Annotated in this window: 52 protein-coding genes (1 of these 52 only partly in view); 16 read left to right on the forward strand and 36 right to left on the reverse strand. The window is 49.3% G+C overall.

Annotated features, from left to right (window positions below; all coding sequences use genetic code 11):
• Both KNQ07_RS07390 and KNQ07_RS07395 read right to left on the reverse strand, forming a co-directional pair.
• On the reverse strand, positions 1-759 hold the 5' portion of the coding sequence (locus KNQ07_RS07390; RefSeq protein WP_214765838.1) for a GNAT family N-acetyltransferase. The gene continues 72 nt to the left of window position 1, outside the view; the window shows 759 of its 831 coding nt (coding positions 1-759); the start codon lies at positions 757-759; its stop codon lies beyond the left edge, outside the window.
• A 77-nt stretch (positions 760-836) separates the two neighbouring features.
• On the reverse strand, positions 837-1,319 hold the full coding sequence (locus KNQ07_RS07395; protein ID WP_214765840.1) for a hypothetical protein: 483 nt from the start codon (positions 1,317-1,319) through the stop codon (positions 837-839).
• Positions 1,320-1,456: 137 nt separating this feature from the next.
• Here KNQ07_RS07395 and KNQ07_RS07400 point away from each other — a divergent pair, with 137 nt between their 5' ends.
• Entirely contained in the window at positions 1,457-1,960 is a 504-nt protein-coding gene (locus tag KNQ07_RS07400) for a hypothetical protein (RefSeq protein ID WP_012371315.1), read from the forward strand.
• Between the two features lie 53 nt (positions 1,961-2,013).
• Here the strand turns inward: KNQ07_RS07400 and KNQ07_RS07405 are convergent, their stop codons facing one another.
• Together KNQ07_RS07405 and KNQ07_RS07410 are read right to left on the reverse strand one after the other, a co-directional pair.
• Positions 2,014-3,279: a HAMP domain-containing sensor histidine kinase gene (locus tag KNQ07_RS07405; protein WP_214765842.1), complete on the reverse strand. Its 1,266-nt coding sequence runs from the start codon at positions 3,277-3,279 to the stop codon at positions 2,014-2,016.
• Entirely contained in the window at positions 3,276-3,935 is a 660-nt protein-coding gene (locus tag KNQ07_RS07410; RefSeq protein WP_214765844.1) for a response regulator transcription factor, read from the reverse strand. The genes KNQ07_RS07405 and KNQ07_RS07410 overlap by 4 nt, the downstream gene beginning before the upstream one ends.
• Before the next feature lie 129 nt (positions 3,936-4,064).
• Between KNQ07_RS07410 and KNQ07_RS07415 the strand changes: the two genes are divergently transcribed.
• The 4 genes from KNQ07_RS07415 to KNQ07_RS07430 all read left to right on the forward strand — a co-directional run bounded on the left by KNQ07_RS07415 (position 4,065) and on the right by KNQ07_RS07430 (position 10,384).
• Positions 4,065-5,207: a hypothetical protein gene (locus KNQ07_RS07415; protein WP_214765846.1), complete on the forward strand. Its 1,143-nt coding sequence runs from the start codon at positions 4,065-4,067 to the stop codon at positions 5,205-5,207.
• 453 nt (positions 5,208-5,660) lie between these two features.
• Positions 5,661-8,486 (forward strand): sensor domain-containing protein, encoded by a 2,826-nt coding sequence (locus KNQ07_RS07420; protein WP_214765848.1) that lies wholly within the window; start codon positions 5,661-5,663, stop codon positions 8,484-8,486.
• 83 nt (positions 8,487-8,569) lie between these two features.
• Positions 8,570-9,451 (forward strand): YitT family protein, encoded by an 882-nt coding sequence (locus KNQ07_RS07425; protein ID WP_114595077.1) that lies wholly within the window; start codon positions 8,570-8,572, stop codon positions 9,449-9,451.
• A 30-nt stretch (positions 9,452-9,481) separates the two neighbouring features.
• The gene (locus tag KNQ07_RS07430) at positions 9,482-10,384 is read left to right on the forward strand and encodes an alpha/beta hydrolase (RefSeq protein ID WP_214765850.1); all 903 of its coding nucleotides are present in this window, start codon (positions 9,482-9,484) and stop codon (positions 10,382-10,384) included.
• 48 nt (positions 10,385-10,432) lie between these two features.
• Here the strand turns inward: KNQ07_RS07430 and KNQ07_RS07435 are convergent, their stop codons facing one another.
• The 14 genes from KNQ07_RS07435 to KNQ07_RS07500 form a co-directional block, all read right to left on the reverse strand.
• Entirely contained in the window at positions 10,433-11,257 is an 825-nt protein-coding gene (locus KNQ07_RS07435; protein ID WP_214765852.1) for a squalene/phytoene synthase family protein, read from the reverse strand.
• Positions 11,258-11,384: 127 nt separating this feature from the next.
• Entirely contained in the window at positions 11,385-11,612 is a 228-nt protein-coding gene (gene csrA / locus KNQ07_RS07440; RefSeq protein WP_026827533.1) for a carbon storage regulator CsrA, read from the reverse strand.
• Positions 11,612-12,052 (reverse strand): flagellar assembly protein FliW, encoded by a 441-nt coding sequence (fliW, locus tag KNQ07_RS07445; RefSeq protein ID WP_233494500.1) that lies wholly within the window; start codon positions 12,050-12,052, stop codon positions 11,612-11,614. The genes csrA and fliW overlap by 1 nt, the downstream gene beginning before the upstream one ends.
• A gap of 4 nt (positions 12,053-12,056) precedes the next feature.
• The gene (locus tag KNQ07_RS07450; protein WP_214765854.1) at positions 12,057-12,635 is read right to left on the reverse strand and encodes a DUF6470 family protein; all 579 of its coding nucleotides are present in this window, start codon (positions 12,633-12,635) and stop codon (positions 12,057-12,059) included.
• Between the two features lie 17 nt (positions 12,636-12,652).
• Positions 12,653-13,612 (reverse strand): flagellar hook-associated protein FlgL, encoded by a 960-nt coding sequence (gene flgL / locus KNQ07_RS07455; protein ID WP_214765856.1) that lies wholly within the window; start codon positions 13,610-13,612, stop codon positions 12,653-12,655.
• 7 nt (positions 13,613-13,619) lie between these two features.
• Positions 13,620-15,149: a flagellar hook-associated protein FlgK gene (flgK, locus tag KNQ07_RS07460; protein WP_214765858.1), complete on the reverse strand. Its 1,530-nt coding sequence runs from the start codon at positions 15,147-15,149 to the stop codon at positions 13,620-13,622.
• A gap of 12 nt (positions 15,150-15,161) precedes the next feature.
• The gene (locus KNQ07_RS07465) at positions 15,162-15,569 is read right to left on the reverse strand and encodes a flagellar protein FlgN (protein ID WP_114595070.1); all 408 of its coding nucleotides are present in this window, start codon (positions 15,567-15,569) and stop codon (positions 15,162-15,164) included.
• Between the two features lie 92 nt (positions 15,570-15,661).
• Positions 15,662-15,910, reverse strand: a complete 249-nt coding sequence (gene flgM / locus KNQ07_RS07470; protein WP_114595069.1) for a flagellar biosynthesis anti-sigma factor FlgM — start codon at positions 15,908-15,910, stop codon at positions 15,662-15,664.
• Between the two features lie 36 nt (positions 15,911-15,946).
• Positions 15,947-16,327, reverse strand: coding sequence for a hypothetical protein (locus tag KNQ07_RS07475; protein WP_114595068.1), 381 nt, complete (start codon positions 16,325-16,327; stop codon positions 15,947-15,949).
• A gap of 42 nt (positions 16,328-16,369) precedes the next feature.
• Entirely contained in the window at positions 16,370-17,008 is a 639-nt protein-coding gene (locus KNQ07_RS07480) for a ComF family protein (protein ID WP_214765860.1), read from the reverse strand.
• 63 nt (positions 17,009-17,071) lie between these two features.
• Positions 17,072-18,220 (reverse strand): helicase-related protein, encoded by a 1,149-nt coding sequence (locus KNQ07_RS07485; RefSeq protein WP_214765861.1) that lies wholly within the window; start codon positions 18,218-18,220, stop codon positions 17,072-17,074.
• Between the two features lie 164 nt (positions 18,221-18,384).
• The gene (locus KNQ07_RS07490) at positions 18,385-19,230 is read right to left on the reverse strand and encodes a DegV family protein (RefSeq protein WP_214765863.1); all 846 of its coding nucleotides are present in this window, start codon (positions 19,228-19,230) and stop codon (positions 18,385-18,387) included.
• Between the two features lie 134 nt (positions 19,231-19,364).
• Complete coding sequence (locus KNQ07_RS07495; RefSeq protein ID WP_214765865.1) at positions 19,365-20,060, reverse strand: response regulator; 696 nt, start codon at positions 20,058-20,060, stop codon at positions 19,365-19,367.
• Positions 20,057-21,229 carry a sensor histidine kinase gene (locus KNQ07_RS07500; RefSeq protein ID WP_214765867.1) on the reverse strand — a complete coding sequence of 391 codons (1,173 nt, stop codon included), beginning with the start codon at positions 21,227-21,229 and terminating at the stop codon, positions 20,057-20,059. Before KNQ07_RS07500 ends, KNQ07_RS07495 begins: the two co-directional genes overlap by 4 nt.
• 98 nt (positions 21,230-21,327) lie before the next feature.
• On the opposite strand from KNQ07_RS07500, the gene KNQ07_RS07505 reads away from it, so the two are divergent.
• The 3 genes from KNQ07_RS07505 (at position 21,328) to KNQ07_RS07515 (ending at position 23,475) form a co-directional block, all read left to right on the forward strand.
• Positions 21,328-21,969, forward strand: a complete 642-nt coding sequence (locus KNQ07_RS07505; RefSeq protein WP_214765912.1) for a YigZ family protein — start codon at positions 21,328-21,330, stop codon at positions 21,967-21,969.
• Between the two features lie 68 nt (positions 21,970-22,037).
• Positions 22,038-23,069 (forward strand): LCP family protein, encoded by a 1,032-nt coding sequence (locus tag KNQ07_RS07510; protein WP_214765869.1) that lies wholly within the window; start codon positions 22,038-22,040, stop codon positions 23,067-23,069.
• Complete coding sequence (locus KNQ07_RS07515; RefSeq protein ID WP_214765871.1) at positions 23,044-23,475, forward strand: GNAT family N-acetyltransferase; 432 nt, start codon at positions 23,044-23,046, stop codon at positions 23,473-23,475. The genes KNQ07_RS07510 and KNQ07_RS07515 overlap by 26 nt, the downstream gene beginning before the upstream one ends.
• 81 nt (positions 23,476-23,556) lie before the next feature.
• Here KNQ07_RS07515 and chrA read toward each other — a convergent pair whose 3' ends face one another.
• From chrA to pgmB, 5 genes are all read right to left on the reverse strand, one after another.
• Positions 23,557-24,714 (reverse strand): chromate efflux transporter, encoded by a 1,158-nt coding sequence (gene chrA / locus KNQ07_RS07520; protein ID WP_214765873.1) that lies wholly within the window; start codon positions 24,712-24,714, stop codon positions 23,557-23,559.
• 54 nt (positions 24,715-24,768) lie between these two features.
• On the reverse strand, positions 24,769-25,890 hold the full coding sequence (locus KNQ07_RS07525) for a DUF418 domain-containing protein (RefSeq protein ID WP_214765875.1): 1,122 nt from the start codon (positions 25,888-25,890) through the stop codon (positions 24,769-24,771).
• A 55-nt stretch (positions 25,891-25,945) separates the two neighbouring features.
• Entirely contained in the window at positions 25,946-26,989 is a 1,044-nt protein-coding gene (locus KNQ07_RS07530) for a glycosyltransferase family 4 protein (RefSeq protein WP_214765877.1), read from the reverse strand.
• A gap of 57 nt (positions 26,990-27,046) precedes the next feature.
• The gene (locus KNQ07_RS07535; RefSeq protein ID WP_012371342.1) at positions 27,047-27,448 is read right to left on the reverse strand and encodes a Rok-like winged helix domain-containing protein; all 402 of its coding nucleotides are present in this window, start codon (positions 27,446-27,448) and stop codon (positions 27,047-27,049) included.
• A 716-nt stretch (positions 27,449-28,164) separates the two neighbouring features.
• A complete protein-coding gene (gene pgmB / locus KNQ07_RS07540; protein WP_012371344.1) occupies positions 28,165-28,827 on the reverse strand; it encodes a beta-phosphoglucomutase in 663 nt (220 codons plus the stop codon).
• Positions 28,828-29,103: 276 nt separating this feature from the next.
• Between pgmB and secA the strand changes: the two genes are divergently transcribed.
• Both secA and KNQ07_RS07550 read left to right on the forward strand, forming a co-directional pair.
• Positions 29,104-31,464, forward strand: a complete 2,361-nt coding sequence (gene secA, locus KNQ07_RS07545; protein ID WP_214765879.1) for a preprotein translocase subunit SecA — start codon at positions 29,104-29,106, stop codon at positions 31,462-31,464.
• Positions 31,448-32,206, forward strand: coding sequence for an SLAP domain-containing protein (locus tag KNQ07_RS07550; RefSeq protein WP_214765881.1), 759 nt, complete (start codon positions 31,448-31,450; stop codon positions 32,204-32,206). The genes secA and KNQ07_RS07550 overlap by 17 nt, the downstream gene beginning before the upstream one ends.
• 50 nt (positions 32,207-32,256) lie before the next feature.
• On the opposite strand, the gene KNQ07_RS07555 is transcribed toward KNQ07_RS07550, so the two are convergent.
• Both KNQ07_RS07555 and KNQ07_RS07560 read right to left on the reverse strand, forming a co-directional pair.
• On the reverse strand, positions 32,257-32,589 hold the full coding sequence (locus KNQ07_RS07555; protein WP_234944539.1) for an Asp23/Gls24 family envelope stress response protein: 333 nt from the start codon (positions 32,587-32,589) through the stop codon (positions 32,257-32,259).
• A gap of 51 nt (positions 32,590-32,640) precedes the next feature.
• Positions 32,641-33,708 carry an acyltransferase family protein gene (locus KNQ07_RS07560; protein WP_214765882.1) on the reverse strand — a complete coding sequence of 356 codons (1,068 nt, stop codon included), beginning with the start codon at positions 33,706-33,708 and terminating at the stop codon, positions 32,641-32,643.
• A 43-nt stretch (positions 33,709-33,751) separates the two neighbouring features.
• Between KNQ07_RS07560 and KNQ07_RS07565 the strand changes: the two genes are divergently transcribed.
• The gene (locus KNQ07_RS07565; RefSeq protein ID WP_214765884.1) at positions 33,752-34,492 is read left to right on the forward strand and encodes an SGNH/GDSL hydrolase family protein; all 741 of its coding nucleotides are present in this window, start codon (positions 33,752-33,754) and stop codon (positions 34,490-34,492) included.
• 360 nt (positions 34,493-34,852) lie between these two features.
• A complete protein-coding gene (locus tag KNQ07_RS07570; protein ID WP_214765886.1) occupies positions 34,853-35,320 on the forward strand; it encodes a hypothetical protein in 468 nt (155 codons plus the stop codon).
• Between the two features lie 61 nt (positions 35,321-35,381).
• On the opposite strand, the gene KNQ07_RS07575 is transcribed toward KNQ07_RS07570, so the two are convergent.
• Both KNQ07_RS07575 and KNQ07_RS07580 read right to left on the reverse strand, forming a co-directional pair.
• Entirely contained in the window at positions 35,382-35,981 is a 600-nt protein-coding gene (locus KNQ07_RS07575; protein ID WP_214765888.1) for an alpha/beta hydrolase, read from the reverse strand.
• A complete protein-coding gene (locus KNQ07_RS07580) occupies positions 35,978-36,916 on the reverse strand; it encodes a VOC family protein (RefSeq protein ID WP_214765890.1) in 939 nt (312 codons plus the stop codon). Before KNQ07_RS07580 ends, KNQ07_RS07575 begins: the two co-directional genes overlap by 4 nt.
• A gap of 178 nt (positions 36,917-37,094) precedes the next feature.
• On the opposite strand from KNQ07_RS07580, the gene KNQ07_RS07585 reads away from it, so the two are divergent.
• The 3 genes from KNQ07_RS07585 (at position 37,095) to KNQ07_RS07595 (ending at position 39,690) form a co-directional block, all read left to right on the forward strand.
• Positions 37,095-37,988, forward strand: coding sequence for an ABC transporter ATP-binding protein (locus KNQ07_RS07585; RefSeq protein ID WP_214765892.1), 894 nt, complete (start codon positions 37,095-37,097; stop codon positions 37,986-37,988).
• Positions 37,978-39,180 carry an ABC transporter permease gene (locus KNQ07_RS07590; RefSeq protein ID WP_214765894.1) on the forward strand — a complete coding sequence of 401 codons (1,203 nt, stop codon included), beginning with the start codon at positions 37,978-37,980 and terminating at the stop codon, positions 39,178-39,180. Before KNQ07_RS07585 ends, KNQ07_RS07590 begins: the two co-directional genes overlap by 11 nt.
• A 66-nt stretch (positions 39,181-39,246) precedes the next feature.
• On the forward strand, positions 39,247-39,690 hold the full coding sequence (locus KNQ07_RS07595) for a hypothetical protein (protein ID WP_214765896.1): 444 nt from the start codon (positions 39,247-39,249) through the stop codon (positions 39,688-39,690).
• Positions 39,691-39,805: 115 nt separating this feature from the next.
• Here the strand turns inward: KNQ07_RS07595 and KNQ07_RS07600 are convergent, their stop codons facing one another.
• The 8 genes from KNQ07_RS07600 to KNQ07_RS07635 all read right to left on the reverse strand — a co-directional run bounded on the left by KNQ07_RS07600 (position 39,806) and on the right by KNQ07_RS07635 (position 48,208).
• Complete coding sequence (locus KNQ07_RS07600; protein WP_214765898.1) at positions 39,806-40,435, reverse strand: helix-turn-helix domain-containing protein; 630 nt, start codon at positions 40,433-40,435, stop codon at positions 39,806-39,808.
• A gap of 25 nt (positions 40,436-40,460) precedes the next feature.
• Positions 40,461-42,395, reverse strand: a complete 1,935-nt coding sequence (locus KNQ07_RS07605) for an ABC transporter permease (protein WP_214765900.1) — start codon at positions 42,393-42,395, stop codon at positions 40,461-40,463.
• Entirely contained in the window at positions 42,361-43,125 is a 765-nt protein-coding gene (locus KNQ07_RS07610) for an ABC transporter ATP-binding protein (protein ID WP_214765902.1), read from the reverse strand. The genes KNQ07_RS07605 and KNQ07_RS07610 overlap by 35 nt, the downstream gene beginning before the upstream one ends.
• Positions 43,118-44,110: a sensor histidine kinase gene (locus tag KNQ07_RS07615; protein ID WP_214765904.1), complete on the reverse strand. Its 993-nt coding sequence runs from the start codon at positions 44,108-44,110 to the stop codon at positions 43,118-43,120. The genes KNQ07_RS07610 and KNQ07_RS07615 overlap by 8 nt, the downstream gene beginning before the upstream one ends.
• Positions 44,107-44,793 carry a response regulator transcription factor gene (locus tag KNQ07_RS07620; protein WP_012371360.1) on the reverse strand — a complete coding sequence of 229 codons (687 nt, stop codon included), beginning with the start codon at positions 44,791-44,793 and terminating at the stop codon, positions 44,107-44,109. The genes KNQ07_RS07615 and KNQ07_RS07620 overlap by 4 nt, the downstream gene beginning before the upstream one ends.
• A gap of 82 nt (positions 44,794-44,875) precedes the next feature.
• The gene (locus KNQ07_RS07625; RefSeq protein WP_214765906.1) at positions 44,876-46,792 is read right to left on the reverse strand and encodes an ABC transporter permease; all 1,917 of its coding nucleotides are present in this window, start codon (positions 46,790-46,792) and stop codon (positions 44,876-44,878) included.
• Complete coding sequence (locus tag KNQ07_RS07630; RefSeq protein WP_012371362.1) at positions 46,779-47,540, reverse strand: ABC transporter ATP-binding protein; 762 nt, start codon at positions 47,538-47,540, stop codon at positions 46,779-46,781. The genes KNQ07_RS07625 and KNQ07_RS07630 overlap by 14 nt, the downstream gene beginning before the upstream one ends.
• 164 nt (positions 47,541-47,704) lie before the next feature.
• Entirely contained in the window at positions 47,705-48,208 is a 504-nt protein-coding gene (locus tag KNQ07_RS07635; RefSeq protein WP_012371363.1) for a PTS sugar transporter subunit IIA, read from the reverse strand.
• Between the two features lie 174 nt (positions 48,209-48,382).
• On the opposite strand from KNQ07_RS07635, the gene KNQ07_RS07640 reads away from it, so the two are divergent.
• Positions 48,383-50,089 (forward strand): M3 family oligoendopeptidase, encoded by a 1,707-nt coding sequence (locus KNQ07_RS07640; protein ID WP_012371364.1) that lies wholly within the window; start codon positions 48,383-48,385, stop codon positions 50,087-50,089.
• 193 nt (positions 50,090-50,282) lie between these two features.
• Here KNQ07_RS07640 and KNQ07_RS07645 read toward each other — a convergent pair whose 3' ends face one another.
• Complete coding sequence (locus KNQ07_RS07645) at positions 50,283-53,084, reverse strand: putative bifunctional diguanylate cyclase/phosphodiesterase (RefSeq protein ID WP_214765908.1); 2,802 nt, start codon at positions 53,082-53,084, stop codon at positions 50,283-50,285.
• Positions 53,085-53,273 lie beyond the last annotated feature (189 nt).

Raw genomic sequence — 53,273 nt, forward strand, 5'->3', positions numbered from 1 at the left:
CCGTGCGTTGTCTGTCTCGACGTCGAGCTCGAGTTGTGTCCGACCGGTCCGGAACATCGCCTGGACCATCAGCTTCAGCATTTTCTTGCCGAATCCGTTGCCCTGTGCTTCCGGACGAACGGCAAAGGCATGAATGCTCGCCTGCGTGTCAGACGCGAGATACGCGCGAATGACACCGACCGGTTTGCCGTTTGCGACACCGATATACGTGACACGATCGTCTGACTCGATCGCCTGATAGATCGATTCTGCTTCATCCGCCGTGTTGCCGAATGATGAACCAAGTGTCTCAACGACGAACGGACGATCGTCCGCTGTCGCTTCCCGCAGTTCGAAATCCGGGTCCGCCTTTAAGAACAATTGCGCTTTTTTCAGGACCATGTTGTATTCCGTCATCCGGTACTCGGCACCGAGCCGACCAAGAACCGCTTGACCCGATTCACTGGCATCATCGATGACGAACGTAAACGCTTCGACACCTTGCGGACGGGCTGCCTCTTTCGCTGCTTCGACGAGTTGCGTGAAGACACCCTGTTTCCGGTAATCCGGATCGACGAAGACATTGATTTCCCATTCGGTCGGCAAATAGGCAAAGGCCTGCAGGTATCCGACCAACTTCGTGTCTTCGTAGACCGCGAAATCGTTTTGTCCGACCCAATCCGCCGCGACTTTCAGTTCAATCCCGTCGTGATCGTTGACACACTTCTCCAGTTGCAATACTTCTGTTGTTTGTTTGACTTCTGTTACTGTCCATTCCATTTCACTTCACCTCAACCTTTACTATATCGGACCATCAAAAGAAGCACTAGCAAAAGCTGGTGCTCCTTGCAGTTTCCTCATTTTAATTTGAATGTCTTCATCATCGCCGGAACGTCACGTGTGATTAAATCGGCAATCTTTTGTTTTCCTTCTGCCCCTTTGACCGCTTCGGTCGGTTGGACATAGTAGTATGTTTTATTGCCTTTTGTCCCGAGATAGGTGCCGAATCCGACTTGTTTCTCAAATTGTTTTTTCGTTAATTTTTTCGGTTCAAAGTTCAAGTTCACGAGCATTTGATCTTTGCCCTTTACTTTATAGTAGAGCGAAAACGTTCCGCTGCGTGTCACGGTACCGTATTTCGTCTTGACCGTTTTGTTTTTGACGACATCGACTTTGTCCTGCTTGATCGCTGTCTGTAAGGCGGTCGTCGCCTTGACGGAGTAGCCGAAGTCCTTGTTTTGAATCGTGCCTGTTTTGTACGTCACGTTACTTGCACCGAAAGCCGTCACTGGAATTAGACATGCTCCGATTAATACCCCTGTCATTGCCACTCGTTTCATGCTAACTCCCCCTTAACTCTTCGATAGTAAATGAATTCCCTTTTGTGAAATAGGTAAACTCTATTCTTGAAAAAGATTTGACGGAATTGTCTAAATTTCTTACGATAGAACTAACGAAACGAAATGGGGTTAAACTGATGGCTGAACAAGAACTATTAACGCAAGAACAGCTCGATAATCTGCTGAAGAATTCGTTTGCGATGCAGGTACCAATCCTCGAGAAGTTCATGAAAGATACACATGACCGCTACGCACTCGCAACGACATCGTTCAAACGTGATATGGATACGATGAAAGAATCCGAGTGGCACCAGTTCTTCGCCGGTAAATTGTTACCGCACTTCTTCCTCGAGCACCTCGGCTTCGGGGCATCGTTCCGCTTTAACGGACACGACAAGGAAGTGGATCTTCCGGAAAACGTCGTTCCTGTCCGCAATGACGCTGATGATCAAATCGCTAAAGTCGTCCTGGGTGTCGAAAAAGCGATGAAAGACATGCATATCAAAAACCACAATCTGGTCGCGAAATTCTACCAGGAGACACTCGAACTCGCTTGCCAGATGGGCAGCCGCGTCGGGATGAGCGATGAGTTCTATACGCTCGTTAAGCCAAGTCTCGTTCAAGCTAACGATTCCGAATAACTGATAAGTCCCGCTCTTCACTCCGGTGAAAGACGGGACTTTTTTTGCACAGATTATTTGAATTGAATATAAAAACAGGCACCGCCAAGTGAACTATCCCGGACACCGTACGCTAAACCGTGACTGTCGAGAATCAACCGGCTGATCGCAAGGCCGAGACCATGACCGGAGCCGCCGGTCTGTTTGACATACAAATCCCAGATCGTTGACCGGTCGTTTTCTGCGACACCGGTTCCAGCATCCTCTACCATCAACTCGGTTGCTGTCAGCCGGACTAACACCTCGCTTCCGACCGGGGCAGCGACATTGGCGTTCATCAGGAAGTTGACGAGTACCCGTTCGAACATCCGCCGATCAAGCGAATACGAAACCGGTTCTGTCTCGACCGTCAACCGTAGACCGTCTTTGAGGAAGGTCGACCGTAAGCGTTCGACCGTTTCTTCGACTAATTGATCCACCGCCACCTCCGTCCGTTGCAGCGGCATCATGCCGCCGGCTAGTTTCGAATAGACCAACGTCTCATCAATCAGCAGACCGAGCCGATCCGTTTCTTCGATGATGCTGGTTGTGACGTCCGGCAGTTCGTCGACCGGAATGACACCGGCCGCCAAAGCTTCCGTCTCATTACGGATGATGGCGAGCGGCGTCCGCAAATCGTGGGTGATTCCGGCAATAAACGATTTCTGCAATACTTCTTTTTGGACAAGCTGTTCCTGCATCTCATCAACGGCATGAATCAGATCCCCGACCTCATCGTTCGGTCGGTCCGGTAAGAGGACGTCTTTTCGTCCGTCGCCAATCTGTTTGGCGACCATCCGAAGCTCCATGATCGGCCGAATGAATTGCCGGCCCATGTAATAAGCCAGTCCGGTTGCCAGCAGTAAGGCGGCAAGTAACGCTACACCAATCGCCAGATAGACGCCGTCCAACGCACTGCTTGCGAGCGGGGCTTCACGGATTGTCGTGATGACCGTATCTCCGCTCCTCAACTGATACGTCAATAGCCGGTTCCCCTGGACTTCGATACTGTCTTGTTGCTGCAGGTCATTCAAAATCGGAAGTTCAACGACTTGCCGGCCCCGTCCTCCGATTTGTTCCGTCACGCCGTCACGCGTGATGAATCCTTGGATTTCCCGAGGAACCGGACGCCCTTCCGCCAGTGCCTCCTTGATGATGTTCGCTTCCCGCGTCAGTTGACTGTACCGTTCATCTTCCGCAAAGCGGTTGACAAGAAACGCCGTCAGACTGAAGCTGAGTACACCCATAATTAATAACGGCGCCAGGACGGCCAGCAAAAACTTACGCATCAGCTTGCTCATTCGATCGCCTCCAACCGATAGCCGACCCGGTGAACCGTCTTCAGCTGTTGTTTAATCGTCGGCAGTTTATCGCGCAATTGTTTGACGTGCGTATCGACCGTCCGCGTATCACCGCCGAACGTATAGCCCCAGACTTCATCGAGAATTTGATCCCGCGTCAACGCTTGCCCAAGATGCTCAAAGAAGTAAACCAACAGTTCGAACTCCATTTTCGCGAGATTAACAGTGTCCGGCCCATTTTGGACACGGCGCGCCTTCTCATCGATCGTCACGTCACCTAACTTCAGTCCGACCGGCGAGCGTTGCTTCAACGCCCGCTCGAGCCGGATAATCAGTTCCTTCAGGACAATCGGTTTGACAAGATAGTCATCCGCTCCGAGTTCAAGTCCAAACACCCGATCGTCCGCTTCCCCGCGTGATGTCAGCATGAAGACGACCGTAGCCGGAACCGTCGATTTGATTCCCGGGACGAGCGACCAACCGTCCCCATCCGGTAGCCGGACGTCAACGAGGGCAGCATCAAACGACGCGTTCGCAAGTTTGGTTTTAGCCTCCGCAAGTGACGACGCGAGCGTGACCGTATAGCCGTGATGACGCAGGAAACGTTCCGTCACCTGTGCCAGCTTCAGTTCATCTTCAATCACTAAAATGTTCATCTTCATCCCTCCACTTGTAGTGTACCGTCTTTTTTAAGCGGTTGACGTTTCTTTGCGATTTCCTTGCAACTTCCTCACAACTTTCCAGGCATGTCCCGCTAACATAAAGGGTGAAAGGAGTGATCACCCATGCAATTCAAAAAACAATGGATCACCGCACTGACAATCAGCGCCTTAACAGTAGGAGGAGCTTCTGCTTACGCTGCAACCAATGACGACAGCTCAACAGAAACGAAATCGGAACGTCCACATTTTGAAGGGATGAAACGACTCGACTTTACGTTACTGCTAAAAAAATTAAATCTGACGGAAAAACAGGTTGATGCCGACCGTGAAAAAGGTTTATCGATCGCCGACCTGGCCAAACAAAAAGGAATTTCGTTTAGTGACTATAAAAAGGCAGAACTCGCCGCCGCAAAAGAACAGCTCGCTTCCCTCGTCAAATCAGGTGACTTAACGAAGTCGCAGGCAGCGGATATGTTAAAACATCATACGGAACGCTTTAGTGGCGTATCGAGTTATGCCGATTTAAAAGAACAGATGCCAAAAGGACATCACAGTGACAAAGGCGGATTCTTCAACGAATCGTTGATTGCCGACGTCTTAAAGGCACTTGGTCTCAGCCAAAATAAATTTGATGCGGCCAATCAATCGCTCGCCGCCTATGCGAAAGCCCAGTCGATCAAATTCGCGGATTACAAAAAAGCGTTGCTTGCAGCGCAGACGACACAACTCGATCAATTCGTCAAAGACGGGAAGATGACGAAAAAACAAGCGACCAAGATCAAAGCCCGTCTGACGGAAGAGTTTTCCGATGCCAACAGCTATGATGACTTACCGGACCACGGTCAACACGGACCAGGCGAACACGGTGGACCGGGTCATGATGTCTTCGGTGATACGACATCTGCCATCCTGAAGCGATTGAATCTTGATGCGGCGAAATTCAAAGCGGCAAACCAACCATTACCGGAATTCGCGGAAGCGAATAAGATTTCGTTTGCTGATTTTGAAAAGGCTGTCCTTGCCGAACAAACGAAAGCCATCGATGCGAAAGTCAAAAGTGGTGACATCACGAAAAAACAAGCAACAACCATCAAGGAACGGATGCAGGAACGGGCTGATGAGGTCTCAAGTTACGATGACTTACAGCAAGGACCGCGCGGCGGACACGGACCGGGACGTCATCACAGTCCCGATATGAACGGTTCCGACCGTCCGGATCAAGCTGATCCAAATGCCAGTGACACTTCGGTTGACCTTGCCATCTGATGTGTAAATCATGGACAAACTTCGACATGTGCCATTCAACAGGCATCGGCGGGGTTTGTCTTTTTGTCTTTTTGTCTTTTTGTCTTTTTGTCTTTTTGTCTTTTTGTCTTTTTGTCTTTTACGTTCTTACGTTCTCATTCTGAATGAATGATTTGAGTCTGCTTTCGAAGCTCGACTTCTACGGGAAAAGGAAGCTCTGCTTCCGACAGGAACAAGGAAGACCCGGTCGACGGTCACGACGACCGCGGCTTCCGTTCCGCCCGAGAAAAGCGAGCGAAAAAAGCAGACTTCCCGTCCCACCCCCTTCTTTTCCATTCCACTTCCTCCCATTCTCCAAAAAATGATTCGCTTTTTTTGAAAAAAAAGTCTATTCTTCGAACTTTGATTGCAATTGATCTTCGTTTACTCCGATACTAAGAGTGAGAGAAAAAATTCGAGTGAGGAGATTTGTCTATGACTTTTTTCGACGCGATGCAACGACTGAGTCGTTCATCTACATCCCCTCTGCTGATTGGCGGGTTAGAGCTGTCACGCCCAGAACGTGTGGAACCTTTTTTTCAGCAAAGTACAGATGCTGTCTTTTTCTTTAATCACCTTGGTGAAATCATCTATTTCAACGAACAGCTTCCACGGATGCTCGGCTATTCGAAAGAAACTTTATATAATCATTTCGCCGTCTTCAATCCACCGGAGCAACATGCGTCCGTGACGGCATTTTTCGAGCGGGCTCTGGCCGGTGAGACGGTCCACTATACGGCACAAGGTCTGCATGCCGATCAACACCGGCTGACGCTCAAAATCACGAACATGCCAATTGAACAGGATGGGCATGTCGTTGGGGTGTACGGGATTGCACGCGACATCACACGCGAAAAACAGTTGGAGGATGATGTCGTCCATATCCGGTCACAACTGGAACTGACAGAACAGATTCCGGAACTGGTCGTCTTTCATTACGATCCAGCGAGCCGGACGATCGAGTATTCACCTTCGTTAATCAAGTACTTAGGCATCGAGTCCAATCCGGTGCAACCCTTTACGAATGAACAGTTACATCAACGTATCCATCCACGTGATTTTGATCCGCTCCGTTTTCAGATGATCCGCCTGCTTGATGGAGAAATCGATACGTTCGAACAGGAAGTATCCGTCCTGAATGCCGACTACGAATATCAACTGTTACGCCTGAAGGCATTACGACGCGATGGTCCGACCGGATTGATTTCTCTGATTCTCTATGATTTGTCAGAAGTCAGCGAAGCGCGCCGTGAACTGGCACTCGAACGAGAACAGACGCGTGAAATCTATGAAGCGCTCGAAGCCGCCATCTCGCAAATCGATTTATCAACCGGACGTCTGTTGTTTCATTCCAAAGGATTTTTCCAGATTTTCGAAGAGTTGCCGCACGATCTGATCCTCAGTCAGGACTGGCTGTTCGAGCGACTCGATCCACGTGACGTACCGGCAATGAAACGCTTCATCTTACAGTTGCAGTCTGGTAAAGCAAGTTCGATCCAGTATCGTCTGTTGTTCCCGGATAGGCGTATGAAATGGATTGAGGACCAGCAGATTCCGGTCTTCCAGCTAGACGGTTCGATTGCCTACACGAACAGCATCATGCACGACATTACGCTTCAAAAAGAGTACGAGGAACGCTTGCAACAGCTGGCGATGTATGACTCGGTCACCGGTCTGCCGAACCGGCTGTCGTTGACGGAGACAATCCGTGACTGGATGCAGGCGAACACGGCATTTTCGATTTTATCGATTTCGTTTAACCGGATTTCGGATATTAACAATGCGTTTGGTCATGCTTCCGGTGACCAGTGGATTCAGGCGACAAGTGCCCTCCTCAATCGTTCGAAACCGGACGAAGTCTTTTTCGGACACCTTGGCGGTGACGAATACGCGATGCTCGTCCCGTCGAGCCTCAAGGACGATATCACGTCCTATGCGGAAACGTTGTTGTCTTTATCCGTCGAACCGATTTTGATTGATCCTTATGCCTTGTTCACCCGTGTTTCGATCGGCATCAGTCGTTTTCCGGACGACAGCGACGATCCGATTGAATTGATGAAACATTCTTATACGGCGCTTCGACGGTCACGGCGGGAAAACCAAAGTGCCGTCCATCATTACGCTTCAAACTTGGATATCGATTATTACCGCCGCTACCGGCTCGAACAGGATTTACATTACGCGATTGAACGGAAGCAACTGTTTCTCGAGTATCAACCGAAAGTCGACAGCTGGACCGGGAAAATCATTGGTCTCGAAGCGTTAATCCGCTGGCAACACCCGGAATGGGGACGGATTCCGCCCAATGATTTCATCCCGCTTGCCGAGGAAAGTGCTCTGCATATCGCAATCGGCGACTGGGTCGTCGAGACGGCATGCCAGGCAATGCTTGACTGGTCCAGTGCCGGTGCCGATCTCGTTCCGGTGTCCGTCAACGTCTCACCGAAACGGTTTTTGATTCCCGGATTCGAACACCAGATTGAACAGATACTGGCTGCGTATCACTTGCCGGCCGGGCTGCTGGAACTGGAAATCACCGAAGCGGCATTGATCATGGATGATCCGAACATCAGCCGGACGCTGGAACATGTCAGCCGGCTCGGCGTCCGGATTGCGCTCGATGATTTCGGAAAAGGCTATTCATCAATGGTCTACCTGCAACGGTACCCGATTGATGTCGTCAAGATCGATCGCCAGTTTGCAACGCATATCGCGGAAGACACGAAAGCGCAAGCGATCGTCAAAAGTATTCTCTATATGGCGAAGGAGTTTAATCTGGCCGTCATTGCGGAAGGCATCGAGACGATTCAACAGCTCGAGACGTTCCGGGCTCTTGAATGTCCGAACATCCAAGGGTATTTATTCAGCCGACCGGTGTCCGCGGCCGTCATGGAAAGTTTTCTGATCCGGGAAGTGCTCTATCCGATCGAAGCCTGTTCGCTTGCGTCGGATAACGTCCCGAGCTTTACGGTCAAAGGCAAGATCAAGATGCTGCAGCATCAAAATCAGACATTCGACTTTAGTTTTTCCGAGATTCAAGCCCACCGGACGAGTACACGTCATCTCTACTTTACGACTGATACTCCCTTACCGCTGCAAACCGCGACGTTTGAAGTCCGGTTGTCGGAAGGGTTGCAGCTGGTCTCCTGTACTCTGACTGTCACTGCTTTTGAGAACGGACAATATGCCGGACGCTATACGACGACGCAGGAAGCGGAACTCGTCTTACGATTTTTCCAAACCTTACGCTACAACGGGTGAAATAAGCACTAAGGTCGTTCTCGCGTGCCTTAGTGCTTTTTTGTTATAGTAATGAAAAGTGTCTACAAAAAAGGAGGGGTTCGATGCCCGCTGCTGAACAGGCAAAACGACACCGCCGTTCGACGAAATGGCAACTGGTGCGACGCCTGCTGCTACTGACGATCGGTGCCGTGATTTTCGCCATCGGACTCAAAGGATTCCTTGTCCCGAACAGTATCATCGATGGTGGAATTGTCGGTATTTCCATCATCGGATCGAAACTGACCGATTCAACACTCGCGTTGTGGTTATTCTTTCTCAACATCCCGTTCATCTTTTTCGGTTATAAACAAATCGGGAAGACATTTGCCTTGTCGACGCTTTACGCCATTTCCGTCATGGCAATTGCGACGAAGTTACTGGAAGACATCGGTCCGATGACACGGGTCGATCTCCTCGCAACCGTCTTCGGCGGGTTGATTCTCGGAATCGGTGTCGGGATTGTCATCCGGGCGAGTGGCTCACTCGACGGGACCGAAATTTTGGCTGTCTCGTTCAGCCGTTCGACCCCGTTTTCCGTCGGCGAAATCGTCATGTTTTTTAACGTCTTCATTTTAGGGGCTGCCGGTTTCGTCTTCGGCTGGGACCGGGCCATGTATTCCTTGATTACCTACTTCATCGCCTTCAAGACGATTGATGTCGTTATCGACGGACTCGATCAGTCGAAAAGTGTCTGGATTATTTCTGAAAATCATGAAGAGATTGGTCTTGCCATCATGGACCGGCTCGGTCGGACGATGACGTACCTAAACGGGGAAGGTGCCTTTTCCGGCGACGACAAAAAAATCATCTTTTGTGTCATCAGCCGGTTGGAAGAAACGAAACTGAAGGAAATCGTCCGGGACTTCGATGAGGAAGCCTTTATCGCGATCGGCAACATCCATGATGTCCATGGCGGTCGTTTCAAGAAAAAAGATATTCATTAACGTATCCTACTGCAGAGAGGAAGAATCGCCGTGTCGCTGTTGAAAAAACACCGCAAGAAACTGATTGCCGGACTGGTTATACTGATTGTCTTAGTCCTGATTGCCATTGTCGGAATTTCTGCTTATGTCGGTTCTTCTTTGACGGAGCCGCCCCGGGAACCGTTGGCGACCAATCCGAAAAAGGCGGAAGGTCTCGCTTACGAAAACGTCTCGTTCCGCTCTTACAAAGACCGGACCCGTTTATCCGGCTGGTGGATTCCGAGTGAAGACGCCAAGTTGACAATCGTTTTTGCCCATGGGTACGGAAAAAACCGCGAGCAAAATGATGTCCCGATCCTGCCGTTGTTCAAAAAGTTCCATCAAGCCGGCTATAACGTCCTGACGTTTGATTTCCGCGGCTCCGGTCAATCGGAAGGCAAACGTGTTACGGTCGGTGCAAAGGAGCAGGATGATTTATTGACTGCCGTCCGCTACGCGAAATCACGCGCCTCGGAACCGGTCGTCCTCTACGGCATCTCGATGGGCGCGGCAACGTCTCTCGTCACGGCACCGAAAGCCGAAGTCGCCGGTGTCATCGCTGACAGTCCGTTCAGTGATCTCAAGAACTATCTTGCGACGAATCTACCGGTCTGGAGCGGTCTGCCGAACTTCCCGTTCACGCCGATCATTCTCCAGGTGACACCGCCTTTGACGGGACTGAACCCGGAACGCGTCCAACCGCTCGAAGCCATCCGCCGGATTGATTATCCGATCTTGATGATTCACGGCAAGGACGATGATGCGATTCCGGTCACGGAAAGTATGCGGCTGCAAAAAGCGGCACCGCGGTCTGAATTGTATGTGACGGAAAACGGCGGGCACGTCCAGTCGTACAAACATGACCGGAAAGCCTATGAAGAAAAAATCCTGTCGTATCTCGAAGATATCCGCTAAAAAAAGAAGGCACTGTTCCGAGGAACAATGTCTCCTTTTGTCTATCCATTATCGTTTTAGAACAGCACTCCCGACAATTTTCAGGACTTCCGGCCGGCTGAGTTTTTCTTTTCCCCGTGCGAGCGCATCCAGTGTTCCGTGGGCGAGTGCAAGCGGAATCTTGCAGAACTCATAAATCGTCGTCTCTCTTGGAATTGAGGCGAGATATGCATCGGCTTCCGCCAGATTCTCCCGGGCATACTCGAACATCGTCTCCGTCGTCCACCCCGGTGGGAAATAGCCGACACCGCGTTCGGCGTCCTCCTGTTGATTGCGCAGGATGTTGACGGCCTGCAGTCCCCGTCCGAATCCGATTGCCTGTTGCTTGTCCGTCACGATACCGGCTTTCCAGTACCAGATGTCGGATAACATGACACCGACGAGTCCCGCAACGTAATACGTGTATTCGTCAAGATCTGCTTCCGTTTTGACTGTCCAGTCCCGTTCGGCCCAAGTAGCCATCCCTTCCGCCATCTCGGCCGTCGAGTCGAGGACTTTCGCCCGAATACCGGCCGGACAATACGCAATCCATTCCGCAAGACGTAACGTGACTTCCGGCAACTGATCCGCATAATCTGCAATCATCACCTGATAGGCGTGCGCGTCGAACGTCCCGCGCATCATTAAGGCCGTTTCCCGGAGTAAGGTCGTCTTGACCCCGGTCGGCAATTCTTCGTGGTCCTCGATTTCATCGATCGCCCGCATACATAAGTAAGCCGCACCAACGGCTTCCTGTAGTTTCTGTGACAGACGGCTGATCGGTATATAAAAGGTCCGGCTCGTCGCTTTTAATACACGATTCGCATCTTTCTTCAGCTGCTTCGTCTCATTCATCCATTACACTCCCTCTTTAGTCAAAAAGGTTTCTTTTCTCTACATTACTATACACGATTCAAAAGAAATGAGCATTTTTTTGTTGAACGAAAAAACAGGACCGACATTGAAGTCCGTCCCGTCCTGGTCATGTATCTGTCCGTTGTTTTAATAATTGGCTCATCAGACCGGTACTTTGCGAAGCTTCCGCGTTTTCATCCTGAATCGCGAGATAGATTTCTTTGCGGTGGATATCGATTTGCCGGGGCGCGTTGATACCGAGTTTGACCTGATCCCCTTCGATTGCGAGAATCGTCAACTCAATATCATCCCCGATTTGAATCGCTTCTCCCGTTTTTCGTTTTAAGACGAGCATCAGCGGCCACCTACTTCGGTCAAACTGCCGATCATCCGACGATTCGCGTACGTTTCATCGAGAATGATCTGTTTCGCTTGACGGCGTTTCGTCTCCATGACGAATGGTGCCCGTAAGTTCGTCGTCGATTCCTGGAACGGTTCACGTAACGTGACTGTCGTATAGACGGCGACTTGTGCCGTTTCCTGAATCCCAAGTTGCTCTTTCGCCGATTCCGGTAATTCAAACACGTAATCCGGATCAATCCAAAATGGATTCGTCACGACAAACGCACACTCCGGCTGGTCAATCGATTGGAATGACCAAAAAGGAATCCCTTCTCCGAACGGTAAGAGGATAAAGCGTCGTGCTTCCGGAAAACCCGGTACTTCCGAAGCGAACGTGATGATTTCACTTTCGTCGACTTGAACCGGACCAAAAAAATCAGTCATGATTTGCATATGATTATCCTTCCCCATCGAACATGCCGCCGACCGGCCACATATCCAGTTGATTTTGTTCCCGCAGATAAATGTCGACCGTACCTTCCGTCACATTCAACTCCGGTCGATTGACCTGAACCTCGATTCGCGGTCGTTCTGCTGTGTAATTGAGTTGCACTTCCGCCGGTGTATAATTGATTTTGACGCGTTCGAGACTGCGTGGCGAAAAGCCGAGTGTTGTCACTTCAGCAGGCGGTGTGTCCCGCGATTTTGCGACGCGGGATACCGCATTTCCCCCTTGCTCGATTCGCATCAATTGATCGCCTTCAGACGCTGCCCGGCCAACTGCCTGTTGCCCCATCTGACGACCATATTCTGCATAACGCTGGACTGACTCAAAAGCTGGAAGTCGTCCCGTTTCAATCATCGCTTGGGTCGAATCAATTTCGAGTCGTGCTGCGACGGTTTCAATCGACAGATTCCCTTTTGGTTGTTCAATCGATAATGTCGCCGGTGCCTGATGTTGCTCAAGTGTCGCACGGGTGGTGTTGATTCCAATCTTCGCTGACGTTTGACGCATCTCAAGATGTGGCAGATTCACCGTCCGTCATCTCCTTCTTAACGTAAGAAATCAAGCAAGGTTGGCTGAATGATCCGCGCCCCCGCGCTGAGTGCCGCACGATGTAACGTTTCATACGACTTCAGTTCCATGATGACTTTTTCGGCTTCGATGTCTTCGTTATCCGACATGACCGATTTTGCGATAATTTCTTGATCTTCTAGACGAGATGCGTTCAGTTCAAGTCGGTTGACCCGCGCCCCAAGGTCAGCACGCGTTTCGACCGTCTGATTGAGCATACTATCAAGATCTTTTAACATCCCTGATAATTCGGCTCCATTATTTGAACTATCAACAGCACCTGCGTCTGAAACCCCACCAAGCGCATCGTATAATTTTTTGAGCGTCGTGAACGTTTCCGGACTAAATACATTTGTCGGTGAAACGTTGACTTGTACTTCAATTCCGGAAGAGATTTCATAACGGATGACTTCTTCTTCTTTTAGAGTTGGATCACCGTCTGTAAATACGGTATTAACCGCCTTACCCGGTGTCGTTAAATATTCTTTCAGACCTTCCATCGAAATGAAGGGTTGATCCGTCTTTGTTCCATTAAAAATGGCTTTTTCATTATATTTCGTGTTCGCCAGTGTCCCGATATGTTCAATCAACTGACCCACTTCGCTCTGAATTACTTTCCGTTGCGTAGCATCATACGTATCCGTCGCAGCTTGTGTCGTCAATTCGCGAACCCGACTCATGGCGGATGTCACTTCGTTGAGTGCCGAGTCCGTCAAGTCCATCCAACCTGTCGCTTCATTGACATTTTTTTTGAACTGTTCGACTTCACGCACTTCTGTCCGGTAACGAATCCCTTGCATGGCGACGACCGGATCTTCAGATGGTCGCTGAATCTTTTTTCCACTGATTAATTGTTCCTGCATCGCACTCAGTTTTTGATAACTGGCGGAGAGATGTCCGATATTTGTTTTCGTCAGCATCGTTTGTGTTACGCGCATTTAGTCATCACCGTCCTACGATTCCCATACCATTGATGATTTTATCAAGCATCTCATCAACCGTAGTAATATTACGCGCTGCCGCGTTGTATGCATGTTGGTACTGAATCATCATCGTCATCTCTTCATCGATTGAAACAGCCGAAACCGACATACGGCGCTGTTCCGCACTTTCCATCAAAACGGCAGAACTCTGACCGAGCCGAGCGACCTGATCCGTCGCGACTGCCATATCTCCAATGACATTTTGATAAAACGAACCGATTGTAGTCGTCGTATCGGATCGTTCAAAACGAATGTTTGCCGTTTTCATATTGGCCAGTTTCAAGGCACCGGCACTATCACCGATGTTTCCGTCTGTCGAGGTAGCAATGTTATCCAGGCTCTTTTTAATGTCTGCTCCAAGCGTAATCGACTTTGCTGTGATTACTCCTCCGTTGGAAGAAACAAAAAATTCACTTGTACCCGCTGTTTTGTCTTTTTTTACATTCGTCGCATGCGCTTCGTTGAATGCTGTCGCAAACGTTGCTGCCATCTCATCCAGGTGTCCCTGCATATTGACATACTCACCCGTTGCTTGACCATCCTCAACGTGTCCGTACATCTCAATCAGACCAATTAATCGACCTGATGAAAAACCGCCGGCTGCGTCAAATGAGATCGTTTGTGAATCTGTTTTGAATCCTGTATAGAGACCATTGTCATCTGTTGTAAAGGTCAACGTTCCTGCTTTTGGTAAATCTGAATCCACTGCAAGCAACTTGTCACCATTCGGTAATTTGATTCGAACATCAATCCGACCTTCTGCCGTTTTAACCGTATTCCCAAGTGTTCCTTGCTGAATCGCATCACCGTCGACTGATACTTTTTCAAAATCGACGTACTCTGCGAGTTCATCGAAATAACGGTCTCGTTCATCATAAAGTGCATTTGGTAACACACCAAGCGGTTCGACTGTATGGATTTCAGCATTGATATTATGAATCTTTTTGGACAGATCATTTACTTTTTTAGTCGAGACCTCAATTTCACTTTTCAGGTCACCTTGTACTTGATTAAGTGCCTTCGCCATGTAATTAAACGTTTGTGTCAATGTCTCCGCTTTTTGACGGACGACACTCCGGGCACCTGAATCCTGGGGATTCGTTGATAAGGTCTGAAGGGATTCCCAAAACCCGTCAAATGCTTTAGACAAGCCTGTATCGGATGGTTCATTGATGACATCTTCCATACGACCGAATGCGGCTTCTTTTGTACCATAGTAAGATGTCTTCGTCGCCTCGTCTCGATATTGTTTATCGAGCATGACATCGCGGACACGTTCGAGGAGTTCACCTTTTACACCCGTACCGATTTGTCCCATTTTACCTGTACCGATTGCCATCGACAATTGCTCTGTCGTCGCCATGACAAGACGTTGCCGTGAAAAGCCGGCCGTTCCTGCATTGGCGATATTGTTTCCGGTCGACTGGAGCGCCCACTGATTCGTCGTCAGTGCACGACGACCGGTTTCAAGCCCCATGAATGTTGAACCCATGTATTTGCCTCCTTAAGCATTTCGATTGAAATGTGCGCGATCAAGCGCGGACTGACCATATGTAAAATCATCTGCTTCTGGTATCAGCAATTCCAGATGCCAATTTAAATAGTGTAACGATTGAGTGAGTAAGTCAGCGTTCAACTCGTTCAGTACCTTCAACTGACCAATCGTTTGAAGCAACCGACGCATGGAATCGACATCCTCCGGGTGCGCTTGCAGCCACTCCGTCATCGTCATCGTCCCCATCTGAGCGAGACGCTGCTGCTCCAACTGTTCGATTCGTTTTAAATGAATCGGTTCTTCCTTGACGAGCTGCGAAAGACGCGGCATATCATTTTGAATCAAGACCTGTTTTTTTTCTTCCGCTAGTTCCAGTAGTGCGGCATGTTCCGCCGTCAGCTGATCGATGAGTTCCATCCGTCCTGTCCTCCTCCGTCTATGTTCGTTCATATAAAAAGCGACCCGCGCATCCGTGCCCCGAGTCGCCTCTATTGTTTAAGTTAGTCTTCTTACAAGTTCAAGAAACGTTCCGCGATTTTCTTCGCATCCGGTTTATAGGTTCCATCCTGAATGGCTTGTCGAAGGGATTCGATTTTTTCGGTCCGTGAAGGCGTCGTTTCGTTAAAGCGCAACCGCGCTTCGCTTGAAATCGTCACTTCATCCGGCCGATTCGTGCGTGTTGGTTCTGTTCCTTCTACTTTTTGATTTTTTTCGTACGTCTTAGGCATGTTAACCCACTTCGTAGAATCAATTCGCATGTGAACACCTGCTTTCTAGACTACAAGATTCTTAATTCAAGTTCGATACGTTCGCGGTTTCGAAGGGGCAGAAGAATCAAGCATCGCTTGAGCGAGTTCACGTCGCAATTTTTCGCGACATTCGGCACAAATCGTGCCATCACGGGAGGGCTTCCCGCAACTCTCACACATGATCTCCATCTGAGAAATTTCAGAGATCAACAATCGCCCTTCTTTAATGTAACGGAAGACCGTTTCTCTCTTTACTCCGATAGCCATCTCAACATCTTTAGGTGAGGTTCGGACTTTTCGCCGTTCTCGCAGGAACTCACGCACCTTCTCAAAATCAGTATGATCTTTTCTGATACAATCGACACACAGATCAGAAGATTGACGAACAAATAACTTCCCGCAAGTTTTGCAGTTTAATACATCCATTTCCTTCACCTCATATTGAATATCGGCAGGAATGAAGATTTTTTAAACACTTCGAAATAAAGTTACCGCAGAAATTTCTTTGGCGCCGGCTTCATAAAGCCGTGAAGCCGCTTGGTGCAAGGTGATTCCGGTCGTATAGACGTCATCGACCAGCAAAATCGTTTTTCCGGTCACCGGCTGAATGACGTGATACGGATTGTCCCGTTCCAGTCGTTCGTGCCTCGTCTGATGACTGAATGCGACTCCGTCCGTCCTTTCCAGCACAAGCCGGACCCGTCCCCGCATCGTCCGGGCGATCAGTTCCGCCTGATTGAAGCGGCGTTCGCCCAACCGCTCCGGACTGAGCGGAATCGGGACAATCCAGTCCTGTTTGACTTTTACCTTCTTGAGCTCTGTTTTAAACACATCGAGCAAAGCCGTGTCCCCGAGAAACTTATACCGTTTCATGAACGCCTTTGCTTGTGTCTGATAAAGAAATAGCGGGTGCGTGACCAATCGCCGTCCCTGGTCGCGCCAGTCCTGACAATCTGCACAGAGCGCTTGTCCCGGCTTCCCGCAATCCTCGCATTCCCCTCTTTTTACAAATTCTATTTTACAGGTCGGACACAGGGTTTGCCTAGTCCAGACATTGGATAACATCCAACTGGGTAAAAAGTCCTGGCCGCACAGCTGACAGTTCATCGAAATCCCTCCCGGTTCGCTCGTTTAATCTGATCGATTGCTTGATACATCGTGTCAGACCGGTCATTCGCAAACAATACGATATCCCCTTTCCGGAAAATCGGCGCTTCGGCCGACGCGTCCACTGATTTGAATCAAGGCGGCACTGCTGAAAGATTGATCGGCATCAAGAACCGCGACCTGAACGTCAACCAACGTCACCCCGCGCTCGAGAATCGTCGTCGTCAACAGCACATCCGTCGTTTGGCGAAACCGGGCGACTTTCGTAATCCGGTCCGGATCGGCCGCGTGGACGGTTTCACACGCGATGCCCTGCTGCTGTAAACAGGTCTGCCACGTCTCAAGCGCCTCGACTTGCGGTACGAACAACAGGCGTGGTTTACCCGCATGCGTCAGGACCCAGTTCACGACGTCATGTTTCCCGTAAGGAACCTGCATGCGGGGTGTCGGCAACGGAAAACCGTGATACCGCCGCATCAGGCGGACCGTCGGCAACCGCCGATCGCGGAGTGACGGGGTCGCGCTGAGTAAAATCAGGGAAGCACCCGGAGCCGTCGCCTGCCGGACATACCGGTGTAACGTCCGGTCGGACCGGTACGGAAAGGCATCAACCTCATCAATGAAGACGACGTCAAAACAGGTCCGGTAATGAATCAATTGGTGGGTCGTGCTGATTGTGATATCGCCGAGCCCAAGCCGGTCTTCAGATCCTCCGAACAAGGAGACGATCGTCGCCTGTTGAAACGCACGTCGCAAATGGCCCGTCAATTCCCGGACGACATCTGCCCGCGGTGCCGTGATCAGAACACGACGATTCGTCGAGAGTGCCCGTTCGATTCCCGGAAACAGCATCGGTGTTTTACCGGCACCGCAAACGGCATGGACGAGCAACCGTTTCCGTTGATCGATCGTCCGGACGATGGCCTCGGCAATCCGCTGCTGATCGATTGTCAAGTTCAGTTCTGTATGACAGTCAGAACGGACGGGATCAAGCGGACGCGGATCCGTGACGAGACGGTCGCACGTCCGCAATTTGCCGAAAATCAGACAATGCCGGCAATAATAACAGCGTTTGCCGCATGTACACGGTCCCCGGGTCGGTAACTTTCCGCACCGTTCGCAACGCCACGTCACAGCCGGACGGTATTCCAAGGGATGGTCCACCGGTTTGTCTAGCCGGTAGTCGGGAATCAATCGTCCACGTAAATCCATACGCCACTTCCTTTCATTTGACTGACTTCCCCCTCACTTTCGGCAAGACGAACGGACTTCCTGCCCGTGCTGCTTGCACTGCTGTCAAATAACCACACAAAAAAGACGTATCTGTTTTCACAGATACGCCGTTGTGTCATATAAGCCCTGCGGCTAACACAGGATTACGCTTCTTGATACCAGGTGATGCCGATCGCACCGGGTCCCAGATGGGTTCCGATGACCGGACCGAACACACTCATCTCCATCCGGGCGTCCGGGAACCGTTCTTGCAGGACGGCAATTTCTGCTTCCGCTTTCGATGAATCTTCCGCATGGATGACTCCGATGACATATCCGGCACCGGTTCCTTGAATCGTCTCGTCCATCATTTCTTCAATCCGTTTGACAGCCCGTTTGAACGTCCGAATTTTTTCGAACGGAACGATTTTCCCGTCGACGAAATGAAGAACCGGTTTGATTTTAAGGAAAGAACCGACGACGGCCTGCGTCATGCTGAGTCGTCCGCCGCGGTGCAGGTGTTCGAGGTCATCGACCACGAAATAGGCACGGATGACATTCTTTAATGCTTCAAGACGAGCGACGATCTCAAGTGCCGTCGCGCCGGCGTCACGCATCCGAACTGCTTCCTTGACCAGGAAAGCCTGCGGCATACAGGAGATCCGCGAATCAATCGGATGCACCTCGACGTGTTCGACCATCATGTTGATCGTATGTAGTGCCTGGTACGTCCCGCTGATTCCGCTCGATAGCGTGATGCCGATGATATCCGTCCCCTGCGGCAACTGTTCAAACGATTCAACAAGGTCACCGATGTTCGGCTGTGATGTCGTCGGTAAACTTCCTGTCTGAATGCGTTGATAAAAATCAGGTACGGAAATATCGAGTCCTTCACGATACGCATCTCCGTCGAAGATGACACTAAGCGGTGCAACGTGGACATTGTTTTCTTCACAATAGGTAGTTGGCAGATAGGCAGTGCTATCCGTTAAAATCACAATTTGGCTCATTCGTGAATTTCCTCGCTTTTAAGAGTTCCGTCGTGACATAAGGTATTCTGACAGGTCACAATCGCTTATTTATCATATCACAGGTTGAAGTTTTAAAAAAAGAAAGACGGAGCCGAATCGGCTTCCGTCCGTACTTAAACGACGACGACCCAGCCGCGGCGAATCGCTTCGACGACAGCACCGGTCCGGTCGGGCACATTCATTTTACGTAAAATAGAGGAAACGTGGTTTTTAACGGTCTTCTCACTGATGAACAACGTATCGCTGATTGCCCGGTTCGAGAAACCGTCCGCAAGTAGCTGCAACACTTCGCATTCCCGGCGTGTCAACACGTGCAGCGGTGCTTCGGCAACACGTTTTTCAATCGGTTGCGAAGACATCGTCTGCTTCATCTTCATCAGACGACGGTATTCCTGTAACAAGTTCGGTGTGACTTTCGGGTGAACGTATCCGCCTTCGCGGTACACAGACCGGATAGCATTGACCAGTTCATCCGTCGCCATCTCTTTTAAGAGATAACCGACCGCACCTGCGCCAAGCGCGTGCATGACATAGGTTTCATCGTCATGGATCGACAGGATGATGACCCGGACTTCGGGATGAACTTCCATCAAACGTTTTGTCGCTTCGACACCATTGACTTTCGGCATATTTATATCCATTAAGACGATATCAGGCTGATGTGTTTCAACGAGTGGAATCACGTCTGCTCCACTCTCGCCCTCCGCGACGACGACGAACTCTTCTTCAAAATCAAGAATCCGTTTGACGCCTTCCCGGAATAACTGATGATCGTCGATGATGACTACTTTTACTTGCTCGTTATTCACAGTGTTTCTCCTCTCGCTCCGGATTCCTCAACTGGAATCCTTACCTTGATGACTGTCCCTTTACCCGGCTGCGTCTCAATTTCAAACTCACCGTCTATCAATTCAATCCGTTCCCGCATCCCGATCAGTCCGAATGACTCATCGCACGATTCGACAATCGAATCAAAGTCAAATCCAATCCCGTTATCCTTGACGTGGATCCGGACCGAATGTTGATACTGTTCTATGATAATACGAATGTCCCCTGCTTTGGAATGCTTAACTGCATTTTGGACCGCTTCCTGGACAATTCGGAAGACGGCGACTTCATAGGTCGATTCAATCCGTTCCCCGCCTCCGAGATAATTAAAGTGAATCGGAATGCTGGAAATTTCCTGCATATGCCGTAAATACCGTTCCAGTGTCGGGACGAATCCGAGATCGTCAAGCGTCATCGGACGTAAATCGTAGATGATGCGGCGGATATCGGCGAGTCCGTCACGGATCAATTTCCGTAGACGGTGGATTTCTTCAAAGGCTGCTTCTGCACCGTTATGCTGGTGAATCTTTTCAATTAAATCAGCGCGGATCAACACATGTGCAAGCGTCTGCGCCGGACCGTCATGCATATCCCTCGACAGGCGGCGCCGTTCATTCTCCGCCGATTGAAAGACCTTTAAGCCCATCTCCTGTTTTTGCATTGCTTTCTCGTACTTTTCATTCATGACCTGCATGTCGTCCGTCAGGAAATTCAGTACGACCGAAACCCGGCTGATCAGCATGTCGGCACGCTCAATCGTTTCATCCAGTTGAACGAGACGGCGTTCCAGCTCGTCCCGGCGCTTTCGGCAGTTCATCTCATCGCGTTGGTTGATGAACGATTCGAGTTGGAGAGCGTTGGCTGTCTCATAAGCAGTCCGGATGTCTTGTTCTGAGTAGTTGTCGAAGTTCTTGCTCACGATGACGAGTCGCGCTTTCGAATCCTTAATATGTCGTTCTAGCCGTTCAGCTTCTTTAATATAGTCGTGAACGCGTGTCTTCAGTTCCCGTAACTCCTGCTGGATTTCAGCATACTGTTCCCGCGAACTTTCCGTAATCCGGACGATTTCTTCCCGGCTTTCTTCTACGACACCAATGATGTTCTGTACGATATCATTCAAGGACAGTCGCTCCCCCATCTCATTCGTCATACTACTCCCTCCGTTCCTTGCCAGTCCCCACGGTTGTCTCTCTCTCGAATCGTCGTTATGCTAGAAAGAACTAGTTAACGAGGAGGACATTTTTGATTATGACATTATTTAATTATTATACAGTAAAAGAAAACGGTTTCCATGAAATCATTATCCAAAAGTCACGATTTATTACATATTTGGCGCGTGCCACCTCGGAAGAAGAGGCACAGCGCTTCATTGCCGGCCTCAAAAAAAAACATTCGGACGCCAATCATAATTGCTCCGCTTACGTCATCGGCGAACACAATGAGATTCAAAAAGCCAACGATGACGGTGAACCGAGCGGAACGGCAGGTGTCCCGATGCTCGAAGTCTTAAAAAAACGGAATCTCCGCAATACCGTCGTCGTCGTGACCCGCTACTTCGGCGGCATCAAGCTCGGCGGCGGCGGCTTGATCCGGGCTTACGGTTCGAGTGTCTCGGAAGGGTTGAACGCTGTCGGCATCGTGGAGCGGATTGCCCACGATTTAGTCGAAGTCACAGTCGATTATACATGGCTCGGAAAGCTGGAGAATGAGTTACGGGCAACCGAACACATCATCGATCAGATTCATTATCTCGATCATGTCAAAATCGATGTCTGGGTCGAAGAAACCGCCGTCCCTGCTTTTTTTGAGTGGATGACGAATTTGACGAACGGACAGGCTCTGCTTGAGAAAACCAATTCGCGCTACGTCGAACGTGACATTCAACCTTGACCTGCTATACTGATTGTAAAGAATTTAAAAGTTTTCTAATAATTCAGTAAAGTAAGGAGTAATGAATCGTGGATGATTCCAAACGATCCCGTTCTGCCAAACCAAAACCGAAGCGGTCGTGGTTTAAAGTGTTCGTCACCATTTTTCTAGTCGTATTTATCGCTGGAGGTGCTGCATTTGCCTATGTCGCTAACAAAACGTTTCAAACCGCCAAACAATCTGAGGTCGAACTGTCACGTGGAGATAAATCAGACAAACGGGCTGCTGCCGTCGACTTAACGAAAGATCATTTTTCCGTCCTGCTCGTCGGAACGGATGAACGTCCGGGTGATACGTCCTCACGTGCCGATACGATGATTGTCGCAACATTCAACAAAACGGATAAACAAGTCAGTTTACTGAGTATTCCTCGTGATTCCCTCGTCATGATCCCATCTGTCGGGTACGAAGATAAAATCAATCATTCCTATGCGTTCGGCGGCATTGATTCAACGATTGAGACCGTCGAAAAGCTGCTTGATATCCCGATTGATTATTACGGTTCAATCAATTTCAATGGTGTCGTTGCGATTGTCGATGCTGTCGGCGGCATTGAAGTCGATGTCAAACTACCAATCGATACGTTAAACTCTTCCGATAAAAAAGGAGGCGTCAAGCTCGAGCCCGGTCTTCAACGCTTAAACGGTGAGGAAGCTCTTGCCTATGCCCGGATGCGTTACGAAGATCCAGAAGGAGATATCGGACGGACGAAACGCCAACAACAGGTTGTTCAAGCGATCATCGATCAATCGACATCCTTTGGATCCATCACAAAGCTGAACAAGTTGATGGATGCGACCGGTGATAATTTCACGACAAACATGTCCCTGACGGAAGCGTTCCAACTACAACCGTTCGTCAAATCCTTGAACACCGTCAACCGGATTGACTTAAAGGGAACGGATACAAAAATCAACGGTGCCTACTATTATCAGCTTGACCCAAGTTCACTCGCTGATGCGAAAACGACGTTGAAGGAACAGTTGAACTTGCCGGAGACGGCCGACGATTCGACCACTACACCGGAGGTTTCCAATGATTCGACCGTTGAAAGCAACTGATTATCCCGAACTTCACCGGCTCCAGCAACAAGCGTACCGTGTCGAGGCTGATTTAATCGGTGCCACTTTCTTTCCGCCGCTTCTTCAATCGGAAGCAGCACTTCACGAAGAACAACCGGCCGGTTACATCACGCGTCTCGACGAACGGCTCGTCGGCGCTTTGACCGTCGAAGGGGAAACGATCACCCGGTTGCTCGTCTCCCCGGATTCTTTTCGTCAGGGCATCGCGACGCAATTGATCCGGCATACCTTGGAACATCAAGCGCTTCGTATCGTTTCGACGGCCGCATTAAACGAACCGGCTATCGCCTTGTATCGCCAATTCGGATTCCAGCCTGTTCATCAAGTCAGACGGGATGCAATCGTCCTCGTCACACTTGAACGTGACGATGTACTTGATGTGTGACAAATCATAGAAAAAGGGGGTGACGGATATCAACATCCGTCACCCCCTTTTAGCTGTAAATACTCGTACGTTTGACATCAATCAGAACCAGCCCATGATTGATCCCATCACTGCACCGAGGATCACAATCCGGAGCGGTGATTGTTTGTAGAAACGCAGCAGACAAAACAGTCCGAAAGCAATCAAAAAATCGACTCCTGTTTTGACACTCGACGTGAAGATCGGGTCATATAACGCAGCGAGCAGAATACCGACGACTGCCGCATTGACCCCAATCAGCATCCGGCCGACCGACTTGTTGCTACGGACCCGGTCCCAAAACGGCAGGACACCGAGGACAAGTAAAAATCCGGGCAGGAAAATCGCGAGCGTCGCCAGGATTCCGCCCATCAGTCCGTTCACGACCGTCCCAAGATACGTCGCGAACGTAAAGAGTGGCCCTGGAACAGCTTGCGCTGCCGCATAACCAGCCAGGAAACTATCGCCTGTCAAAAAGTCCGCTACCAGAGATTGCTGTAAAAACGGCAGGACAACATGTCCACCACCAAACACGAGGGCACCGGCACTGTACATGATACTCGTCAGCTGAAGATTCCCCGCGGCATTCGCCGCAAGGAACGATGTTACGACAAGCAGGACGATGAACAGGACCAAAGCACTGATACTGAGCCATTTCGGGACACGGATATCGAGTCTTCCTCCACTTTTCGGTTCGTCCTTAAACAGAAATAATCCAAGCACGGCTGCAAGCAGCAGGACACCGACTTGCGCGAGCGGATGGGCGAGCAACAAGACACCGGCCAACGCCAGCAACATCAAAAATAACCGTTTCGGACCGACGGCAAGTTTTGTCCCCATACCGAGCACGGCATCTGCAACGATCGCGACGGCAACAAGCTTGAGACCGTGAATGAAGCCCGCTTCCGTCAAATCGAATTCGGTTGCGAGCACTGCGAACAGAATCAGCAAAATGCTCGACGGTAACGTAAAGCCGATGAATGAGACGATCGCACCGACGACGCCTCCCCGAACAAGACCAATTCCCATCCCGACCTGACTCGAAGCCGGTCCGGGCAGAAATTGACAAAGGGCGACAAGATCGGCGTATGCTTTCTCATCCATCCACTTCCTTCGTTTGACATATTCCTCGTAAAAATACCCTAAATGGGCGACAGGTCCGCCAAATGACGTTAATCCAAGTTTTAATGAGACGATGAAAATTTCGATCCATCTGTTCATCTGATCACCTCCACGCTGAATTATACGAAAACTTTGTAAATTTTCTGTGACCATTCAGGTGTTTCGTGATTTTTTCCGTCCATATGTGACAGTTCTCCAAAAAGTCTCGACCGGCCCTTGACGATACCGCTTCAAGTACCAGCTCGAGAAGATGACTTGCACAACCAATACCGCGATGACGAGCAACGTACCTTGCCAGAGCGGAATCGTCCCGTACCGTCCGGTCAAGAACAGCACCAGTGTAAAGATGACCGTCTGCATGAGGTAATTCGTCAACGCCATCCGTCCCAACACTTGAAATCCCCTTAACGGATGGCCTGATCGGACGAGTAAGGCAATTCCCGCCGCATAAGCGACAGTAAGCGTACGACCCGACAGCCAGACGAAAAAGTAATTGGCCAGTCCGTCCGGGAAACGCCCTTGATGAATCTGAACAATCGGATAGAGCAACGGCAACGACAGCAACAGACTGGCACCAAACACAAGACGAATCGTCCGGGTCGCCGGCGGACGGATCGTGAATCGTTCCATCAAGTAGGCTCCGATTAAAAACAGGGAAAGAATTTCCGGCCAGATTGCCAGAGAATTCGTTAAGCCGTGCGGCAATTGAACGGTCGCATGATAGATGACGAATGCCGTGACGTCATGTGCCGCCACGATCGATTGCAGCGTCGTATCCGGGTCCGGAATCGACCGGTCGCCGACGGACTCGGCATATTGATAAATCGACAGATACCGAAAGAAGACATACAGCTGTAAGGCGAGAGCGGCCCACAGCTTCGTCGACGGTCGTGTCTGAACGAACGCAAGCAGCATCAGACCGCACAGGGCATAGGTCTGCAGGATATCTCCTCTCCAGAACAGCAGATGGATGAGACCGAACAGAAATAAAGCGAGTAAACGGCGGACGAAAATCCACAGTGATTTTCGCTTCACCCGTAACCGGTGGATGAACAGAATGAAGCCGGCTCCGAATAAAACGCTGAACAACGTATAGAATTTTGTTTGGATGAACAGGTCAAACAGGAGACGCAACAGCTGATCGGTGCTCCCCATTTCGCGCGTGAAACGTTCGCCGAGAAAGTTCGGCATATTAACAAAGAGGATGCCGCATAAAGCGAATCCCCGCAATACATCCAGATAGATAATTCGGTCGGTTCGTTCAATCGGATTCATCTCGACTCCCCTATCGCCAAATCAGCCGCCCAAATTTCTTTGAGCGGCTGATTGGTCATTTTGATGTCATTCGTTCCAGCAAATTCAGTAACGGTCGATAGCGCTCGCCCAGTAATCCAAGCGATTCGACTAAAATATCGAGTACGAGTAGTAACATCAGCAAGGAAACGAGTGCTCCAAGCGAAGTCGTTTGTGAAAACAGGACTGCTGTCATCCCGAAGACGGCACACAGTCCGTAAATGACGAACACTGCCTGACGCATCGTAAAACCAAGGTCGAGTAACCGGTGATGGAGATGAGCCTTATCCGGTGCAAATGGCGGTTTTCCCTGTAATACCCGTCTCACAATCGCAAACAGCGTATCGGAAATCGGGATACCGAGCAGGATGACCGGTACCGCAAGTGAAAACAAGGTGACGTTCTTGAAACCGAGCAACGACAAGACACCTAACATGTACCCGAGGAATAACGCACCGGTATCTCCCATGAAAATCTTCGCCGGATAAAAGTTGTGGAACAGAAAACCAAACGTACTCATCAATAAAAGAATCGCGACAATCGTCACGTAGACGTTGCCCTGAATGACGGCCAGGCTGATCAACGTCAGCAGGACGATGCTCGAAACCCCTGCCGCCAATCCGTCCAATCCGTCAATCAGATTGACGGCATTCGTGATGCCGATGACCCAGAGAAACGTCAGCGGGACACTCCACCAGCCAAGATACAACTGTTGATCGAACGGCAGATTGATGAACTCGATCCGGATCCCGCCATTTAAGACGACTACGGCCGCGACGATCTGCCCCATCAGTTTCAGGCGGGCATTTAATTGAAAACGGTCATCGAGTGCGCCTGTCAAAATCACGACAAAGCCTCCGACCAGAATATGTGTCGCATACGGGCTTGAAGGTTGCAAAATAAAGTAACCAATCATAAATGCAATATAAATCGCAAGTCCGCCCAAGCGCGGCATAATTCGTACGTGTACCTTTCGCGCGTCCGGACTGTCAACGGCACCGACGGCAATCGCAAAGCGTTTTACGACGGGTGTGATCAGTAAGGCCGCGATAAAACAGACAATGGACGCCGTCCATAACATAATAACATCACGCTCCTGCGCGAATTATATCATAAAAAAAAAGAGCCGACGAGCGGCTCACATGAAGATTGGGACTTCTGCAGATGGATCATATGTATAGATGCCGCGTCCGACTTTTTTAATTGCCGGATTTGCTTGTTCCACTTTCGCCATCAGTTGATAGATGTTGCTGATTTGGTGACGGTACCGAAGTTCCAGTTCCATTTGAATGTCCCGTGCTGACATCGATTCGCGTTCACGCATCAAGTCACTGATTTGATGGACATAAACTTCCAGTGGGTAACGTTGGTTGACTCGGCGTTGCTTGAGCGGACGCTCCTGTGTCACGGCGACTTCTTTTGCCGAATCGCTTGTTCCGCGACTTAATTCTGCAATTAAATATTCAGCGCGCCGCTGCAGACGGCGATATTCCTCTTCAATTTCCATCAGTTCTCGGTAGATATGTTCACTCGATCCCATTTGTTAACCTACTTTCCTAAATCAAACATAAATATTTCAATTATGTTTCAATTGTATGTTTTTTGAAATAAAATAAGCTACAATTTGCCTCTTTAATATATAATTTTATTATATATTTAATTATTCTGTAATATTTTTCTCTCATTGGTTGTCACTTGACTACACTTCATATTAACAGAAAGAAGATAGAACGGAACAGATAAATTATAAATTAAACTATTTTAAAAATACTTAATTGACTATATAAGATTTTCTGCGTATTCATTTTACTTAAAAGGAGACTGGAAATTTAATGGACAAATTAACTAAAATCCTCACAATGAAGCTAGTACTTTTGCTTCTGGTGACCATCGCTTTTCCGTCCTCATTAGTATCGGTTGCATACGGCATATCATTTACGAAAAACATCTAACAATCGACAAATTCAATAATTTTATATTCGTCCGCTTCAGTTTCTTAGAAGAAAAGCTAGTGCATTTAGTACGGAAAGTTAATACTATACAACAAAAGGCTTCTGTTCATTTCAAACAGGAAATTCCTAATAGTATTTTAGCAACACGTTAAGTTTAATGACTGTAAAAACGCTCATTCCTTTTGTCGGAACGAGTGTTTTTTATACGACAAAAGGACCGCTCAGGGAAGCGGTCCTTTTGTACTCACATGAAAAGAGATTGATCAGATAAAACCATCTGCCATCAGGGAATGGCGGATGTTCATTAGCGACTAGCTAGAATCTGCTCAAGGGAAAGCAAATCCGTCGAATCGACACGATAGTCTGCCTCATGTAACGTCGTTTCCGGACCGACTCCGACAGCATACATACCCGCTGCGTGAATGGCCGTGATTCCTGCCGCTGCATCTTCTACACCGATGCAACGTTCAGGTGCGACGCCAAGCGCCTCTGCTGCCCGTAAAAACACTTCAGGGTGTGGTTTTGACTGGGCGACGGTTGCCGCATCGACGATGTCATCAAAATAGTGCCGGACTCCAAGTGCCTCAACGACAGTCAACGCATTTTTAGAAGCTGACGCCATTCCGATTTTCAGCCCAGTCGCACGGATTTCATCCAGGAATGCAATGATTCCCGGTAAAAGATCCTGTTCTGAAATATGTTGGATCAACGTGACGTAATGGTCGTTCTTTTTCGTTGCGAGCGCTTCTTTTTCCTGAGCGGTAAAAGCATCCTGCTTCCCGCCAAGTATCAAAATCCGCTCCAGTGAATCGGTCCGACTGACGCCTTTCAGTGTTTCGTTGAACTCCCGGTCGAACGGAATGTCCAACTCCTCACCCAGTTGTTTCCAAGCCAGATAATGATACTCGGCTGTATCGGTAATTACGCCGTCCAAGTCAAAAATGACCGCTTCAATCGTTGGTGCCATCCGACATCCATCCTTTCATCCATCGTACATGAAAGACAAGAAATCGAATGATTTGCGCAAACGATTGCACTTGCCTCAAGAATTATTTTACCTGTTCCTCCTACCCTTTGCAAGCGTTATCAAAAAACAAATCCAAATCGTTTACCTTTCTAAAAAGAAACCGTTCTCAATTTCAAGGGAATGTTTTACTTATTTCGTTCTTTTCTATTCGTTTTACAATTTTTAACTGTTATAATAAAAGCGAGTTTGACAGTCGAACCGAAGGAGTGACCAATCATGTTTCAGCGCGTTAAACAATTAATAGATGAACAGAGTCGCAGAATGCGTCGTTATGAAAAAACCGTTTTATTAATTAACAGCCTAGAAGCAGAAATGGAACAAAAGACAGATGAAGAACTGCAGCTTTTGACAACATCCTTAAAAAATCGTCTCCAGGCCGGTGAGAAAATCGAGGCGATCACCGTGACGGCCTTTGCCCTTGTCCGGGAAGCCAGCAAGCGGACACTCGGTCTTCGTCATTACGATGTCCAGTTGATCGGCGGACTCGCCCTTCTATCCGGACATATCGCCGAAATGGCGACAGGTGAAGGAAAAACACTCGTCGCGTCACTCGCGAGTTTCACCCAGGCCCTTCATGGTCATGGGGTCCATGTCATCACAGTCAACGAATACCTCGCACAGCGTGATGCGGAACAGATTGGTCAGATCCATCGTTTCTTAGGTTTGACGGTCGGCATCAATTCAGCAGAACTGTCATTCGAAGAAAAACAGCAGGCTTATGCCGCTGATATTACATATGGAGTCGGAACAGAGTTCGGCTTTGACTATCTGCGGGACCATTTGGTCATGCGGCAGGAAGATCGTCTGCAACGCCCCCTCCGCTTCGCGTTAATCGATGAAGTCGACAGTGTCTTGATCGACGAAGCAAAAACGCCCCTCATCATGGCGGAACGGGACACCGTTCACGAAGGCTTACAACAGTTGGTCCGCCATGTCGTAAAAGACTTTACAGAAGACGCCGATTATACGTTCGATGAAGAAATCAAGGCAGTCGCCTTGACGGATCAGGGCATCGAGACAATCGAACGGACTTTCGGCATCGATCAGCTGTTTGCAGCGGAACATGCCGTACTGTTCCACTATGTCATCCAGGCACTGCGGGCTCATGTCGTTCTCCAAAGGGACGTCGATTACATCGTCAAGGACGATAAGATTGCGCTCGTCGACTTATTCACCGGCCGGTTGATGGAAGGACGCAGTCTATCGGATGGTCTCCATCAAGCGCTTGAAGCGAAGGAGCACGTCAGCGTGACCGAAGAAAATCGGACGACGGCGCAAATTACGATCCAGCATTATTTCCGTCTCTATCATCATGTGTGCGGAATGACGGGGACTGCCGCCACTTCCCGTGATGAATTTTTGAAGACGTACCGGATGGATGTGGTATCGATTCCACCGAACCGTCCGAAAATCCGAATCGATGAAGCGGATGTCCTGTTCTTGACGAGTCCTGAGAAATACAGCGCGATTGCGGCAGCGACCGAAACAGCTCATTCGACGGGGCAACCGGTCTTGATCGGAACGACTTCGATCGAACAATCCTTAAAGGTGGCAGAAGTCCTCGATCAGCGGCACATTCCTTACGAGATTCTGAACGCCAAAACGGTCGACCAGGAAATTCGGATCATCGAGTCCGCCGGCCGCCACGGCCGGGTGACGATTGCGACGAACATGGCAGGACGCGGAACGGATATCCTGCTCGATGATGCGGCGAAAGCGCAAGGCGGTCTGTTCGTCATCGGCACGGAACGTCACGAATCAGTCCGGATCGATAACCAGTTGCGTGGCCGGGCGGGACGTCAAGGAGATCCCGGTCTGACACGTTTCTACCTGTCGCTCGAAGATGAACTGCCTCGACGGTTTGCCCGTGAACGGTTAGAGCGCGTCAAAAAGAAGCTCGGTTCCGTCACCGGTCCGATCAGTGCAAAAGAAGCTCAGCAGCTGATGGCTTATGCGCAGGAAACCTGCGAATCGGTCAACCGCAGCGTCCGTGACGATCTCGTCCAACTCGAGGAAGTCATCAGTGAACAACGTCTTGCCATCTATCGTCTCCGCAATCAAATCGTTGATTCGGCGACACTGGACCAATTCGTCCAGCCGTTTGCCGCCCGGACCGTCCACGCCTATCTCGATCAGTATTTGACGGACGACCTCGTTCCGGAAGAATGGCCGATTGAATTATTGACGACGGAACTGGAACAATTGTTGCATCAACCGGTCGAACTGCCTCTGGCCGACTCGATCGAAACAATCAAACACCAACTGGAACCGCTCATTGTTGCGGTCGACCAGCGAATGGCGTTACAGATTATCGAAGATGAAGAAACGGCGCGACGATTCATGTTACTGGCACTCGACGAACAGTGGACAAGTCATTTGACGGCGATGAATTCCCTCAAGGAAGGGATTCATTTACGCAGCTACGGCCAAGAACAGCCGGTCCGGATTTTTGAACGGGAAGGCATGGATTATTTCCGTTATGCGATCTTCAGTTTTGAAAAACAAGTCGTTTCCGGACTATGCCGTCCGGAAGAAACCACTCTGCAAGGAGGACTGTTTCATGCAACCGTCGATTGAGGATGACATTCAACCCGCGCTTTACTTTACCGAGGATATGCCGATCGTCAAAGAAGACGAGTATGTTTTTCGGTACGCACTCAATCAGTTACCGAAACTCGGACCGAATCAGTTGGCTATCCACCTCTTTCAAGTATTGCAGACGGAACCGTTGCAGCTGATTGCGTTGTTCCAAAATACACTTGAACGTTCTTTCCAGCTGAATGATCTGGTTGTCCTCGTCCTGTCAGGCGATCAGCTCGTCGCAAGGAAGACATTTACGATTGAAGAGGTACCGGTGTTGCTTCCGAAAGCGACTTTGCCGCTTTGGCTCGAGTTTTCGGAGGAAGAGCAGTTCGTCGAGTTGTCGACGCTTGATGCTCCGCTCGAACTGGTTTTCTCCAATGAACAGTTAACGGATCTCGTCATCGATGATTCCTTTACTGCTTCGGAGCAACGCCTGATTTGTCAAATTGCTTTCTCTCATCCTGCTCCACCGACAGACGGCTGGTCCTTGTTGCCGGTCTCAATTTTCAAACAGGAACAGATCGTCGAGTCCATTTTACTGGTCCGCAATCCGAGTGGACAAACGCTCGAACTCGACTCACTTGCGTTTGAGTTGTTGCTTGGTGATCAGGTGGTCGCCGTAACCCGGCATGCCTCGGTGACCGTGTCTCCGCAAAGCGAACAAGCGGTCCGCCTGCTGTTTGACTACACGGCACATCCGAGTGATGCTTTGGCTTTACGGTACCTGCCGGAATAATTCCTTCAAAAAAAGGGGCTTCTCGTCAATGACGAAAAGCCCCTTTTGGATTATCCTTTTAATAAACCGATGACACGAACATTGACCGCTTTCGGCTGGAATGCCAACATGTTTTCCATGTCTTGGGCAATCCGTTCCTGTACTTTTCCTGCTGTCTTGATAATCGACATCCCGTATTTGATATGAACCGAAAGACTGACCGTAATGGCACCGTCCTCGTCTTCGACCTTCACGAGCTTGACCATCTGTTTTTCCTGTAACTTCGAATCGTCCTGAGTAAAAGCAATTCCTTCTGTTTCCTGAACCGCTACCCCGGCAATCACTTCAATCACTTGTTGAGAAACGTTGACGACACCATCCGCATTGTTTAAGTTATACGACATACTTTCCACGCCCTTCATCTATTAATCGCTCTACTTTAAAGTGTATAGCATTTAACCTTTTTTTGAAAGGTCTTGTCGTTCTTCGACGATCGGACGAATATCGATTTCGATTAACGGACGCATCAGACGGACAATCAACGGATGAATGATGACGCCGACAATCAACAAGGCGACACCGATGACGATCAGCAGGGCGAGCCAGGTTTGCGGTACGAAGGCTGTCGTTACATACTGCCGCCATGCCATGACGAAGAAGACGTGCAACAGGTAGACATATAAACTGAGTTCCCCTGCCCGCGTGACGAGCGGCAGACGACGCATCGGGACGAGCATCATGAAGCCAAGCGACGCCGTAATCGACAGGAAGTAGATGACACTGTGTTTCAACACACCGATCCAGGCATCACTGTCGTACTGTTCGACATACGGGAAACGATGTTTGAACGCATTTGCCAAGGCGACGATTTCCTGCGGTGTATCGCGCCATGCTTCATAGAGAAGAAAGCCGACGACGCTTGCGAAAGCCAGTCCGCCGATCAACCGGACGTTCATCCGCCGTTTAAAGCTTTTCGGCATTTCGAAAATCCGGATGAATTCGTGTTCCGACAAGTAGTTCCCGAGCAGGAAGTAAGGATAGAACATGATCAATTTTCGTAAAGCCAAAAATCCGGTGTTTTCGAGTTCAAAGCCGTACAATAAAGCAAAGGCGAGTCCGAACCAGACATAACCGCGTAAATGGACGACATACGGTGTGACGATATACCAGACGACCATGACGAATAAATACCAGAGTGCCCAGTAGGGACGTAACAGATGTGTCCCGAGATTTTGTCCGGACAACAACGGCAATCCTTCTCCAAACGTTGCCCATGAACCAATCAAGATCTGCCAGACACAATAGACGGCAAACAGTTGAATAACACGTAAATACTTGTTTTCACGGAAGAAATAGCCGCTTAAAATAATGAATAATGGCATGTGAAACGAATAAATGACCAAGTACACTGTTTCGAGTAACTTTCCATCGTAATCAAACCGTAAATCCGTCAGCATGTGACCAATTACTACGAAAATGACAAGGAATCCTTTGATATTATCAAACCACGGATTTCGATTCATGTTACACTACCCCTTATACTCCCTCGAAAGGAACGATTGTTTTATGAAAAAAGCACTAGTCATTCTCTCGATCGTCGCCAACGTCGTCCTCCTCGCGTTATTGCTCGGACGTAAACCGATCGAGTTATTCGAGCAGGCCTTTCCTGCGACGAACACACAGCCCATTACGACATTCCAATATACGAAAAATCCGAACTACGTCCGCTTGAATAGTCTTTTCCATACTTATCAATACCCAAAATCACCGAATTCTGTCATGCTCGGTGACTCGATGACGAATTTTGGTGATTGGCGGATCCTGCTCAATGATCCGACAATTGTCAATTTCGGAATTCCCGGTGATACGACGGAAGGCTTTCTGACCCGCCTCGACCTGATTGTCGAGATGAAACCGAAACGTGTTTTCCTGATGGGCGGCATCAACGACATCCGGCACTTCACCCCGATTCCGACGATCACGGAAAACATGACGACAATCGTGACGACACTGCGAAAAAATAACATTGATGTCGTCATTCAGTCCACGTTACCCGTCGCACCCAAGTACTCCGATTCGGTCCGTGTCAATCGTGACGTCGAAGCCTTGAACCGGAATCTCGAGCAGCTTGCCAAATCAGCCGGTGTTCCGTTTGTCGATTTACGTCCGGAGTTGACCAATCAACAGGGTTATCTTCAAAACCGGATGACGTACGACGGACTCCATCTGGTCGGCGGCGGCTACCTGCGATGGAGTGATGCGTTAAAACCATTTGCGGAACGGATTCAGATTACGGAAAACAAATGAACGTCGAAAAAAGGAGACTCCGTAAAAAACGGAGTCTCCTTTTTTCGACGTTCATCTACGCGGTGACAGGCACCGTGTCATCAGTCTTCCTGGTTTTTAACACCCATGTACGCGGCGACGCTCGATGCTGAAAATACAGCAATCGCGACGATACCGATTGCAATCCATACGACTTGATCCATCATTTCTCCCCCTTGTATGTAACCGTTCACTTTCTTTTTTTAGCGTACACGAAATTCGTCAAGAAAGAAACACATTTTCTATGTCTAACGACTGGACGTTTCGGGAAAAAGTAACTATAGTAGAAGGACAACTATAAATTGTCAGAAAATTCGATATTTTAACGAGGAGGTGATTCTGATGTCAACCCCAATCCTAAAACCCCGACTCCAGATGAAGCAACGAAGTATAGTCAACTTTAGTTATTGGTTCGTCATCGGTCTCATTGGATGGACGATGCTCAGTTTCGTAACCGGACTTCGCGATCGACTGGCGAGCCTCCCCATCTACGAAAGCATTCCGCTTGTGTTGGCTGTCCTCTTGACTACCGGTGTCCTGTTAAAAATGGCCCGGGATGAATGGTGGATCCGGTACCTCAATCGGCAAACCCAGTTTTACATCGGTCATGAAACCGTCGTGACTTGGTGCCTCATCATCGACAGCATGTGGTTGATCCGTAAACCGATGCGCCGTGAACTCCGTCATCTCTATCGACACATTACCCGAACGAAAACTTCACCAGAAGCCATCGAGACACTTGCGAACGAACTTGTCGAACGTGGTATCCTCATCGTCTATTCCCGTCCTAAGAGTGACCATCCTGCTTGAATGGAAAAAGAGCATGGAAAATCAGGACACGCTTCCTGGATTCCATGCTCTTTTTCTATGATTAATTTTGGGCAAGCCAACTTGCTGCTGCTTCAATCGTCGGCATGACGAGCTGATGACCATGGTTCGACCAGGTCACATCGACCGTAGCTCCCGCCTGTTCGAAAATCACTTTTAAATCTTCCGTCTCCGAAGCCGGGCAAATCGGATCATTGGTTCCGGCTCCGATAAAGACGCGAACTTGTGACGAATCCGGTAACGTCACGCCGCGACGCGGTACCATCGGATGCAACAAGATCGCCTGTTCAAACAACCGTTCTTCGAACATCATATTCGCCGCGATGTTCGCACCGTTCGAATAACCGACCGGAATGACGTCTTGAAGGGAAAAGCCGGACGTATGGCTTGTCTCTTTTACGAAGTCCATCAGACGGGCTGTCCGCAAAGCGAGGTCTGCCTCATCAAAGACACCTTCCGCCAATCGTTTAAAGAACCGCGGCATCCCGTTTTCTGTCACTTCGCCCCGGACCGACAGATAACCGGCCTCCGGATCGAGGAGTCGGACGAGCCCGACTAAATCCTGTTCAGTTCCGCCTGTTCCGTGTAATAAAAGAAAAATCGGTGCGCCCGGTCGTTTCGCCGGTTCAAATAAATGAATCATACAAGTCTCCCCTTTGGTAGTGTAATTGGTGCGACATGTCCTTCGATCGTCGCCCGGTGTGCTTCAAACTGTTCCGGTAATTTCAAATCTTCTCCAAGCAGCTCAAACGCTTCGTCGACCGTAAATCCCGGATTGTCCGTTGCGATTTCATGCAGAATCCGCCCCCGGTCGTGGAAGTAGATCGATGTAAAGTAATTACGGTCCTTCACTTCCGTCGTCATCAATCCGAATGCATTGATTTGTTTCATCCAGTCCAGTTGTTGGGTCTGGTCGTCGGCCCGCCACGCAATATGGTGGACTGTGCCGGCACCCGGACGGCCGACCGGTACGTTCGTATGCAAAATATCGATGGTATTGCCGAACTCGCCTTCCGCTGTATAGCGGTCCATTGTCTCGGAGCGTTTCGCAATCGTTAATCCGAATGCTTCCGTTAAAAGACGTGTTGTATCAGCCGGATCACGCGATAACAACGTCGCACCGGCAAATCCTTTGATCGCGACATCCGTCGAGATTCCGTCGATTTCAAAGCGACTGTTCGGACCTTTGCTTCGTTCAACCAACTCAATCTTTAATCCGTGCGGATCTTGGAAAACAAGCTGCTTTTCTCCGAATCGTTCTGCTTCTTCGAACGTCACTAACTTTTCCGTTAAACGGTTTTTCCAAAAGTCATAGCTGCCTGTCGGAATCGCATATGCCGTCGTTCCGACTTGACCTGCTCCGACTTTCCCCTGCTGCATGCCTTCAAACGGGAAAAAAGTGATGATCGTTCCAGGTTTACCCGATTCATTGCCGAAATAAAAGTGATAGGTTCCAGGATCGTCAAAGTTGACCGTTTTCTTGACGAAACGCAGACCAAGCGTCGTACCGTAAAAATCAAGATTTTCCTGTGGATTACCGACGATTGCTGAAATGTGATGAATGCCTTTCGTTTTCATATTCGTTCGCGCTCCCTTCTTTCATTTCCTTTAACACAATAATAGTAACTTATTTACTAAAAGTAAATCATTATGCTTAAACATCTCTTTTTTGGAACCTTTCTTCCATTTACCCGTAAGAATAAGAGATACTTCAACTGGACCATGCACTTTATCTGAATGAAGGAGGACTGATTCCATGCTTGAAATTAAAGCCATCACGAAACGATTCGGGTCGTTCACAGCGGTCGACGATTTATCATTCGAAGTGCCGGAAGGACAGATTTTCGGATTACTTGGAGCGAACGGAGCCGGAAAAACAACGACGTTTCGGATGTTGCTCGGTTTATTGCAACCGACAGAAGGGTCGATCACGTGGAAAGGACAACCGATTCCTTTATCAAAAATCGGTTACCTTCCTGAGGAACGTGGCTTGTATCCGAAAATCCGGGTCGATGAACAATTGATTTTTTTAGCTGAACTCCGCGACATGAAACGAAAAGATGCCAAAGCCTCTTTACTCGAATGGCTCAACTACTTCCAGATTCCGCAGTACGAAAAGATGCGGGTCGAACAATTATCAAAAGGAAATCAGCAAAAAATCCAACTGATTTCTGCCGTCCTACATAAACCCGACTTATTGATCCTCGACGAACCGTTCAGCGGACTTGATCCCGTCAACGTCGAACAGTTGAAAAAAGCGGTCCGGAAACTGACGGCAGAAGGCACGACAATCGTCTTCTCAAGCCACCGGATGGATCATGTCGAGGAACTGTGTGAACATGTCGCCATTCTCGATCATGGGAAACCGGTTGTCGCCGGGTATCTTCCGGAGATCAAGGCAGGATACGGCAAGACACGTGTTTTATTGACGACCGATGCGCCTGCCCTGCTTTGGGATGCACTGCCGGGCATTCTTCAAGTCGAATCGGACGGAACCGGTCACAGCTTACAAGTCGAGTCAAAAGAGGCGGCCGACTTGCTGCTCCGTCATTTGATTACAGAAGAATTCCATGTCGAGCGATTCGTATGGGATCAATTATCCCTGCAAGACATCTTCATCGAGGAGGTTGGAAAACGTTATGAACCGTAAATTCCTGACATTGTATCGTTTCAGTCTGTTTCAAAAATTACGGGCAAAAAGTTTTCTGATTTCGACCGTCCTGATGGTCGTGTTCCTTGTCGGATTCAGCAACATCGAGCGGATCATCGACTGGTTCTCGGGAGACGATCCGAAAATCGCGGTCGTCAGCTCGCTTGAAGCTCCGATCGTTCCGGTTCTAAAAGAAGTCGGCATCAAAACAAAGATTACCGAAAAAGACTATTCCCTGAAGCAAGCACGACAAGTCGTCGACAAAGGGACGTATGACGCAGTCGCCTTGTTGTCCGACGATCCGTACCGGGTGACGTTAATCAGTGCCAGTCCGGAACAGGAGTTGCAGACACAACTGTCGACTGCTTTAAAACAAGTCCGTGACCAGACGATCATTACGGACGCCGACGTCGATCCGGCATTGCTCGCTTCGCTTGCCGCTCCGATCGACGTGAAACAGGAATTGACCTCAACCGGCGGTAAGAGTGAGGACGAATTATTCGCCGCGTCGGCTCTCGTCTATGTGTTGCTGTTCCTGATGTACTTTACGATTGCGATCTACGGTGGCATGATCGTGACGGAAATCGCCAATGAGAAATCATCACGTGTCATGGAGTTGTTGATTTCCGCTGCCAGTCCGATTCAGCATATGCTGGCGAAGATCACATCGATTGCCACCGTCAGTCTGATTCAATTATCGTTACTCGTCGGAGTCGGCTATTACAGTGCCCAAAGCAGCAGCCTGTTTGATCAGCTGTCGCTTGATTCCCTGAGCGTCAAGACGATTGTTTACCTGTTCGTCTTTTTCCTGCTCGGTTATCTGCTGTATGCGACGCTCCTCGCCGCACTCGGTTCGCTCGTCAGCCGGGTCGAAGATGCCCAACAGGTCACCTTGCCGGTCATCATGTTGATCGTCGCCGCCTTTACAGTCTCCATCTTCAGCTTGAACGCACCGACGAACCAGGCCGTCGTCATTCTGTCATTCGTGCCGTTCTTTACCCCGATGCTGATGTTCCTACGCGTCATGCTGACGGAAGTCCCGGTCTGGCAAGTCGCGTTATCACTCATGCTGATGGTGATCAGCATCGCACTCGCCCTGTTCGTCGGAACACGATTCTACCGCGGGGGCGTCCTGTTTTACGGATCAAATCCGCTGAAGCAATTGCGCCGTATTTTAGGCGGCCGCCAGTAGTAGTTTACAAGACGAACCGTTTCCGCTATCGTTAGGTGAGAAAAAGCCTTGAGGAGGAATTACGTTATGCAGTCTCGTTTTTGGGCAGCGATTTTATTTACAGCTGCCGCTATCGTCTCGTCCCTTGTCATGTTCACGAAATTCCCGCAAGCAAGTGAGACATGGAAGCTGGTCCTCGCTTACGGTGGAGTGACATTCATCGTCAGTTTATTTTATTGGTCTTTCGTCGCTGTACGGGTTCGGTCTTCGCGTTTATTCGGAAGCTGGATCGGCGTTTTTATCGGTGGAACGACAGTCTTACTCGTTTGTATCGCTCGTTTCCTTCTTCGGGGAGACTTCATGATGATTTTAAAATGGCAAGCCATGCTCGGCAGTCTGACTTTAAACTTCGGCTATGTCGGCTGGGTGCTCGTCATCGTAAATGCTATCATCGGCTTCTTGATTGGACGAACTCGCCAAAAAGGACGACAGAGACCTCGTCGGGCACCACGTTCTGCGACACAGCGTTAAAGCGTTAACCGCTAAACAAATATCACCGGCTTTAGCGTCAGTGTACACAAAAGAGGAAAACGGACATTTGATCCGTCTTCCTCTTTTTGTTTGCCTGAACATCGATTTCGGTCGTTCATTTGCGGTGATAACGTGTTCGGTCGATTTTTCGGCTGAACTCCGTATAACAATCGGTTGTCGTCGTCTCGGTCTCTTCCGTCAGACGGTTGAGGTATTCGTCGAGTTGAAGCATCGTCGGGAGTTTGTCGGCAAACAGTTCAAACGTCTCTGTCGCGTCTTCCCGTTGCAATTCCCCCGCCTCCATGACTGCTTCCACCAATTCGTGAAAAATCCGCTGTTCCGTCGCACTCATCGTCTGTTCAATCCGCTTGACGTCTTCGTCATACATTAAATCGAACAGGCGCATCCGTTCTTCCAGTTGTTGTTCAATCATCGTTTCATCTTGTCCCATCGTCTGTTCATACGCCAATCGCATTTCTTCGAGCGGCGTTTTTTCCTGCATGACGAACTTCAAGGACTCCCCGGTCCAGATGTGTCGTGCCAAGTAACTGGAGTCGATATGCAGGGCCTCCGCCAAAGATTCGATATACGCTTTCGTTGGATAGACTTCGCTGAGTTCCGTCCGGCGGATGAAATAGGGGGCGACCCCGAGATTATCCGCTAACTGATCAATTGAGATTCCGGCGCGTTCCCGTAAGATTCGGATGCGGTCACCGTATCCCCGGTAAGGTGAATGGTCGAGCATATTACCCCTCCTCGCTATGCTATTATCATACCCTTGAATCGGGTATCGGATACATCGAACTTTCGCACGATTTTTTCATCAGATGCCGCGGATAGCGGACCCATAATGGCAAGATACTGATGAAATAACAGCCGGTGACGATTCCAATCCAGGTGAAGGATAAGGGAAGAAACGGTCCGATTTCCAGTCCCTCTTTCGATAAGATGACCTGAAAGAGCAACCAGGCATGAAAAATCGAAATGAAGTACGGAACCATCAAGACCGTACCGTATTTGATGAACAGAAAACGACGGATGCTCCGTTTACTGAAACCGAGCGCAGACAATGTCTTTAGCCGCTTTTGTTCACGTTCTGCCGTCATCTGCATCCAGACGTGCAGGAAGCTCGCATTGATGACAAACAGCCAGACCGTCAACAGAATGACAACAAACGAGACCAGCCGGATGATGCGAATCCCGTCCAGTTTATCTTCCGTCTCATTGATCAGCTGGTACGGAACCGGAGTGTTTTTGCCGAGCTCTGCTTTGGATTGAATTTCCCGGACAATCGACATCCAACGCGTCCAGCGGTCCGTCCCGTAATCGGCATACGATGGTGTATCAAAGACACGGATATGGAATACCGGACGATCCATCGTGATAAAAGCACGGTCACTGACGACGAATAATGTTTCAATCCGGTCATTGTACCCGAATAGCAGACGATGTTCCGCCATCGGTTCAAGCTGGTAGCCGGCTTGCTTCATCCCGGCTTTTGCTTTTTGCATCGTCGGTGTCACTTCCTTGACTTGAACCGGACGGGCCGGAATCATAAACGTCTGTTTGTCCGTCAACAGCGTCCGTTGCTCATGACCCAGATGCTTCATCAGTTCGTTATAATCCGATAACGGAATCATGTACCGGGTCTTGACTCCTTTGAGCCGGACATCCTGCCGGTATTTGTCCGGAAACGTTTTCGTCATCGTCCGTTCCAATTTTTCCAGACGTTCGGACGGGACGGCAGCTTCTTCGTAATAGACCAGTCCGAATTGATTGTTCGACGACAGATCAAATCCGATCAGTTGAAAGATAAAGACGAGACCGACGGCCGTCAAAGCACAGGAGGTCAAGATTGTCCCGAGTGCGACCAGCGTACTGTTCGTCTTTAACTGAATCGCGATTTCCGAGACGATTAACTTTCGTAACGACAACCGTCGCGGACGGTACAGTTTAAGCACCATCGGGATGACGTGACGGCAGAAAAAGAACGAACCGACAAAGATGATGAAAGGAAAGACGAACAGAAAGATATCTTGTTGTGTCAATGCCATGAAATAGCCGTAAAACAGGATCAGTACGGCCGTTCCCTGCATCGCAAGACCGAACCGGACACGAAGCCGGGAACGGGTCCGGACAGGCCGATCCGGACGGAATCTATAAATCGCGAGGACCGTCGCAATCAACAACGTCAACATCGCTCCTGCAATCAATACTAAAAAAGAAAGAACGGAAAGCTCAATCGTCAGGCGCGGTAAGAACATGACTTTTTCAATCGAAAGTAACATCAGCTTCGTCAGGACAACGCCGAGCGTGATGCCGCCCATAATCGCGAGCCCGCCGACAATCAGGATTTCAATCATAAAATATTTCAGAAAATGTGAAAATCCGCTTCCAAGCGTCCGCATGATCCGTAAGTCGTTTTTCCGGTGCTCGAGCATCGTATAGGTCGTCGAATAGATGAATAAAATACTGAAAAACAGAATGATGACTTCGGCAATGAACACAAAGATCATCGTAAATTCAATGACCTGATTCAATTGGCTCAGGACTTTGGCGATGTTCTGAAACGATTCACTGACGACGAGATTCCAGTAACTGGTCGCAATCGTCATCGCGACGATGATCGTTAACGCATAGCCATAATAAAGACGTTGATAACGTCTGATGTTACGTAGGGCGTATTGCAGATAAGTGATGTTCATCCCCTCCTAATAACGAGAGCGACTCGATGACACGCTGAAAGAAGACCCGGCGCGGTTCATCCCGGAACAGTTCCGTCTGAATGCTGCCGTCCTTCAGGAACAGAACATGATTGCAATACGAGGCAACCGTCGGATCATGGGTGACGATGACCATCGTCATACCGGCTGCATTTAATTCCGCCAGCAACTCCATAACGTGTTTCGTCGCCTGAAAATCGAGCGCCCCCGTCGGTTCGTCGGCGAGCATCAGACGCGGTGCGTGAATCAGGGCGCGCCCGATCGCTGTCCGTTGCCGTTGCCCTCCGGACACTTCATCGACTTGTTTATCGAGCAACTCATCAATCTGCAATCGTTTTGCAAGATGCTGCATCTCTTCCCGGGCTTCCTTCGTTTTTTTACCGCTGAGCATCAAAGGAACAAGCATGTTCTCAGCTACCGTCAACGAATCGAGCAGGTTGAACTCCTGAAAGATGATTCCGAGCGTCTCGCGCCGGAAGCGGGTCGTTTCTTTCCGTTTGAACGTCGCCGTATCGATGCCTTGAATCAAAATCGATCCCCAGCTCGGCTGATCCAGTGTCGCAAGCAGATTGATCAAGGTCGACTTGCCGCTGCCGGACGGTCCCATGACGGCGACCATTTCCCCTTCTTCCACACGAAAATTGATGTCGGTCAACGGCTGTTCCGTCACTTTTCCGGGATAGACTTTTCCTAACTGTTTGACTTCAATCATCTTGTTTCCCTCCTACGAGCGTCAGACGACAGGTCGTCCCGACCCCTTCCGTGCTGTCGAGTTCAATGGTATGACCGAGCTTCAGGCAAATCTGACTGACGAAGTACAATCCCATTCCGGTTGATTCGCCGTAACGCCGGCCGTTTTCCCCGGTGAAGAAGGCGTTAAAGACACGCGGCAGATCGCGTTTCGGTATACCGACGCCGTCATCTTCAATCGTCAGCACGATTTTCCCCGCTTGTTCGACGGCACGGATATAGACTTCATGTCCGTGACCGGCCGTGTATTTGACAGCATTCGTCAGCAACTGCAGGACCACAAAACGGAACCACTTGGAGTCGGTATAGATATACAGCTCCGGTGCAAGCTCAAGCTTCGGATACACTTTATTTTTGACGAACAGCCGTTTTTCCTGATTGATGATGCCTGTCACTAACGTCCGCAGATTCAGCCGTTCCGCCTTTAAGTCCGTCTCGATCGCTTCGAGACGCGACGAATACAACATCTGATCCAGTCCAATCCGCAACCGGTCGACTTCATGGCGTAAGTCCGCCTGGAACTGTTCGCCCGGATGTTCCAGAATCAACTCGATGACCGACAGCGGCGTCTTCATTTGATGAATCCATTGGTCGACATACCGGTGCCGTTCCTTTTCCTTCCGTCGTTCAGCAAACAAGCTGTTCCGAAAGACGGTCTGTTGGCGTTCCAAGAAGTGCTCGACGGCTGCTGCCAGCGGTTCGTCACTGTCGGCCCGGATCGGTTCCGCAACCGACTCAATCGGTGTCTGCAATCGTTTGAGCAACGGTAACATACTGAAGAAACGGTAACTTAAATAAATCAGCAAGGCGATTGCATTTAAGAGCGCGATGTAAAAAAAGGCTGCCGGACGATACAGATCGTATAACCACAGGATAAGAAACAAGGCTACCATCTGCCCACTGAAGAACAGAACCCCCGGAATCGCATGTTTGAAGAAAAGTCTCATTTGTCGAGGACCAATTTGTAGCCGACTCCCCGAACCGTCTCAAGACCCCCGATGCCGATTTCCGCCAACCGTTTCCGGACACGGGTGATGTTGACGTTCAGGGTATTTTCATCGACGAACGCTTCATCATCCCAAATCCGTTCCAACAAGTCACCCCGACTGACGATCCGCGGACTCACCGTCAACAACATCTCTAAAATCAGTCCTTCTTTTTTCGACAGCTCGATCGATCGGTCCTCGTGCTCGACGATATACCGGTCCAAATATAACGTCAGTCCGTCACGACTGACCGTCCGCTCGTCACTTTCCTGCGACAATGTCCCGTAAGCGCGTCGAATCTGACTTTTGATTTTCGCGATGACGACGGCTCCCTGGAACGGCTTGACGATGTAATCATCCGCGCCGTATTCGAGTGCCATGACTTGATCCATCTCCCCGACCCGGGCCGAGATGAACAGAATCGGTGCCCGCGTCTTCATTCGGAGCTGGCGGCACCAGTAAAATCCGTCAAACTTCGGTAAATTGACATCAAGCAGGATGACGTCCGGTTGCGTTTCTTCAAATCGAGCGACGACGTCTCCTAATCCATCTTCATGAATGACGTTAAAATCATACCGTTCCAACAATTCTTTTAATAACAGTGCAATCTGTTGATCGTCTTCTACCAATAAAATCGTTTCCATCTGCAGATTCAACTCCTTCTTCTTCCATGATACCGAACAAAAAATGGACTGGAAACGATTAATCGTCTCCTGTCCATTTACATTAGATGACAATCCGTCGATATGCGCGTACCGTGACGAGATAGTACACGAGATAAACGACGGTATAACAACCGATTGCAAGCGACATCGGTAACCGTAAATCATAATTTAATAACTTTTCCAGGACCTGCATCGCAAACAGGCTGTGAACAAGACCGAGCAGATACGGCAGGACGAACATGAATCCGACTGATTGCCGGATGATACCGGTCTGTTCTTGCTGATCAACGCCGATTTTTTGGATGATCGTAAACCGTTGTTTCGATTCTTCCGCCTCTGCGAGCATCTTAAAGTAGATGATGGATCCCGTCGCCAGTAAAAAGACGAGTCCGAGGAATCCGGCGGCAAAGGCAAGCAGACCTGTCGTCGCTGTCGTCATGGCATAGACCGGATAATAAGCGGCCATCTCCGTCTCCGCTTTTTTGCCGTACAATTGCTCCAGTCGGTCGATCAGTCCGTCATCTGAACGTTCGTTCGAGAACTGATAGTTTGTCAGCATCGCTGCTTTTTCCGGCATCATGGCAAAGACATCATCCGAAACGGCAAAAGCCAGCCGTTTTTTCGCATAGAGTTGAGTGATTGGTAAATTCGTCGCACCGGTAATCCGAAAGGACGAGTGATCGTCTTTAAACGTCACGCCCACCGGTGACTTGACCGATTCCTTCAGCAAATCGTTCCCTTTGAACGTCTCAAGCACGATTGCTTCACCAGCTCCCGGTTCCGGCAACTGCTTCTTCCCGTTGCTTTTGGCCAACTTCTGATAGTCGGAATAACTGATGTAGCTGAACTGTCCCGGCTCGCCGTCAAATCCGAATGTCTGATAGGACATCGTAAACGACAACGGATTTGGTAACTCCTTCAATGGATGATTCACCGTTTTGACGTTGACCATCGTCCGCGATTCAATCGTTTGGTCGGATGACCGAATTAATTTTTCGGCTGCCTGTTGCTGGCTTGCAATCGATAAACTGTACGGCATCTGTTCCTCGACTGTCCGGTCAATATAATAATAGATTGACGTCGCGGTTCCGACCGTCGTCAAGGTGACGGCCGTGATGACGGTAATCGTCGACAACATGACGGCATTTGATTTAATCCGCGACAGCAACTGTCCGTGTAAAATCAGGTTCGTACCGCGATAATGGCGACCACGTTTGCTGAGGAGACGGAGTAAAAAAATCGTGAAATAGCTCATCGTACCGAACGTTCCGACGATGATGCAGAGCATCAAGACCGGCGCAACAATCGTAAAGTGTGCGAGCAACGGTTCCCCGGTCAAATAATACCCGACACCAATCAACAGGACGGAAACAAGAGCCAGGACCGGATGGACTTTCGGAATCGTTTCGACCTGCTGTTTCGCCTTAAACAACTCGATCAGGGTAAACCGATAAATCGTCCGGGCTGACCGGAGCGCAATCACAAGGAAGATTGTCAAAAAGACGACAACCGTCTGACCGATTGCTCCGGCATTGATGGAGAAATCGGCTTCAATCGTCATTCCCATGACGTAAGCCAACAGTTGGACAAAGTATTTTGAGGCAATCGTTCCGAGTAAAACACCGATCATTAGACCGATCAGTCCGTACCCCATCGTCTCAAGAAACAGCAACTTGGCAATCTGTTGACGTTCGAGACCGAGTAACGCATACAGACCAATTTCCTGTTTCCGGCGCCGCAGGAAAAAGTCACTCGAATACCAGATGAAGACGGCGGAAAAAAGAGCCAGGATGACGCTTGAACCGGTAAAGACCGTCCCGAGTTTCCCGTATAGTTCATTGGCTTGTAACATCGCCTCATTGGAACGGATGGCTAAAAACGTATAATAAATCAAAATCGCGAACGTAACTGCGCCGAGATACATCATGTTTTGCCGGATGTTTTTTAAATTCCGGAAAGCTAATTTAAACAAGTTCACGGACCGCACCTCCGAGTTCACGTTGGACTTCCATGATCTGTTCGAAAAACTCCTTGCGTGTCCCGAACTGGTGAATTTCCCGGAACAATTCTCCGTCTTTGACGAACAGCACCCGTTCCGCGTACGATGCGGTCACCGGATCGTGGGTCACCATTAAAATCGTTGCACCCTGTTCATTCAAGCCGACCATGGCTTCAAGCAGACCGGTCGCTGATTTCGAGTCGAGTGCTCCGGTCGGCTCATCCGCCAAGATCAGTGACGGCTGATGAACGATGGCGCGTGCAGCAGCTGTCCGTTGCTTTTGACCTCCCGACAGTTCAGACGGCCGTTTTGCGAGCAGATCCTCAATTCCAAGCTCCCGGGCGACGGACGTGACCCGGACGAGAATATCGGCTTTCGGCATGTGTTGTAACGCCAGCGGTAAGGCAATGTTTTCTTCGACCGTCATCGTGTCGAGCAGGTTAAAGTCCTGAAAAATAAATCCGAGCTGTTCCCGCCGAAACCGGGCCAACTGTTTTTCTTTCATCCCCGTCACGTCTTCTCCATTGATATGAATTGTCCCATCCGTCGGTTGGTCAATGGTCGACAACAAATTTAATAAGGTCGACTTCCCTGCGCCTGACGGTCCCATGATACTGACGAACTCTGCGTCGTGAATCGTCAGTGTCGTCGGTCGGAGCGCCTCGTGCCGTGCGTTTTTCGTATGGTAGACTTTCGTGATCTGTTCTGCGTGTAAGATGGCTTTCATGATGTGTTTCCTCCCGTATTCTTGATCTTGCTGTCAGTATACCGAGCAATCCGTCTTTCAAAGAATCGGTCAGACTTTCATTCATCTTACAAAATAGTAAGTTCGGGTAGGAGACGACAAAAAAGCCCCTTCGTCTAAGACGAGGGGACGTATTCGTTACATGATTATTTATGTGTTGCTTTGAAGAGTTCTGTTTCGCCTGCGACAACAGATGTTCCTTCAGCCGGTACTGCAGAAAGTGTAAATTGATCGTGGTTTGTCACAATGATTGGTGTGATTGTAGATGGTGCGTTTGCACGGATGAATTCGAGATCAAACTCAACGAGGACGTCACCGGCTTTAACTTTATCGCCAGACTGAACGTGTGCCGTGAAGCCTTCACCTTTAAGGTTAACTGTGTCTAATCCAACGTGGATCAACAACTCAAGACCATCTTCGCCTTTAAGACCAATTGCGTGTTTTGTAGGGAAGATTGTTTCGACCGTTGCGTTGATTGGTGAAACGACTTTACCTTCCGTCGGCTCGATTGCGATACCGTCACCCATCATTTTTTGCGAGAAAACTTGATCAGGTACGTTCTCGATGCTGACGATTTTACCTGTAAGGGCAGAAGCGATTTTTGTGTTTCCTGCGTCATTACCACCAAACAATTTTTTAAAGAATCCCATGATACTATCCCTCTACTTTCTCGATCGTTTTCTTCTTAAAGAAGATTCGATTTTTTTATAGGAGCCAGTTAAATGCAAACTCGCTCACGTTCTCACAAAAAGCATACGTTTGTAACTCTGGTTTTGCAAGTATTTTTGTGTGATAATAGTTAGAAATCACAAGGAGGCGCTTACATGTTAACATTTTCAGAACTTACATATGTCCGTCCTGACCTGAACGTCCTTGAAACTTCTATGCATGCTGCTATCGATCGCTTGCGTGAAGCAACAGATGTCGATACAGCAAACAATGCCATCTCTGAGATTAATACCCTTAGAAATCAATTTGAAACAGCCAGTCAGTTGGTGGAGATCCGTCATACGATCGATACACGTGACGGTTTCTACGAAACAGAACAGGGTTTCTTTGACGAAGCCGGTCCGGTTTACCAAGGATACGTCTCGAGTTATTATCAGGCACTGACGACTCATCCTCTCCGTTCTTCGCTCGAATCGACGTGGGGCAAACAGCTTTTCTTACTTGCGGAAGCCAGTCTGAAAACATTCTCTGACGAAATCATTCCGAAACTCCAGGAAGAAAATCGTCTGGCCAGTGAATATACGAAACTGATGTCGGCGGCGCAAATCGAATTCGACGGCAAGACATTGAACTTGTCCCAGTTCGGTCCCTATCTCCAGTCAGCCGACCGGACTGTCCGGAAAGCCGCTTCCGAAGCACGCTACGGCTATTTAAAAGAACACGGTGACGCCATCGATACGATTTACGATAAACTCGTCCATGTCCGGACCGACATCGCGAAGACACTTGGTTTCCCGTCGTTCGTCGAGCTCGGCTATGCCCGGATGTTGCGTGTCGATTACGACCAATCGATGGTCGAAAACTACCGTGAACAAATTCTCGAGACGATCGTCCCGATTGCGACATCTCTCAAAGAACGCCAGCAGCGCCGGATCGGCGTCGATTCCCTCTACTATTACGATGAAGGATTTGCTTTTAAAACCGGCAACGCGACACCGCAGGGCGAAGAAGCATTCATCATCGAAGGCGGGAAAAAGATGTACCGTGATATGTCACCGGAGACAAATGAGTTCTTTGAATACATGCTTGAACGCGGCGCGCTCGACTTGACGGCGAAACCGGGTAAAGCAGGCGGCGGCTATTGCACGTACATCGCGGACGAAAAACTCCCATTCATCTTCTCGAACTTCAACGGAACGGCCGGTGACATCGATGTCCTGACACACGAAGTCGGACACGCGTTCCAGGTCTACGAAAGCCGTCACTTCACCGTGCCGGAATACGGGTTCCCGACGTATGAAGCCTGTGAAATCCACTCGATGTCGATGGAATACTTTGCTTATCCGTGGATGGAAGAATTCTTCGGCGATCAGACGGCCAAGTACAAGTTCAGTCACCTTGCAGGCGGCGTGACGTTCCTGCCTTACGGAGTCGCCATTGATGAGTTCCAACATGTCATCTACAATCAACCGGAACTGACACCGGCTGAACGCCGGACGGCATGGCGTGATATTGAGAAGAAATATCTGCCGCACCGGAACTATGAAGAAAATGATTATCTTGATTCAGGCGCTTGGTGGCATCAACAGGGCCACGTCTTCGGCAGCCCGTTCTACTATATCGATTATACGCTGGCGCAAGTCTGTGCCTTCCAGTTCTATGCCTGGATGGAGCAAGACCGGGAAGCTGCCTGGAAATCGTATCTTGAACTCTGTAAGGCTGGTGGGTCGGAAAGCTTCCTGACACTCGTCGAACGTGCCGGACTGAAATCCCCGTTCGCTCCTGGAACGGTCGGGACAGCCGTCGAACCGATCAAGGCCTATTTATCCGAAACGGATGATCTTGCACTCGATCGTGTGTGATTGATTCGCAGGAAAAAACATCAAAAAACGAACCGATGGATCCCGGATCAGGGAAATCCTTCGGTTCGTTTTTTTAGTTTCTGATTTCATCAAAAGAATTGAAAGACGGTTCCATTCAAACGAAAAATGACCGCTCCCGACACCAGCCGGGAAGCGGTCACTTTTCGTATGCAGATGATATCGGATGAATGGATCATCCGGATTGTTTAATATCTTCTTGATAACGGTCATACCAGATTTCGAATTCATCAGCCGGAATCGGACGAGAGTAATAGAACCCTTGACCATACTCACAATCGAGCTTTCGTAAGTTCTCTCCCTGTTCGGCCTGTTCAATCCCTTCCGCCACGACATCATACTTTAACGTATGGGCGAGTCGGATGATTGTCTCGATTAACGGAGCATTTGAACAGGCATCCGTTCCACTGATGAACGAACGGTCAATCTTCAGTCGTTGAATCGGCAAACGGCTCAAATACGACAGCGAGGAATAGCCGGTTCCGAAGTCGTCAATCGCCAGCCGGTAACCGAGTCGATGCAGTGTCTGCAAGGCATCAAAGACGCGCGTATCGGAAAAAACACCAAATGATTCGGTAATTTCCAGCTCCATCCGTTGTTCAATCCCGGGGTAACGTTCCCGGACATCCGTCAACAACTCGACGATCCGGCCGGAGACCAGTTCTTTGACGGATAGATTGGCGGACACACGAAGTGACTCAAGCGGTGTCCCTTCCCATCGTCTGACCTGATTGACGGATTCCTGGACCACCCACATTCCGATTTCTTCAATCAGCATCGACCGTTCGGCAATCGGGATGAAGACAGCCGGACTGATCATCCCACGCTCGGGATGGAACCAGCGCAACAAGGCTTCGCATCCGTCGACCGTTTTGGTTTTCAGATTGACTTGCGGCTGATAAAACAGTTGCAGTTCGTTCCGGGCAATTGCTTCCCGCAACTCGGCTTCGAGAACGACGGATTCCCGGTATTCTTCACTCATCCAGGACTCAAACCAGATCGGTCCACCGGTCTGTTCCCGTTTCGCATGCTGCATCGCGATGTCGACGGAAGACAGCAACGACGTCACCGCGACCGCATCATCCGGATAACGGACCATACTCATACTGATACTGACATCGATTTTTTCACCGTCAATCCGGTAAGGACGTTCCAAAATCGTTTTCAGATCGCGGTAATCAACGATCTCCTGTTGGAAAATCAGGACGGCAAACTCATCGCCGCCAATCCGGGCTGCTGAACCTGTCCCGATGAAATGGTGACGCAAGCGGTTTGCCAGTTCTTTTAGGATTTGATCACCGGCACTGTGTCCGTAGATATCGTTGATCCGTCTGAACTGCCGGACGCCGATCGTCACCAGTTCTCCCGGTTGCGGCGCAGCGATGGCTTCCTCCATCTTTTGCTCAAACCCGTTCCGGTTCAACAAAGAGGTCAGCACATCAAACAGGGCCAGTTGCGTGATCTTTTCTTCGCGCTTAAATTGATCGGTCTCATCATGACAGGTCAGATAAAGTGCCGTTCCGTTGCCGTTTTTCGAAGGAACATGAATGATGTTGACGAACATGTTCCGAATGTCCTGCTTGAAAATCATCTGGCAACGGATGGTCTGGCTGTACCCGTCGATTGCCCGGTTGAGGGCCCGGCGGACACGGTTTAAATCTGCCGGATGAATCAGTTCCTCGATTGTCATCAATTCAGACGACTGGGCCAACTGTTTGAAACGGTCATTTCCGCTGAGCAGTTGAAAATCAGAGGAGAGTGCAACAATCGGATTCGTATTTTGAGAAAATAAGGATTCGATTTCTGCTTTCTTCTGTTTGATTTCCATCGTTTTTTTATCGTTATAATCGAGTAATCCGGAAATGATCGTCGTCATCGTCCGGAACGCTTCAACGACCGGATGGAAGTCATTTAACTCCGGCACCTGATGATGCGACTGTTTCGGACCTTCCGCAAAAAAGTCGGCTTCCGCCTGCAAAATATGTAAGTCCTTTCGGAATGCCCGTAACAGGGATAAGGTCAGCCAAAGCAGAAGCAGAATCACACAGCACGTCGCAATGAACATCAGCCAGGCATTTCGGATCAACGTATTTCCATGATCCGTCATTTCGGTCTGAACATCGGCAATCCCTTGATCAAACGACCGGTACATACTGGTTTGATACCGCTTTGCCACTTCGTCCATCGTTCCGTATTGTTTCAGTTCCGGTTGATTGATGGTCGCATCGATCATTCGTAAATAGGCGTACATCTGATTGCTCATCACCGAGATATCCCGGCGAAGCTCTTCATCTTCCGGCCGCATCGTTGCGTAAAAGGACTGGATCAAAGCGTTGTTCCGTGAGTTCAGCTCCTGGCGTGTCTGACGAAGGCGCAACAGATCAATCGAGTTCAATTGATTCTCCCGGTTAATGCTCACTAAAAACTGTCCCGCCCGGCCAAGCTCTTCCTGCATCAAAAAGAGATTCGAGAAAAACGTGTAATAGGTCCCGGTCTTGCCGCTCAAATACAGTTGGTTGAACAGGACTTCGCTTTTATAGGCAGTCGCTGCCTGAAAAAATTGATGCTCCGACTGATATCCGCCGGTCTGCAGCCGGTTGATTTCAGACAGGAGTTCTTTTTGAGCAGGTCCTTCCATCCGGAGCTGCTTGATCTGCCGGCCAAGTGCCGTCAGTTCCGTTTTCGTTTGTTGCCACGTCTCGGTCCGTGTCGCAACGGCATCTCCCGTCGTTTCACTTAAGGTGAGGTAATACTCATTCGTCACATCCCGTTCAACCTGATTGAGTCGTTCAAAAATATCCATCATCTCGCTTGAGCGTTTGAACTGATATCCTTCTTCCAGATTCTTTACCAGTTGTTGCGTCGCGATCAACAACGCTAACAGACCAATAACTGAAATCATCCATGAGAACGTTTTGTAGTAGGAGCGTTTTCGGAATGCTTCTACGATGGAGACTGGTGATAAACGTCGCAACACATCGTCCTCCCTAACTTGTCATTATGTTTCTATATCGTCTTGTCGGGACGGTTCGTGAAGTCAAAAGCAGTTAAAAAGGGTCAATAAAAAGCACTTCTTCTAGACTGACCTAGCAATATGAGACACATATAAAACACCTTGATTAGGCTGCCAGTACACCGTATTTTTTCGGTGTCAGGTAGCCTAATT

The sequence above is a fragment of the Exiguobacterium sp. s145 genome, from assembly GCF_018618835.1.
Taxonomy (GTDB): Bacteria; Bacillota; Bacilli; order Exiguobacteriales; family Exiguobacteriaceae; genus Exiguobacterium_A; species Exiguobacterium_A artemiae.

What these genes read in the sequence shown, in the direction of transcription:
- KNQ07_RS07395 (WP_214765840.1), bottom strand. Translation starts at nt 1,319, where the DNA reads ATGAAACGAGTGGCAATGACAGGGGTATTAATCGGAGCATGTCTAATT.
- KNQ07_RS07400 (WP_012371315.1), top strand. Translation starts at nt 1,457, where the DNA reads ATGGCTGAACAAGAACTATTAACGCAAGAACAGCTCGATAATCTGCTG.
- KNQ07_RS07405 (WP_214765842.1), bottom strand. Translation starts at nt 3,279, where the DNA reads ATGAGCAAGCTGATGCGTAAGTTTTTGCTGGCCGTCCTGGCGCCGTTA.
- KNQ07_RS07410 (WP_214765844.1), bottom strand. Translation starts at nt 3,935, where the DNA reads ATGAACATTTTAGTGATTGAAGATGAACTGAAGCTGGCACAGGTGACG.
- KNQ07_RS07415 (WP_214765846.1), top strand. Translation starts at nt 4,065, where the DNA reads ATGCAATTCAAAAAACAATGGATCACCGCACTGACAATCAGCGCCTTA.
- KNQ07_RS07420 (WP_214765848.1), top strand. Translation starts at nt 5,661, where the DNA reads ATGACTTTTTTCGACGCGATGCAACGACTGAGTCGTTCATCTACATCC.
- KNQ07_RS07425 (WP_114595077.1), top strand. Translation starts at nt 8,570, where the DNA reads ATGCCCGCTGCTGAACAGGCAAAACGACACCGCCGTTCGACGAAATGG.
- KNQ07_RS07435 (WP_214765852.1), bottom strand. Translation starts at nt 11,257, where the DNA reads ATGAATGAGACGAAGCAGCTGAAGAAAGATGCGAATCGTGTATTAAAA.
- csrA (WP_026827533.1), bottom strand. Translation starts at nt 11,612, where the DNA reads ATGCTCGTCTTAAAACGAAAAACGGGAGAAGCGATTCAAATCGGGGAT.
- fliW (WP_233494500.1), bottom strand. Translation starts at nt 12,052, where the DNA reads ATGCAAATCATGACTGATTTTTTTGGTCCGGTTCAAGTCGACGAAAGT.
- flgL (WP_214765856.1), bottom strand. Translation starts at nt 13,612, where the DNA reads ATGCGCGTAACACAAACGATGCTGACGAAAACAAATATCGGACATCTC.
- flgK (WP_214765858.1), bottom strand. Translation starts at nt 15,149, where the DNA reads ATGGGTTCAACATTCATGGGGCTTGAAACCGGTCGTCGTGCACTGACG.
- KNQ07_RS07465 (WP_114595070.1), bottom strand. Translation starts at nt 15,569, where the DNA reads ATGGAACTCATCGATCAGCTGACGGCGGAACATGCCGCACTACTGGAA.
- flgM (WP_114595069.1), bottom strand. Translation starts at nt 15,910, where the DNA reads ATGCGAATTGATTCTACGAAGTGGGTTAACATGCCTAAGACGTACGAA.
- KNQ07_RS07475 (WP_114595068.1), bottom strand. Translation starts at nt 16,327, where the DNA reads ATGGATGTATTAAACTGCAAAACTTGCGGGAAGTTATTTGTTCGTCAA.
- KNQ07_RS07480 (WP_214765860.1), bottom strand. Translation starts at nt 17,008, where the DNA reads ATGAACTGTCAGCTGTGCGGCCAGGACTTTTTACCCAGTTGGATGTTA.
- KNQ07_RS07485 (WP_214765861.1), bottom strand. Translation starts at nt 18,220, where the DNA reads ATGGATTTACGTGGACGATTGATTCCCGACTACCGGCTAGACAAACCG.
- KNQ07_RS07490 (WP_214765863.1), bottom strand. Translation starts at nt 19,230, where the DNA reads ATGAGCCAAATTGTGATTTTAACGGATAGCACTGCCTATCTGCCAACT.
- KNQ07_RS07500 (WP_214765867.1), bottom strand. Translation starts at nt 21,229, where the DNA reads ATGACGAATGAGATGGGGGAGCGACTGTCCTTGAATGATATCGTACAG.
- KNQ07_RS07505 (WP_214765912.1), top strand. Translation starts at nt 21,328, where the DNA reads ATGACATTATTTAATTATTATACAGTAAAAGAAAACGGTTTCCATGAA.
- KNQ07_RS07515 (WP_214765871.1), top strand. Translation starts at nt 23,044, where the DNA reads ATGATTCGACCGTTGAAAGCAACTGATTATCCCGAACTTCACCGGCTC.
- chrA (WP_214765873.1), bottom strand. Translation starts at nt 24,714, where the DNA reads ATGAACAGATGGATCGAAATTTTCATCGTCTCATTAAAACTTGGATTA.
- KNQ07_RS07525 (WP_214765875.1), bottom strand. Translation starts at nt 25,890, where the DNA reads ATGAATCCGATTGAACGAACCGACCGAATTATCTATCTGGATGTATTG.
- KNQ07_RS07530 (WP_214765877.1), bottom strand. Translation starts at nt 26,989, where the DNA reads ATGTTATGGACGGCGTCCATTGTCTGTTTTATCGCGGCCTTACTGATC.
- KNQ07_RS07535 (WP_012371342.1), bottom strand. Translation starts at nt 27,448, where the DNA reads ATGGGATCGAGTGAACATATCTACCGAGAACTGATGGAAATTGAAGAG.
- pgmB (WP_012371344.1), bottom strand. Translation starts at nt 28,827, where the DNA reads ATGGCACCAACGATTGAAGCGGTCATTTTTGACTTGGACGGCGTAATT.
- secA (WP_214765879.1), top strand. Translation starts at nt 29,104, where the DNA reads ATGTTTCAGCGCGTTAAACAATTAATAGATGAACAGAGTCGCAGAATG.
- KNQ07_RS07550 (WP_214765881.1), top strand. Translation starts at nt 31,448, where the DNA reads ATGCAACCGTCGATTGAGGATGACATTCAACCCGCGCTTTACTTTACC.
- KNQ07_RS07555 (WP_234944539.1), bottom strand. Translation starts at nt 32,589, where the DNA reads ATGTCGTATAACTTAAACAATGCGGATGGTGTCGTCAACGTTTCTCAA.
- KNQ07_RS07560 (WP_214765882.1), bottom strand. Translation starts at nt 33,708, where the DNA reads ATGAATCGAAATCCGTGGTTTGATAATATCAAAGGATTCCTTGTCATT.
- KNQ07_RS07565 (WP_214765884.1), top strand. Translation starts at nt 33,752, where the DNA reads ATGAAAAAAGCACTAGTCATTCTCTCGATCGTCGCCAACGTCGTCCTC.
- KNQ07_RS07570 (WP_214765886.1), top strand. Translation starts at nt 34,853, where the DNA reads ATGTCAACCCCAATCCTAAAACCCCGACTCCAGATGAAGCAACGAAGT.
- KNQ07_RS07575 (WP_214765888.1), bottom strand. Translation starts at nt 35,981, where the DNA reads ATGATTCATTTATTTGAACCGGCGAAACGACCGGGCGCACCGATTTTT.
- KNQ07_RS07580 (WP_214765890.1), bottom strand. Translation starts at nt 36,916, where the DNA reads ATGAAAACGAAAGGCATTCATCACATTTCAGCAATCGTCGGTAATCCA.
- KNQ07_RS07585 (WP_214765892.1), top strand. Translation starts at nt 37,095, where the DNA reads ATGCTTGAAATTAAAGCCATCACGAAACGATTCGGGTCGTTCACAGCG.
- KNQ07_RS07590 (WP_214765894.1), top strand. Translation starts at nt 37,978, where the DNA reads ATGAACCGTAAATTCCTGACATTGTATCGTTTCAGTCTGTTTCAAAAA.
- KNQ07_RS07595 (WP_214765896.1), top strand. Translation starts at nt 39,247, where the DNA reads ATGCAGTCTCGTTTTTGGGCAGCGATTTTATTTACAGCTGCCGCTATC.
- KNQ07_RS07600 (WP_214765898.1), bottom strand. Translation starts at nt 40,435, where the DNA reads ATGCTCGACCATTCACCTTACCGGGGATACGGTGACCGCATCCGAATC.
- KNQ07_RS07605 (WP_214765900.1), bottom strand. Translation starts at nt 42,395, where the DNA reads ATGAACATCACTTATCTGCAATACGCCCTACGTAACATCAGACGTTAT.
- KNQ07_RS07610 (WP_214765902.1), bottom strand. Translation starts at nt 43,125, where the DNA reads ATGATTGAAGTCAAACAGTTAGGAAAAGTCTATCCCGGAAAAGTGACG.
- KNQ07_RS07615 (WP_214765904.1), bottom strand. Translation starts at nt 44,110, where the DNA reads ATGAGACTTTTCTTCAAACATGCGATTCCGGGGGTTCTGTTCTTCAGT.
- KNQ07_RS07620 (WP_012371360.1), bottom strand. Translation starts at nt 44,793, where the DNA reads ATGGAAACGATTTTATTGGTAGAAGACGATCAACAGATTGCACTGTTA.
- KNQ07_RS07630 (WP_012371362.1), bottom strand. Translation starts at nt 47,540, where the DNA reads ATGAAAGCCATCTTACACGCAGAACAGATCACGAAAGTCTACCATACG.
- KNQ07_RS07635 (WP_012371363.1), bottom strand. Translation starts at nt 48,208, where the DNA reads ATGGGATTCTTTAAAAAATTGTTTGGTGGTAATGACGCAGGAAACACA.
- KNQ07_RS07640 (WP_012371364.1), top strand. Translation starts at nt 48,383, where the DNA reads ATGTTAACATTTTCAGAACTTACATATGTCCGTCCTGACCTGAACGTC.